This window comes from Streptomyces sp. NPDC093085, from assembly GCF_040683935.1.
GTDB lineage: Bacteria > Actinomycetota > Actinomycetes > Streptomycetales > Streptomycetaceae > Streptomyces.
Genome location: NZ_JBFBFB010000007.1, coordinates 287,926 through 337,186 on the forward strand (window position 1 = coordinate 287,926; position 49,261 = coordinate 337,186).

The window sequence follows — 49,261 nt, forward strand, 5'->3', positions numbered from 1 at the left end:
CTTCGCGAACTGGCAGGTTTCCTCGATCTTCCAACGGCGGCAGATGATCTCCACGAGGGCGCCGAGGGCGACGTCGCCCGATGCTCAGCAGTGGAAGCAGGAGGTCTCGCCGGTGTAGCGGTGGCGGCGGGCGACGAGCGCACTTCTCCCGTCCGGCTGTTGTGCACCGTCCGGGGTGTCGTCGGTGCGGATGTCCAGCCAGGCCCAGTCGTACTCGCGTCGGCCCTTGGCCCCGTCACCGGTGGATCGGCGCATCCACTGCCAGGGGCGGACCTTGTTGAGCATCTGCCGGGCCTGCCAGCGGAGGCCCGCCCCGGCGGTCACCGGGTGGGTTGCGGGGACGCCGACGGTATAGCCGAGGCCCAACTGCCGGATCCATGCTCGTAGTTCGCGGCCGCAGTACACCTCGTCGGCGGCGAACCAGCGAGCAGACACTCCGGCTTCGAGAGCGTCGGCCACCATCCGTGCCGCCTGCTGGGGCTTGGTGGCGAAGGCGATCTCGTCGGGGACGCCGGCCGCCTCACGTCGCTCGTCGTCGGCGGCCCAGTCGGCCGGGAGGTACAGGGCCCGGTCGATGATCACCCGCATCGTCGGCGTGACCGCCGCCAGATGCACCGCGACCCGGCACAGACCCACACCGCCAAGGGCGCCGGAGTACTGCCGCCCCGCCCCCACGCAGCCGGTCGAGGACTTCGCGTCCCCGGTCTCGTCCACCACCAACACCACGTCCTGATCAGCAAGGTGGTCGATCACCATCTCGGCCACCTTCTCGCGAGCCCGGTCGTGATCCACACGCGCGCGGGAGAGCAGGTGCTGCGGCCGGTGCGGGCCTCGACGCCCGAGCGCCTCCGCCAGCGTCCAGCAGCTACGGGTGTCCGGCTCCAGCAGCAGCCCGGCGGTCAACTGCCGTGCTGCCTCGCGGGCTTCACGCCGCGCGAAGCAGTGCGCGATCGCGTCCATCGCCGCCCCGAACGCCTTCGCCCACGCCTGCGGCGGTCCTTGCCGGTAAAATCAAGACCGCGCTGCCGGCCTGCCCGTCATGTGGATTCACGCCGAGCACCACACTTTGCGAACGACTGCGTGGATTTGGCTGACCGGGGGGCGACCGACTTTGACGAGATTCACCGATCTCCGCTCTCGGCGCAGTGTTCCCGTTTGCCTTATTCCTTTCCTGTGGACCGTCGCGCTCGGCCTGTGGGGGCTGTCGCGGGAGGACAGTGTCTGGCGGGACGAGGCCGCGACCTGGCAGGTCGCCCTCCGGTCCACCAGCGACATCACGCACATGCTGGAGCACGTCGACGTCGTCCACGCCCTCTACTACCTGTTCATGCACGCGCTGTTCGAGTGCTTCGGCCCTTCGACCACTGTGTTACGGCTGCCCTCCGTGCTGGCGGTCGCGGCGGGAGCGGCATGTGTGGCGGAACTCGGTCGGCGGCTTTCCGGGAATCCGGTGGGCCTGGGCGGAGGCATGGCGTTCGGGCTGCTTCCCTCCGTGCAGTTCTACCTTCAGGAGGGCCGTCCGTACGCCCTGGTGGCGGCGGGCTCCGGGCTCTCGACGCTGCTGCTCGTGGCGATGCTGCAAGGGCGACGGCACCGGTGGGGGTACTGGACCGCCTACGGCTGCACGGTCTTCGTGTGCGGCCTGCTGAACTGGCTCTCGCTGCTGATACTGCCCGCGCACCTGGCGACCCTGGCGTGGACACGAGCGACGCGCGGGACGTGGCTTTGTTGGACCGCGGCATCCGTGGCGGCAACGGCAGGCGTCACGCCACTGATCCTCTTCAGCCGTACCCAGTCCGGGCAGGTGTCCTGGATCCCGCCGCTGACCTGGCACATGCTGATCGGGCCGGCGATCTTGCTTGCGATCGCCGGCGTCGGGACCCTGCTGGACCGGCCCCGGGCGGGACGGCTCTCGGCAGCGGCCGTCGGGCTGCCCCTGCTCGCGGTCCCGCAGTTCGGTCTCGTCGGGCTCTCGCTGTTCAAGCCACTTTTCGTTGATCGGTATGTGCTGTTCAGCCTGCTGGGCTTGGCCCTGATGATCGGTGTCCTTCTTGGCGCGCTCGTGGGGGCGGTGCAGCGGCGGTCGTGGAGCGCCGCGCGCTGGGTCCTTCCCCTCTCAGTCGCCGTCGCTTCGGTCGTCCTGCTTCCGCAGGCGCTCGCGAAGCGCTCGCCGCAGAGCCGCGTGGACGACGTCCTGGCAGCTGCGGCGCAGGTGGCGCGGTTGAAGAAGTCTGGAGGCGCCGTGCTGTTCGTCCCGGCAGCGCGGCGGGACACCAGGCTGGTCTCCCCGCACGCGTTCACGGGCCTGCAGGACATCGCCCTGGAGGAGACGCCGGAACGTTCCGGAACGCTGAAGGGAGTGGAGTGGGACGCCGCGCGCATCCGGACTGAGATGCTCGCCCGGCAGCGCATCGTTCTCGTCACCGACGCGGAAGACGCGTCGAAGCCGGCGAACTCGGCGCGGGACAGGACCAAGATCTCCACGCTTCGGGAGTACTTCCGACCGGTGGCCGATGAGCAGGTCCGCGGCCGGAGAGTGACCGTGTACGAGAGACGCACGCCCGGCCGACCGTCGTGACCTCGGGCCTCAGGGCCGTGCGCGATGCGGGGGCAGCGGGCGTAGCTCCTCCGGGCCCTGGACGCCATCGCCACCGTGCTGGACCCGGTGCGCCACGACCACCGCTCCCGACTGCCCCTGTGCCACGCCGACTTCCACGTCGCACTGTGGAAAACCCCGAGAGCCGCGCCGCCGCCGACCGCCTTCAGCGCCTGGTCAACCGCCTGATCAACCGTCTGGCCCTGGCCACCGTCCGCATGGCCCAGCAGCACGGGCACCTGCGCGGCTGGAACGGCGACGTCGGCATCGACGCCACCGGCATCCCCGTAACCGCCCGCCACGACAGCCCTGGCGGGGCACCGCATCCATCGAGACCACCGCAGGCCGGCACGCCATGGGCGGCACCGAAAAGAAGACCTTCGGGTACAGCGCGCCCCTGGCCATCGCCGCCCACCACCGCGACACCGACGATGCCCCGCCCAAGGCGTACCCGCAGCTGTGCCTGGACGCCCGCCCCGCCGCCCGCACCCAGACCTCCCGCACAGCCCGGAAACGCCAAGATCCCGCCCGATCGAAGTGATCGGACGGGATCTCGTGAACCGTCTACGAGTCAACTCGTGAACGGCGCTGCTGTGGACCTGAGGGGATTTGAACCCCTGACCCCCTCGATGCGAACGAGGTGCGCTACCAGTCTGCGCCACAGGCCCTTGCAACGAGTGAAACTCTAGCACCCTCCCGGCCGTGCCCGGAAATCCGTTGGCCGCTGGTCACGGGCGGGTGGGCGGCGGCCGGTGAGGGGGTTACTCGTTGGCGGCGCGGGGGCGGACGTCCGCTTCGTCGTACTGGTCGAAGAGCGGGGTCCTGCCGTGGTCGCGGGTGCGGCGCTGGGGTGGGGTGCGGGGGGTGGGGGCCGGGTCCTGGGGTGGGGGCGGGGAGGGTTCGGCGGTGGAGGAGCGGGCGGCGCTCCAGGTCTCCGGGTCGCCGACCTCCACGCCGCTGGAGGCGCGCGGGGCGACCGGGGCGGTGACGTACGTGGGGAGCGGGACCGGGACGGGCTCCCAGCTCTCGCCCCGGGCTGGGCCGTGTTCGCGCTGCTGGTCGACCCACTCCGCGTGGTCGGTCTGCTCGACCAGGGCGCGGCGGCCCGCCTCCTGGGGGGAGACCGTGGGGGCCGGCTCGGGTTCCGGGGCGGGCTCCGGGTCCTCGGGCGCGGCGGGGCGGCCGCCGCGCGGGGTGCGGTTCTCGCGGAGCCGCTGTGCGGCGGCCTCGGCGCGGCGCCGGTCCATGGTGAACGCGAAGCGGCGGCGCTCCTGGCCGCGCAGGTGGACGATGTACGTGCTGAGGAGCACGGCGGGGATCGCGGGCGCCCAGAGGAAGCCCAGGCCGCCGACGGCCGCGACGACCGCGCCGAGGGTGAAGGAGAGGAAGAGGATCATGGTGGTGCGCCGGCGGCGGGCGAGGACCTGCGAACGCCGTGCACGCCGGGCGCGTTCGGCCGGGCTGCCCGCGGGGCGCGTGCGCCGCCGGGGCGCGGGGCGCTCGGGGGCGGGGCGGGGCGCGGGGTGGGAGGCGGGGTGCGCGGGCGCGGGGCGCTCGGCTCTGGCCGCCGCCGGCCGGGCGGGGGCCGGGAGGTCCGCCGGCAGGTGCATCCTGACCTCCGTATGGTCCGGAGGCGCGGCGAAGGCCCGGACGTCGACGGAGCTGATGGACTCCGTACGGCTCTCCGGTTCCGCGTCGGGCCCCGCCTCCTCGGCGGTTCGCCCCTGAAGCTCCTTGGCGTAACGGCGCTCCATGCCCGCCCTTCCGGACAGCAGCCGGATGGCGGTGCTGAAGCGCTCCGTCGGACGTGCTTCGTTCAGCTCGTCCTGCCTGCGGAGCCACATCGGCACCAAGTAGGCGGCCCAGGCCCCGACGATGACTGCGTAGATGAGGCCGCTGCTGCTCACGGTTCACACCGTAGAGGGGTTCGCACGAGGGCATCGGCCAATTGGACCGGTGTGTCGCACGATCTGGCTGATATCACGGACTTTTTTTGTGATTGTTCGTATCGATTTATCGTCGTATCGAACGTGATATCGAATGTTTGTTTTATTTTCTGGTTGTTCCCGGGCGCGCCCGGTGCCACCGGTGCACCAGTCCCTCAGGTACCTCCTCCGCCGTCAGCGCGTAGACGAGATGGTCCCGCCACGCCCCGTCGATATGGAGATAACGGGGGCGCAGCCCCTCCTCCCGGAAACCGAGTTTGTCGACGACGCGACGGCTGGGGCCGTTCTCCGGGCGGATGCAGATCTCCACGCGGTGCAGCCCGACCATGCGGAAGCAGTGGTCCACGGCGAGCGCCACCGCCGTCGGCATCACCCCACGGCCCGCCACGTCCCGGTCCACCCAATAGCCGATATGACCGGAGCACATCGAGCCCCAGGTGATCCCGGCGACCGTGAGCTGCCCGGCCAGCCGCCCCTGGTACTCGATGACGAACGGCAGCATCCGGCCCGCGTTGGCCTCGGCACGGAGATGGCGGACCATCTGGCGGTACGTGGGGCGCTGGGCGAACGGGCCGCCGGGGGGCGGCGGCGGGATCGTCGCCTCCCAGGGGCGCAGCCAGTCGCGGTTGCGCCGGTTGACCTCGCGCCAGGCGCGCTGGTCGCGCAGTCGTATCGGGCGGAGGGTCACCTCACCGTCCACCAGCATCGCGGGCCAGGCCGGGTTCATCCGGAGACGCGGGGGTGGTCGCCGCCGCGGATCTGGTCCACGGCGTGGACGAGCAGCCGGTCGAGGACGGCGAGTCCGTCGCGTACACCGCCGGTCGATCCCGGCAGGTTCACGATCAGGGTGCGCCCCGCGACGCCCGCCAGGCCCCGGGAGAGCGCGGCGGTGGGGACCTTCACGGCGCCGACCGCGCGGATCGCCTCCGGAATGCCGGGGATCTCGTAGTCGATCACCCGGCGGGTGGCGTCCGGGGTCCGGTCGGTGGGCGAGATGCCCGTACCGCCGGTGGTGAGGATCACGTCGTACGCGGCCGCCACGCCCTCCCGCAGGGCCTGCTCGACCGGATCGCCGTCGGGCACCACCCGGGGTCCCTCGACGGCGAAGCCCAGCGCACCGAGGCCGTCGGCGAGGAGCGGGCCTCCCTTGTCGGGGTAGACACCCGCGGCGGCCCGGTTGGACGCCGTGACGACCAGCGCCCGGTACGGGGCGGAGGACACGGGTACGGGCGGGGGCGGGACGGCGGCGGGCGAGTCCGTCGGAGCGGGACCGGCGGGCTCGCCCGCTCCGGTGGGCCCACTGGCCCCAGCGACCCCGGAGGCCCCGGCGGGGACGGCCGGCGGGGTGGTCATGCCGGGCCCCCGCTCGTTCTGTCCCCGGCCGCGTCGGGGCGGCTCCAGGTCCCCGACTTGCCGCCGGTCTTCTCCTCGACCCGTACGTCCGTGATGACCGCGCCCTTGTCGACGGCCTTCACCATGTCGATCACGGTGAGCGCGGCCACCGAGACGGCGGTCAGCGCCTCCATCTCCACGCCCGTACGGTCCGTGGTCTTCACCGTCGCCAGGATCTCGACCGCGTCGTCCGCGACCGTCAGGTCGACCTTGACGCCGGAGACGGCCAAGGGGTGGCAGAGCGGGATCAGGTCGGGGGTCCGCTTGGCGCCCATGATGCCCGCGATACGGGCCGTGGCGAGCGCGTCGCCCTTGGGCACTCCCCCGCCCCTGAGCAGTTCGACGACCTTCGGCGCGACCAGCACCCGGCCACTGGCCCGGGCCGTACGCGCCGTGACCTCCTTGGCGGAGACGTCGACCATCCGGGCGGCGCCCGACGCGTCGATGTGGGTCAGGCCGTCCTGGACGCGGTGCGGATCGTGCGGACCGTCCTGGCCGTGCGGACCGTCCTGGCCGTGCGGCGGTCCGGCCTGCCCGCTCGAACCGCTCTCTTCGGCCTGCTGGGGTTGTCCGGGGGTCGCTCCCCGGGAAAACACAGTCATTGGGTGTGGCGCTCCCGGTCCTGGCCCTGCCGGGCCTGTGTGGGCAGACACGGTACGCCACGGCGGCGGGTCAGCCGATCAGGACCACCTCGACCTCCGTGCCGGGCGCCACGGAGACGGTCTCCTCGGGGAGCACGATGAGCGCGTCGGCGTGGGCGAGGGCCGCCACGAGGTGCGATCCGGCGCCACCGACCGGGGTGACGGCACCGGCCTCGGCGTCGTACGTACCGCGGAGGAACTGGCGGCGGCCCGCCGGGGACGAGAGCGTCCCGTCCGCCTTGAGGGTGGCCCGGACCCGCGGACGATGCAGGTCCGACAGGCCCATGAGGGCGCGGATCGCGGGGCGCGCGAAGAGCTCGAAGGAGACGTAGCAGGAGACCGGGTTGCCGGGAAAGGCCAGCAGGGGGGTGTGCTCCGGGCCGATGGAGCCGAAGCCCTGCGGCTTGCCCGGCTGCATGGCGAGTCTGCGGAAGTCGATCCCGCTGCCATCCTCGTCCTCGTCGCCCACCGAGGAGAGCGCCTCCTTGACGACGTCGTACGCGCCGACGCTGACGCCGCCCGTGGTGACGATCATGTCGGCCCGGATGAGCTGGTCCTCGATGGTGGCGCGCAGGGTGTCCGCGTCGTCGGTGACCGCGCCGACCCGGTAGGCGAGGGCTCCGGCGTCCCTGGCGGCGGCGGTGAGGGCGAAGCTGTTGGAGTCGTGGATCTGGCCCCCTTCGAGCGGCTCGCCCGGCTGGACCAGCTCGCTCCCGGTGGACAGGACGACCACCCGCGGGCGCGGGCGGACCCGGACCCTGCCCCGGCCGATGGCCGCCAGCAGGCCGATCTGCGGCGGGCCCAGGACCGTACCGGCCGCCAGGGCGAGGTCACCGGCGTGTACGTCGCTGCCACGGGCCCGGACATGGGCGCGGGCCTCGGCGGAGCGGTGGACCCGTACCTCTCCGCTCGCTCCCGTACGCCCCTCCCCCGCCGGGGACATGGCGGTGACCGCCCCGCCGCCCGTACCGCCGTCGGTCCACTCGACCGGGACGACTGCCTCGGCCCCGGGCGGCAGCGGGGCGCCGGTCATGATCCTGGCGGCCTCTCCCGGGCCGACCTCGGGGAGCGCGCCGCTGCCCGCGGCCACGTCCCCGACGACGGTCAGTACGGCGGGGAACTCCTCGGTGGCGCCCGCCACATCCGCCGTACGGACCGCGTACCCGTCCATGGAGCTGTTGTCGAACGGCGGCAGCGCGACCGGAACCGTGACGTCCTCCACCAGGACACAGCCCTGGGCGTCGAGCAGTTGCAGCTCGATGGGGTCGAGCGGGTGGACCGCGGCGAGGATGTCCGCCAGGTGGTCCTCCACCGACCAGAGCCGGTCCTGCCCGGGATCCGGTGCGTCTGCCGTGCTGCTCACGTCCTACATCTCCTCGCTGACATACCTGCGGAGCCAGGTCCGGAAGTCCGGGCCCAGGTCTTCACGTTCGCACGCGAGTCTGACAATGGCACGGAGATAGTCGCCCCGGTCACCGGTGTCATAGCGGCGCCCCTTGAAGATCACGCCATGGACAGGGCCGCCGGCCTTCTCTTCCGGGGTCGTCGCGGCCCGGTGGGCGGCGGAGAGGTGCTGGAGGGCGTCGGTGAGCTGGATCTCGCCGCCCCGGCCCGGCTCGGTCCTGCGGAGTATCCCGAAGACGGCGGGGTCCAGCACGTAGCGGCCGATGATGGCGTAGTTGCTCGGGGCGTCGGCGGTGTCGGGCTTCTCGACCAGGTCGTGGACCTTGACGACGTCGGAGTCGCCGGTGGGTTCCACGGCGGCGCACCCGTAGAGGTGGATCTGCTCGGGGTCGACCTCCATGAGGGCGACGACACTGCCGCCCTCGCGCTCCTGCACCTCGACCATGCGGGCGAGAAGGGGGTCGCGCGGGTCTATCAGGTCGTCGCCGAGCAGGACGGCGAAGGGCTGGTCGCCGATGTGCGGGGCGGCGCAGAGGACGGCGTGTCCGAGCCCCTTGGGGTCGCCCTGGCGTACGTAGTGCATGGTGGCGAGGTCGCTGGACTCCTGGACCTTGGCGAGGCGTCCGGCGTCGCCCTTGCGGGTGAGCGCCTGTTCCAGTTCGTAGTTCCGGTCGAAATGGTCCTCAAGAGGCCGCTTGTTGCGACCGGTGACCATGAGGACGTCGGAAAGGCCGGCCGCCACCGCCTCCTCGACCACGTACTGGATCGCCGGTTTGTCGACGACCGGCAGCATCTCCTTGGGCGTGGCCTTGGTGGCGGGAAGGAACCGGGTACCGAGGCCGGCCGCGGGGATGACAGCCTTGGTGATCCTGGAGGGCGAATGAGTCATGGCGGGGAGCCTATCCAGCACATATGGGCGGAAGATGATGGTTCGCTTAACTTTCTTCTCATGTAAACCAATAGTTCCCTTGAGAGAGGTTTGTGACGCCCCGTGAGCGATGGTTCGCCGGAGAAGCCGGTGATGCCGGAGAAGAGCCTTCTGCGAAGTGAACTCCTCGCCGCGCGCGGGCTGCTCTCCGGTGAAAACGTACGGCGGGCCGCGGAAGTTCTCGCCCGCAGGGCACTGGCGCTGCCGGAGCTCGCCGAGGCCCGTACCGTCGCGGCCTATGTGTCGGTCGGGCGCGAGCCGGGGACGCGCGCGCTGCTGGACGCGCTGCGCGAGCGGGGCGTACGGGTCCTGCTGCCGGTGCTGCTGGCCGACAACGATCTGGACTGGGCCCGCTACGAGGGCGCGGAGCGGCTCGTACGGGCCGGACGGGGCCTCCTGGAGCCCGACGGGGCCCGGCTCGGTCCGGAAGCCGTCCTGGAGGCCACGGCGGTCCTGCTGCCCGGTCTCGCGGTGGACGGCCGGGGGATGCGGCTGGGCCGGGGCGGCGGCTCGTACGACCGGGTGCTGAGCCGGCTGGCCGGGGCGGGGGCCGAGCCCGCGCTGGTGGTGCTGCTGTACGCGAACGAGGTGGTCGCGCGGGTCCCGGAGGAACCGCACGACCACCCCGTACGGGCCGTGGTGACGCCGGAGGGCGTCAGGCGCTTCGGCGGCGCCCAGGGCTTTTCGGCGGCGCCTAGGGCTTGAGTGTCAGCACGTCCTTCGTGCTGTTCTGCACCGCTTTGGGTGTGTAGGACCAGTCCAGCAGCTCGCCCTTGGCCCACTTGTCCGTCTGGTCGGTGTAATGCGGGCTGTACGCGTGCCCCGAGGCCCCGGTCAGGTTGATCCAGCGGGACTTGTCCCAGTCACCGACATTGACGACCATCCGCATCGACGGCACCCAGACGACGTCGTAACCGCCCGCCGCGTTCCAGCCGGTGGCGTTGACCGCCGCCTCACCGCCGCTCATGTTCCACGGACCGCGGTTGAGCATCTGGCGCAGGACGCCGGGGCCTTCGGTGCCGAGGGTCTGGTTACGGAGCTGGAGCTGGTGCAGCCGCCCCCAGCTCCACGTGGAGACGTCCTTGCCGAGCTCGGCCGTCAACTCCCAGCGCGCGTCCTTCATGGCGCGCTTCAGGAGGCCGTCACGGGTGGTCGTGGCGGCGTCGCGGCGGCTCTTGGGAGAGCTCCACCACTCGTTCTTGTCGTCCTTGACGATGGAACGCACGACCTCGTACCAGCGGTCTCCGCCGTCCGGCTGCGCCTGGTCGGGGGCGCGCTGGCCGCACTCCCGTACGAGCTTGTCGGGGTCGTCCAGCGGGCCGGTGGAGACGGCGGGACGCACATTGAGGCACTCGCCCTTGACGCGCACCTCCTTGGGGAGCTTGTCCCCGAAGGCGAGTTTGAGGACGTTGCGCCACACGGCGTTGAAGTAGGCGGCGGCGCCCGAGTCGGAGTCCTGGGTGTAGTCCCAGCCTTCGAGGAGCTTCTGCGCCTCGCGGATGGCCGGGTCCGAGATGTCGATCTTGAGCAGGTAGGGCATCAGCACCTTGGCGATCTCGCTGCTGTTGTCCATCTGCATGGTCTGCATGTCGTCGGTCGAGATCTTCCCGCCGTCCTTGATCTTCGACTCGATCAGGTCGTTGATCCGCTGGCTGCGGGCGCCGTAACCCCAGTCCTTCGTCAGCAGGTACGGGTACTTCTCCGCGTCCAGGACGGCCTGGTTGGCGGTGACGATGTAGCCGCGCTCCGGGTTGTACTCGTAGGGCAGCTCGGCGAAGGGGATGTACCCGGTCCACTTGTACTTCGGGTCCCAGCCCGGCGCCGGCATCGTGCCGTCGCCCTCGGCGCGGATCGGGATCCGGCCCGGCGTCTGGTAGCCGATGTTGCCCTTGGTGTCGGCGTAGATGAGGTTCTGCGAGGGGACGTCGAAGTGCTCGGCGGCCTTGCGGAAGCCCGCGAAGTCCTTGGCGCGGTTCAGCTCGAAGACGGCGTCCATGGCGTTGCCGGGCTGGAGCGCGGTCCACTCCAGGGAGACCGCGTAACCGGTGCCGCGGTCCGGGGCGACATCGCCGACCGGGGCCTTCTCACCGACCTTCGCGAGACCGCTGTCGCGGTCGGAGACGATGGGCCCGTGGTCGGTGGAGCGGATGGTGATGTCCTTGCTGCCGCCTCCGGCGATCTTGATGACCTCGTGGCGGAGCTTGAACTTCTTCTCCTCGGTGCCGTACTGGTACGTCTCTCCGTTGACCTTCTCCAGATACAGGTCGGTCACATCGGCGCCGAGGTTGGTGAACCCCCAGGCGATGTCCTGGTTGTGGCCGATGACCACGCCGGGCATCCCGGAGAAGGTGTAGCCGGCGACGTCGTACCGGCAGGTCTCCGAGACGCTGCGGCAGTGCAGCCCCATCTGGTACCAGAGCGAGGGGAGCTGCGGGGCGAGGTGCGGGTCGTTGGCGAGGAGGGGCTTGCCCGTCGTCGTGTACGTGCCCGAGACGACCCAGGAGTTGGAGCCGATGCCGCTGCCGCTCGGGCCGAGGAGGGCGGGGATCTCGTCCAGGGTGCCGGAGAGGGCGCTGAGACCGGACTGGAAGCCCTGGGCGGCCTCGGCGGCACTGTCGGAGCCGCCGGTCGTCAGAGAGACCGTGGAGGCGCCTGTGGAGCCCGTTCCGGTGCCGCCGAGGGCCGTACCGGTGCCCGTCCCCGTTCCCGTACCGCCGGTGCCGTCGCCCACGACCGTACCCGCGGTGCCGGTGCCGGTCTCGCCGCTCCCGGCGTTCCCGCTGTTCCCGCCGTTTCCGGTGGGCTGGGCGGCGGGGTCGTACGCGCCTGTGGCCGGGTCTATCCCGCCCTCACTGACGATGGGTTTGTTCCGGTCGTACGGGTACTCCGGGTACAGGTCCTTGATCTGCTTCTCGCTCAGCCGGCTGGTCAGCAGCGAACGGTCGATCTCGTCCTGCATGTTGCCGCGCAGGTCCCAGGCCATCGCCTTGAGCCAGGCCACCGAGTCGACCGGGGACCACTTCTCGGGCCGGTAGTCGTTGGTCAGGTTGAGGGCCGCGTACTCGACGGAGATGTCCGCGGCGTCCCGGCCCTTGAGGTACTCGTTGACGCCCTCCGCGTACGCCTGGAGGTTCTTCTTGGTCTCCGGCGACAGCTTGGTGTCGTACTCGCGCTGCGCGACGCCGCGCCAGTCCAGGGTGCGCAGCAGGGAGTCGGTCTTCACCTGGCCCTTGCCGAACATCTCGGAGAGCCGCCCGGCGGTCATATGACGCCGTACGTCCATCTCCCAGAAGCGGTCCTGCGCCTGGACGTATCCCTGCGCGCGGAACAGGTCGGCGTCGCTGTTCGCGTAGATCTGGGGGACGCCGTAGCTGTCGCGCCGGACGTCCACGGGTCCTGAGAGGCCCTTGAGCGTCACGGATCCCGCGGTCTGCGGGAAGGAGGCTCGGACCGTGCCGACGCTCCAGTACGCGCCGTAGCCGACACCCGCGACAAGCGCCAGCACCAGGACGATCACGATCAGACGGGCGCGTCGCCCCTTCTTTTTGACGGAAGGGGGGGCTGTGTTGGCGGGCATCGCTGTCCTTCGAGGGGCAGGGTGGTCCTGGAATGCTGGAGCAACCATAGGCGCAGGCGTTCCGCGCCCCCGACGCGGTGTCATGTAGTGCGACTGATCCGATGACCGATCCGGCGATCACAGAATGATCACACAGAGGTTGACGCATGAATTCCGCTCCGGATTCACCCCTCTTCGCCCCCTGTCATACCGGTCTCCACCCCTGTCGTACCGGCTCTCGCCGGTCGCGCGGCGGCCCCTCTCCACGATCGCGACGGAAATCACATCGATGCTCGTACTGACGATCGAAAGCATCAAGAAAGCGTTAAAGATTAGGTAAGGTAACGAAGTACCGGCTCCCGGAGGAACGATCCGGCGTGCGCGAGGGGAAGGATTGGCCGCTGTCTGTTCACCATCTCAACGAACTGCTGCTCATCAGCTCGCTCGTGCTGCTGATCGCGGTCGCCGCCGTCCGGGTCTCGTCCCGGAGCGGTCTGCCCAGCCTGCTGCTGTACCTGGGCATCGGTGTCGTCATAGGGCAGGACGGCCTGTTCCATGTGAAGTTCGACGATGTCGAGTTGACGCAGGTGATCGGCTATGCCGCGCTGGTGGTGATCCTGGCCGAGGGCGGTCTGGGCACCAAGTGGAAGGAAGTGCGGCCGGCGCTGCCGCTCGCCGCCGTTCTGTCGACGGTGGGCGTCGCGGTGAGCATCGGCGTCACGGCGTCCGCCGCGCACTTCCTGATCGGGCTGGAGTGGCGGCAGGCGGTGATCGTCGGGGCCGTCGTCTCCTCGACGGACGCGGCGGCGGTCTTCTCCGTTCTGCGCAGGGTGCCGTTGCCGTCCCGGGTGACCGGGGCGCTGGAGGCCGAGTCCGGCTTCAACGACGCCCCCGTGGTGATCGTCGTGGTCGCGCTCTCGGCGGCGGGCCCGGCAGAGCACTGGTACATCCTGGTCGGCGAGATCGCCCTGGAGCTGGCGATCGGCGCGGTCATCGGGCTCGTGGTCGGCTGGGCGGGGGCGTACGGGCTGAGGCATGTGGCCCTGCCCGCCTCCGGGCTGTACCCGATCGCCGTGATGGCCATCGCGGTGGCGGCGTACGCGTGCGGCGCCACCGCGCACGGCAGCGGCTTCCTCGCCGTCTACATCGCCTCCATGATCCTCGGCAACTCCAGACTCCCGCACGCCCCGGCGAACCGCGGCTTCGCCGAGGGGCTGGGATGGATCGCGCAGATCGGCATGTTCGTCCTGCTCGGCCTGCTGGTGACACCGCACGACCTGGGCGCCGACTTCCTGCCCGCCGTGATCGTCGGCCTGGTCCTGACGGTGGTGGCCCGGCCGCTGTCCGTGCTGGTCAGCCTGGCGCCGTTCCGGATCCCCTGGCAGGAGCAGGCGCTGATGTCCTGGGCCGGGCTGCGCGGCGCGGTGCCCATCATCCTGGCGACCATCCCGATGGTCCACCAGGTCGAGAGCAGCCTGCGGATCTTCAACATCGTCTTCATCCTGGTCGTCGTGTACACGCTGGTGCAGGGGCCGACGCTGCCCTGGCTGGCGAAAGCCCTGCGGCTCGGGGTCCCCTCCGGGGCGGCCGACCTGGGCATCGAGTCGGCGCCGCTGGAGCGGCTGCGGGGGCATCTCCTCTCCGTGGCGATCCCGTCGGGGTCGAAGATGCACGGCGTGGAGGTCGCGGAGCTGCGGCTGCCGCCCGGGTCCGCGGTGACGCTGGTCGTACGGGACGACAAGAGCTTCGTACCGCTCCCCTCGACCGTGCTGCGCCGGGGCGACGAACTGCTCGTGGTGGCGACGGATCCCGTACGGGACGCGGCGGAGCGCCGGCTGCGCGCGGTCGGCCAGGGCGGAAAGCTCGCCGACTGGCTGGGAACGGGCGGACCGGACAACAGACCCGGCGGCAGACCGGGCAGCGGCGGCGCCGGTACGGGGGCCCGCGCGGGTGGCAAGCGGACATGACCGCCCGGAGAGCGGGCTCCGGCCGGGCGGGCCTGGCTTTCCCAGGCCCACGCCGTGGTATGCCTGTACGATAAAGGCGCAGGTGACCCCTTCTCCGGCACCCGCACCCACCTCGCTTCATCTGCTTCACCCGCACCATCCACTGATCGACCAACCCTGCCTGACGCAGTGCTGGCGCGACCGTATGGCGGCCGTGGCTACCCCTTCTGTGGGCCCTGGTATCTACCGCAGTTCCGCGCAAGAGGACAGCTCTCGGCTGCGCCCGGCCCCGTGACCGACGGGGCCCACCCCGGCGCGCTACCAGGCGGCAGAAAGGCATGGGCCGTGTCCCGCAACACGGTCGAAACCGACACCGGCGCCGGCCATACCGGCGCCGCCCTCACCCCCGGCACCGTCGAGGCGCAGACCGCCCCCGCTCCCCGCCCGGGATACGGACCGCTGCTGCGCACCCCCGGCGCCTGGACGTTCCTGCTTCCCGGCTTCGCGGCACGGCAGCCGTTCGCGATGCTGACGATCGGCATCGTCCTCCTTGTCCAGCACACCACCGATTCGTACGGCACCGCAGGCGCCGTCGCCGCCGTCACCGGTGTGTCCATGGCGCTCTTCGCCCCGCAGGGCGGCAAGCTCGCCGACCGCTACGGGCAGCGCGCCGTCCTGGTTCCGGGCGTGCTGATCCACACCGCGTCCGCGGCGGCGCTGATCGCGCTCGCCCTGGCCGGCGCCCCGGTCTGGGCGCTGTTCGCCGCGGCGCTCCCCACCGGCGCCTCGGTCCCGCAGGTCGGGCCCATGGTCCGTGCGCGCTGGGCCTCGCTGCTGGGCTCGCGCGGCTCGTCGTCCCTGCTGCCGACGGCCGCCGCCTTCGAATCCGTGACGGACGAGCTCACCTTTGTCATCGGCCCCGTGGTGGCGACGGCGCTCTGCGCCGGGATCCACCCGGCGGCGGGACTCGCCGCCGAGGCCACCCTCACCCTGGTGGGCGGGGTCCTCTTCGCGGCCCAGCGCGCCACGGAACCCCGGTCCGGGCGCCACGACAGGGCGGACGGCTCCACCGCGCCGCGTACCTCCGCACTCTCCGTGCCCGGCGTACGTGTCCTGGCTGTGGCCCTCCTCGGGATCGGTTCGGTCTTCGGCGGGATGCAGGTCTCCCTCACCGCGTTCGCGGAGGAGATCGGCGCCCCCGGTGTGAACGGCCTCCTTTACGGGGTCTTCGCGGCGGGCAACATGCTCGCCGGGATCGTCTGCGGCACCCTGGCCTGGAAGACCGGCCCGCGCCGCAGACTGCTGATCGGATACGCGGCCCTGACGCTGGCCGCCTCCGTGCTGTGGACAGCGCACTCGGCCCCGCTTCTCGCCGGCCTCGGACTGCTGGTGGGCCTCTGCATCGCCCCCGCCCTGATCACGAGCTACACGCTGGTCGAGTCGCTCGTGCCCGCCTCGGCGCGCACCGAGGCGTTCACCTGGCTGACCGGGGCGGTCGCGCTCGGGCAGGCGGCCGCGGTCACGGCCGCCGGGCAGCTTGCCGACGCCCATGGCGCGCGCGCCGGGTTCATCGTGCCGATCGCGGGCACCGCACTGGCCCTGGCCACCCTGGTGGCGCTGCGCGCACGGCTCTCCCCGACGGCTTCGGGGCGGGTCGCCGCGCGTGGGAAGAGTCACCGCGCATCGGTGACAGTGGACTGATCGCTCGGAATACGTCACTATGGACCGTCGTTAGCACTCATTGAGTGAGAGTGCCAGGAGGAGCAAGTGCCGACCTACCAGTACCAGTGCACCGAATGTGGCGAGGGCCTTGAGGCGGTGCAGAAGTTCACCGATGACGCCCTCACGGTGTGCCCGAGTTGCGAAGGACGCCTGAAGAAGGTCTTCTCCGCGGTCGGCATCGTCTTCAAGGGCTCCGGGTTCTACCGCAACGACAGCCGCGGCTCGTCGTCGAGCAGCGCCCCCGCCTCGTCCGGATCCTCCGGATCCGGCTCGTCGGGCGCGAAGCCGTCCTCGGACACCAAGGCCGCGGCGTCCGCCTCGACTTCTTCTTCGTCCGGCTCCGGATCCTCCTCGGGCGGTTCCAGCTCCGCCGCCTCGGGGTCGTCGAGCGGCTCCAGCAGCTCGTCCGCCGCCTGATTTCTCTCCTTTCACCGCCAGGGCCCCGTCGTTCCGTACGGCCGGGGCCCTTCGGGTACGAGGGCCCGGCCGCGCGGGCACGGCGGCCCGGTGGAGGGCCGTGCCCGAGTGGGTCCGGCTAGTGTGACCGGATGGCAAATGCAGAGATCGGTGTGATCGGTGGCTCCGGGTTCTACTCCTTTCTGGAGGACGTGACCGAAGTCCAGGTGGAAACGCCGTACGGACCCCCCAGCGACTCTCTCTTCCTCGGCGAGATCGCCGGCCGGAAGGTCGCGTTCCTGCCCCGGCACGGGCGCTCGCACGACCTCCCTCCGCACCGCATCAACTACCGCGCCAACCTGTGGGCCCTGCGCTCCGTCGGTGTGCGGCAGGTCCTGGGGCCGTGCGCGGTGGGCGGGCTGCGGCCGGAGTTCGGCCCGGGCACACTGCTCGTACCCGATCAGCTCGTGGACCGTACGAAGGCCCGGGTCCAGACGTACTACGACGGGCTGCCGCTGCCGGATGGCAGCGCCTCCCATGTCGTCCATGTCTCGCTCGCCGATCCGTACTGTCCTGAAGGGCGCAGGACCACTCTGGCGGCGGCGCGCGGACGCGACTGGGAGCCGGTGGACGGCGGAACGCTCGTCGTGATCGAAGGGCCGCGTTTCTCCACCCGGGCGGAGTCGCGCTGGCATGCGGCGATGGGCTGGTCGGTCGTCGGGATGACCGGTCACCCCGAGGCCGTGCTCGCCCGTGAACTGGGGCTCTGCTACACCTCCATGACGCTCGTGACGGATCTGGACGCGGGGGCCGAGACCGGCGAGGGAGTCTCGCACGACGAGGTCCTCAAGGTCTTCGCCTCCAATGTCGACCGGCTGCGCACCGTGCTCTTCGACGCCGTGGCCGGACTGCCGCCGAACGAGACGCGCGACTGCCTGTGCGCGCACGCGCTCGACGGGATGGACACCGGGATTCAACTGCCCTGACCCCGCGGCGCCTCGATCTTGATTTCCCCGGCTCCCGCTCGGGCCATGCGCGGGAGCGGGGAAAAACCGCGCACAGCCCCCTGAACCACCCTTGCGGGTGAGGGAGTTATCCACAATCGGCGATTGATCCACAGGCCCCGGCAGGATTCCGCCCGGCGGTGCATCGTGAGAAGCGATCTCGGAAATTCTCATGTCAGGCGGTGTCCGTCATGTCCTGTTCTTTCGCGCACGATCCTTCCCGCGCCCCCGCTCCTCCCGCGACCGCGTCCCCGTCGCACCCGGCGTTCGCCCCGCCCGCCCCTTTTCTCCCTTCTTTTCTCCCGTCGGGCGCCGCGCCGCCGCCGCGCGACGTCCCGGCGTTCGCCCCGCTGCGGGTGGGCGGTTCGCGGCAGCGGTGGCGCCGGGCCCTGCTGAGGCGGCGGCGGGCGACGGCGGCCGGCCTCGCCGTGACGGCCGCCGCGCTGGCGGCCACCGGCGCGGGTGGCGGGGCCGGCGGAAATGCGGGCGCCGATGCCCGTGCCGAGGCGGCCGTGGGCGCTCCGGCGCCCCTGCCGCCGTCCCGGCGCCAACGGGAGGCCCGGCCGGTGAAGATGGTGTCCGCGCCCGTGCGGATCGCGGACGCTGCGACGGTCCGGCTGCTGCGCCGGGGAGACCGCGTCGACGTGATCGCGTCCGCGGCGGTGATGCCGGGCCCGGCGGGGCTCGAGGAGAGCGGACCCGAGGCGCGGGTGGTCGCCAGGGACGCCCGGGTCGCGGAGATCCCGGAGCCCCGGGCGGTCTCGCCGGACGGCGGGGCGCTCGTCGTCCTGTCCGTGCCGCGCGCCACCGCCACGGCGCTGGCCGGCGCGAGCGCCGTCTCCCGACTGGCGGTGACGCTGTGCTGATCCGGGCGGTCAGGCGGCTGGTACGCGGCGCCGTGGAGCGGGCGCGCCCGGTCCTGGGCCGGTTGTGCCGGGCCGGGATCAAGCGGGGCCGTGCCGTGCTGAGTCGTACTGGCGACCGGTGGCGTCGCCTGATCGTGTGTGGGCGGTGGACAGGGTGGGCGCGCGCTGTCGTAGGTTGCGGAGCGGATTGTCACCCCACCAGCACATGTGAAGAAAGGCTCACTCGTGAGCAAGAAGAAGGAGAGCGTTCTCGAAGGCTTCAAGGCCTTCCTGATGCGCGGCAACGTGATCGATCTCGCCGTGGCGGTGGTGATCGGGGCGGCCTTCACCAACGTGGTGAACTCGGTCGTCAAGGGCATCATCAACCCCGTGGTCGGCGCGTTCGGCACGCAGGACCTCGACCGGTACAGCTCGTGCCTGAAGGCGCCGTGCCGGACGAACGCCGCGGGCGAGGTCACAGAGGGCATTCAGATCCTGTGGGGATCGGTGCTGAGCGCGACGCTCACCTTTCTGATCACCGCGGCCGTCGTGTACTTCCTGATGGTGCTGCCGATGGCCCGCTACCTCGCCCGGCGCGCCCGGCAGCAGGCGGCCAAGGAAGAGGCCCAGGAGGTCATCGAGGTCACCGAGCTGGAGGTGCTCAAGGAGATCAGGGACGAGCTGATCGCACAGCGCGGCTCGGGGCAGAGCGGCCCGGCGCGGGGCGCTCCGTAAGGAGGGGCCGACAGGCTGCCCCGGGCCCGGGGCACTCGGCTCAGATGTGGTGGGGCGGCTTCTCGTCGAGGAAGCGGGCCAGGTCGGCCGCGCTGCCGCCGCTCGCGGCGGGACGCTCCCCCCAGCCGTCGTCGGTGTCGTCCGAGGAGTGCTGGTCCAGTGGATCGTCGAAGATCAGCGCGGCGCTCGGGCGGGGTGTCCCCGTCGGCCGTGACGGCTCCGTGGGGTGCTCCGCGGGGTCCGGCTCGGAGGTGGGGGCGGTGCTCATGCCTCCAGGATACGGGGGCGGGTACGCCGCCCGGAGGCCCGCGGCGGGCCGGCGGGCGGCGGCTCCCGCGCCCGGCATCGGACGCCGCGCGCGCGGCCCACCATGGAGAGGGGCCTTCGCCTCCGCCGCCCCTCGCCCCGCCCTCCTCCATCGGTTCCCGGCGTCGGCGTCCCACTGCCCGGGCACGTGGTACGCATGGGAACCATGGCACTGAATGACGCACTGACCGATGTGGCGGGCCTCCGGGTAGGGCACGCCCAGGTGACCGGTGATCGCGCGCTCACCGGCACCACCGTCGTGCTCGCCCCGGAGGGCGGGGTGGTCTCCGCCGTGGACATACGGGGCGGCGGGCCTGCCACGAAGGAGACCGACGCGCTCGACCCGCGCAACATCGCCCAGCGCACGGAGGCCGTCGTGCTGACGGGCGGCAGCGCGTTCGGGCTCGACGCGGCGTCCGGTGTGATGGCATGGCTGGAGGAGCGGGGGCGGGGCATACGGGTCGGCCCCGGTCCGGGTCAGGTGGTCCCCGTCGTCCCGGCGGCGGGCATCTTCGACCTGGGCCGTGGCGGCGACTGGCGGGTCCGGCCCGACGCGGCGACCGGGCGCGCGGCGGTGGAGGCGGCGGCGGCGTCGGAGGGCGGGGCGCCGGTCGCCGAGGGGTGCGTGGGCGCGGGGGTCGGTGCTCTCGTCGGGCGGCTCAAGGGCGGTGTCGGGACGGCAAGCACGGTGCTGGACTCCGGAATCACGGTCGCCGCGCTGATCGTGGCCAACGCGGCGGGCTCCGTGGTCGATCCGCTGACCGGAGTGCTGTACGGGCGCTACTTCAACGGGCGTACGGAGTATCCGACATCTGAGGCGCACGAGGCGGCCCAACAACGACTGGCCGAGTTGAGCGGGCGGAACAGCCCCGCGCCGCTCAACACCACCCTGGCGGTCGTCGCCACGGACGCCGAACTCTCCCGGGCGCAGGCGCAGAAGCTTGCGGGGACGGCGCACGACGGCATCGCGCGCGCCGTCCGACCGGTGCATCTGCTCAATGACGGGGATACTGTCTTCGCGCTGTCAACTGGTGTTCATGCGTTGGAAGACGGGGATCCACTCGCTCTCAACGCGATTCTGGGAGCGGGGGCGGATGTGGTGACCAGGGCGATCGTGTCGGCCGTGTGTGCGGCTGAGGGAATCGACGGGCCCGGGGGTACGTTTCCTTCGTACCGTGAGTTGTACGGGCTGGACTGAGGGGCGTGCCGGGCGAGTTGACAAGGGGCGCGCGGGAACTTCGCGTACGCCCCCTTCGTTTTCCTAAACTTAGGACGCGATGTCAGCCCTAGGCACTACGTTATGCAATCACCAAGTGACATGTGGCGACGGCCTGGAGACCCATCTTGAACGATCCCTACGAGACAACCGAGACGCACCTCGCGCGACTCCTGGGTCGGGCACTCAACTCCTTCGACCTGCCTGACGTACTGGTCGAACGACTCGACCGTGCGCTGGCGCACGCCAGCTCGCTGTGTTCCGCGCACCACAGTGCGGGGCTGCACCGCGAGACGTACCGGCACACCTTTCTGCTCAACGACGGCAGCGCGCTCAGCCTTTGGGAGCTGGTGCACAACACCGGCCGGGACGGCGCGCGGCTGCACGAGCTCTACGGGGAGGAGTCCGAGGCCCAGCTCGCGGCGGCACGCCTCTGCCGGCCGGGCAGCCCGGAGGCTCCGCGGCTCTCGTCGAGCGAACCGTACGAGCAGGACGGCGAGTCGTACGCGGGAGACCGAGGATGCCTGGACGACCTCCGGGAGGAGGACGCCCAGGACGCCGAGGCCTCCATGGACGAGCTCGCGGCCGATCTTCTGGCGGAGTTGGAGAACGAGCGCACGGCGGAGATCGACGCCCACCTCGCGTTGATCCGCGGACTGCGCGCGCTGCCCGCACCGGCGCCGACGCCGCGGCACCGGCTGTACGCGCCCGACAACTCGCCGGACCACGCCCGCAGGGTGCTGCGCCGGGCGGAGAACGAGGACTGCCCGAGCGAGGCGACCCGGCTGCTGCTGAAGACGGCGTTCGCGCACCACATCACGCAGGTCTTCGGCCGGCAGTGCCAGGTCGCGGGCAAGGACGCGGGGTTCATGCTCTACGAGCACGCGTTCCTGCTGATCGACGGCACCGAGATGAGTCTGTGGGAGGTGGAGCACACGGCGACGCCGGACGGTCGGCACATGTGTGAGGTGTACGAGGCCGAGCAGGCGGCGCGGGACGCCATGGAGCTTCGCGCGCGGGTCCTGTGACCGCCGGCCACGGCTGAGAGAACCGGGCCTGGAGAAGGCCGTACGGCCCGCCAGGGGTGGGACGGACCGTACGGCCTCCTGGGGGACCCCGGAGGCGGCCAGGGGGCTCAGACGCCCGCGGGCACCTTGACCTCGGTTCCCGCACCGCCGGTGCTCTGCGCCCCGGGGGCGGCCGTGCCGGGGGCCTGGTCGGGGGTGCCGTTCCGGCGGGTTCCCTTGAGCACGACGACCAGTCCGGCGGTGACGAGCGTTCCCGCGGCGATCGCGATCAGGTAGAGCAGCGGGTTGCCGATCAGGGGGATCACGAAGACACCGCCGTGCGGGGCGCGCAGCGTGCACTCGAAGAGCATCGAGAGCGCGCCGGTCACCGCTCCGCCCGCCATCGCGGACGGGATGACCCGCAGCGGGTCGGCGGCGGCGAACGGGATGGCGCCTTCGGTGATGAAGGAGGCGCCGAGCACCCAGGCGGCCTTGCCGTTCTCGCGCTCGGTACGGGTGAACAGCTTTCCGCGCACGGTCGTGGCGAGCGCCATGGCCAGCGGCGGGACCATGCCCGCCGCCATCACGGCGGCCATGACCTTCAGGCTGCCCTCGTTGGGGTTGGCGAGGCCGCCGACGGCGAAGGCGTAGGCGACCTTGTTCAGCGGGCCACCGAGGTCGAAGCACATCATGAGGCCGAGGACGACGCCCAGGATGACCGCGTTGGCCCCGGAGAGGCCGGACAGCCAGTCGGACAGGACCTCCTGGAGCGAGGCGATCGGCTTGCCGACCACCAGGAACATCAGGAATCCGACCACCGCGGAGGAGATCAGGGGGATCACGACGACCGGCATGATGCCGCGCAACGCGGCGGGTACGTCGACGCGTTGGATGGCCATCACCACGCCACCGGCGATGAGACCGGCGGCGAGACCACCGAGGAAGCCCGCGTTGATGCTGAGGGCGATGGCCCCGCCCACGAAGCCGGGGACGAGCCCTGGGCGGTCGGCCATCCCGTATGCGATGTAGCCCGCGAGGACCGGCACGAGGAAGCCGAAGGCCAGGCCGCCGACCTGGAAGAGCAGGGCGGCCCAGCTCAGGCTCTCCGTCCAGACGAAGTGCTCGGCGACGGAGGGGGCCTTGTCGACGGTGTAGCCGCCGATGGCGAAGCCGAGGGCGATGAGGAGGCCGCCGGCCGCGACGAACGGGACCATGTAGCTCACGCCGGACATCAGCCACTTGCGCAGCTTGGTGCCGTACCCCTCGCCGGGCTCCCCCGCGTTGTCCACGGGGGAGGCGGCGTTCGCGGCGCCGGTGATCTCGCCGCGTGCGGCCTTGCCGCGCACCTCGGAGATCAGTTCGTCGGGGCGGTTGATGCCGGCCTTGACGCCGACGTCGACCGTCGGCTTGCCGGCGAAGCGCTCCTTCTCCCGTACGGGGACGTCGTGCGCGAAGATCACGCCGTCGGCGGCGGCGATGACGGCCGGGTCGAGCCGGTCGAAGCCGGCGGACCCCTGTGGTTCGACGACGAGTTCGACACCGTCGGCCTGCTGTCCGGCGCGCTCCAGGGACTCGGCTGCCATGTAGGTGTGCGCGATGCCGGTGGGGCAGGAGGTGACGGCGACGATCCGGAAGACCTTGTCCCCGGTGGTGCCGGAGGCGGTGGCGTCGGACGCGGTGGTGTCCGACGGGGTGGCACCTGACGGGGTGGCGGGCGGGGCCGCCGTCTCCGAGGTCCCCGGCTTGGCGGGGGTCGGCTCGGGAGGCGCCGTCTGCGGGGTTGTGGTCTCCGGGGCCGCTGCCTCCGGGGATGTCGCGGGGGTCTCGCCTCGGATGAGGGCGGCGGTCGCCTCGGTGTCGGTGGCCGAGCGGAGCGCCGTGGTGAACTCCTCGTTCATCAGGCGGCGGGCGAGCGCGGAGAGGATGGTGAGGTGCGCGTCGTCGGCGCCGGCCGGGGCCGCGATGAGGAAGATCAGGTCGGCGGGTCCGTCGGGGGCGCCGAAGTCGATGCCCCGCGCCGAGCGGCCGAAGGCCAGGGTCGGCTCGGCGACATGGGCGCTGCGGCAGTGCGGGATGCCGATGCCGCCGTCGAGACCGGTGGGCATCTGCGCCTCGCGCGCGGCCACATCGGCCAGGAAGCCGTCCAGGTCGGTGACCCGGCCCAGGGTCACCATGCGTTCGGCCAGCGAGCGGGCCGCTGCTTCCTTTGTCTCGGCGGCCAGGTCGAGGTCGACCAGGTCCGCGGTGATCATGTCGCTCATCGCGGGCTCCTTTGCTCGCTTGTCGGGCGGGTCAGGTTCTCCGGGGGGAGGAGGGGAAGGGGGACGGAGGAGGTCATGAGGCGGGCTCCCTCAGCGGGCGGTCCTGCGGGATGTCGGCGGTCACCGTGACCGAGGACGGGTCCAGATCGGTGGGCGCGGGCATGACGCTGCCCGGGAGTTGCACCGCCGCCGCGCCGTGCGCGAGGGCGGAGGCGAGGGCTCCGGGGCCGTCGCCGCCGGCCGCCAGGAAGCCGGCGAGCGAGGCGTCGCCCGCGCCGACGTTGCTGCGGACCGCGGCGACCGTGGCGGAGCCGAAGTAGGTGCCGGTCTCCGCGACCAGGAGCTGGCCGTCCGCGCCGAGGCTGGCGAGGACGGCGGTGGCGCCGTACGTACGGAGTTCCTCGGCGGCCTTGACGGCGTCGCCGATGGTGGCGAGGGGGCGGCCGACGGCCTGGGCGAGTTCCTCGGCGTTCGGCTTGACGACATCCGGCCGTTCGCGGAGCGCGGCGAGGAGCGAGGGGCCCGAGGTGTCGAGGGCGACCCTGGCTCCGGCGTGGTGGGCGCTCGCGACGAGTTCCGCGTACCACTCGGGGGCCAGTCCGCGTGGCAGGCTGCCGCAGCAGGCGATCCAGGCCGGGGAGCCGGAGTGGGCGCGGATCCGGGTCCGTACCTCGGCGAGCAGCGACTCCGACTCGGCCGGGGTCAGTTCGGGGCCCGGCGCGTTGATCTTGGTCAGGGTGCCGTCGGGCTCGGCGAGCGCGATATTGGAGCGGGTCGCGCCTGCGACCGGCACCGGGGCGACCTCGATGCCCTGTCCGGCGAGGAGTTCGGCCACCAGCGCCCCCGGGGCACCGCCCAGGGGCAGCACGGCGACGGTACGGTGTCCGGCCGCCGCGACGGCGCGGGAGACGTTGACACCCTTGCCGCCGGGGTCCATGCGTTCGGCAGTGGCCCGCAGTACCTCGCCCCGGTCGAGGGCGGGGATCTCGTACGTACGGTCCAGGCTGGGGTTGGGGGTGACGGTGAGGATCATGCGGCGCTCTCCTGGACACACAGCACCTCGGTGCCCGCGGCCTCGACCGCCGCGACATCCGAGGGGCCGAGCCCGCTGTCGGTGATGAGCAGATCGACGTCGGCGAGGGTGCCGAAGCGGGCGAAGTGCTCCTGGTCGTACTTGGCCGAGTCGGCGAGCAGCACCACGCGCCGGGCCGCGCCGATCAGCGCGCGCTTGACGGCGGCCTCGGCGAGGTCGGGGGTGGTGAGCCCGGCTTCGGGCGAGAAGCCGTTGGTGCCGAGGAAGACGACATCGGCGCGGATCTCCCCGTACGCCCGCAGGGCCCAGGCGTCGACGGCGGCCCGGGTGCGGTTGCGCACCCGGCCGCCGACGAGGTGGAGATCGATGCCCGGGTGGTCGGCGAGACGGGCGGCGACGGGGAGGGAGTGGGTCACGACCGTGAGCCCGCACTCCAGCGGGAGTTCCGCCACCAGCCGGGCGACGGTCGAGCCCGCGTCGAGGATGACGCTGCCCTCGCCGGGGAGTTCCGCGAGCGCCGCGTGGGCGATGCGGTCCTTCTCGTCGGCGGCGGTGGATTCGCGCTCGGCCAGGTCGGGTTCGAAGTCCATGCGCCCGGCCGGGATGGCCCCGCCGTGCACACGGCGGACGAGACCGGCCCGGTCCAGGGCCTTCAGGTCGCGCCGTACGGTCTCCGCGGTGACCTGGAACCGCTCGGCGAGCGACAGCACGTCGACGCGTCCGCCCTCACGGGCCAGGCGCAGGATCTCCTGCTGCCGCTCCGGTGCGTACATGTGGTTTTACGTCCGTCCTGTGCCCGACCCTGTGGTTTCGGCGACACGCTACGCCCACATTTCTAGAAAGTAAACATATTCGGGCGGGCTTCGGACGGGACCGGACAGGATCGGTCAGTTCTTCTGGAGTTTCGCCTGCCGTGGCAGCGCGAACATGATGGCGAAGATGGCCGCGAGCACGACCGCCACCCACCCCAGCGCGTGCTGGAAGCCGTCGGCGAAGGCCGCGTTGGTCTCGTTCACCGGCCGGCCGTCGACCACGCCGAAGAACACCACCGACACCAGCCCGAGCCCCAGCGCGTTGCCCATCTGCTGAGTGGTGTTGATGAGGCCGGACGCCGAGCCCGAGTGTTCGCGCGGGACGTCGGAGAGCACCGCGTCCGTCAGCGGGGCCACGATCAGGCCCATCCCCGCGCCCATCACCACCAAGGGCGGGGCCATCTGCCAGGAGTGGATCCCCAGGCCGTACCGGTCGGCCACGGCCAGGTGCAGCAGCACCCCGGCGATCATCGTCAGCGCGCCCGCCTGGAGGACCTTGCGCCCGAAACGCGGGACGAGCTTCTGTACGGAGAGGGCGGCGGCGACCGATACGGCGACGGAGAACGGGAGCCCGGTGAGCCCGGCGTGCAGCGGGCTCCAGCCGAGGCCTATCTGCATGTACAGCGTCCAGACCAGGAAGAAGATACCGAGCGCGATACCGAAGGTGAGCTGGACCGCGATCCCGGCGGCGAAACTCTTGATCCGGAAGAGCGACAGTTCGATCAGCGGTGAACCGTCCCTGCGCGACTTCCGTCGCTCGTACGCCACCAGCGCGGCCAGGACGACAAGGCTGCCGGCCATGCAGAGGTGGCCCCACAGCGGCCAGCCGAGGTCGCGCCCCCGGGTGAGCGGGTAGACCAGCATCAGCAGCGCGGTCGTCACCAGCGCCACGCCCACCAGGTCGAGCCGGAGCGCCCGGGGCGCCTTGGACTCGACGATGAACCTTCGGGCCAGCACCACGCCCGCCACGCCGACCGGCAGGTTGATCAGGAAGATCGGGCGCCAGGCGAGGCCGAAGAGGTTCCACTGGGTGAGCAGCGCGCCGAGCAGCGGACCCGAGACGGCGCCGAGGCCGACGATGGCGCCGAAGAGCCCGAAGACCTTGCCGCGTTCATGGGCGGGGAAGGTGACATGGATGATCGCCAGCACCTGGGGCACCATCATGGCGGCCATCGCGCCCTGGAGGAGCCGCGAGCCGACCAGCATCTCCGGGGAGGCCGCGAAGCCGCAGAGTGCGGAGGCGATCGTGAAGCCGCTGATTCCGATCAGGAAGAGCCGCTTGCGGCCGTAGATGTCACCCAGTCGACCTCCGGTGATCAGTCCGGCGGCGAAAGCGAGCGCGTATCCGGCGGTGATCCACTGGATGGCGCCGAAGGAGGCGCCGAGGTCGCGTTCCATGCTCGGGATCGCGATATTGACGATGGTGACGTCGACCAGGTCCATGAACGCGGCCGTCATGACCACGGCCAGGGCCAGCCAGCGGCGGCGGTCACCGGCCGGGGGGCGGCTCGGACGGGATCGGCGCGGAAGCGGTTGCCGCGGCCGGCGGGATGGCGGGGGCCGGGGTGGCGGACGCCGACGGCGGGGCCACGGGGCGGGCCGAGGGGGCCGTCGGTGACGTACTGGGTGAACTCGTACTGGGTGAACTCATGGGCGACAACCTAGGAACGCTCTAGGCCATTACGTGTCCTAAATGGCGCGCACCATGGTCGTATGACCGACACCCCGGCACGGCTCCTGAGGCTGCTCTCCCTGCTCCAGACCCCGCGCGAGTGGCCCGGCAGCGAACTGGCCCGGCGGCTGGAGGTGAGCGCACGCACCATCCGCCGCGACATCGACCGGCTGCGCGCCCTGGGCTACCCCGTGGAGGCCACGATGGGGGCGGACGGCGGCTACCGGCTGGTCGCCGGTACGGCCATGCCGCCGCTGCTCCTGGAGGACGACGAGGCCGTGGCGATCGCGGTCGGTCTGCGGGCCGGCGCCGGCCATGCCATCGAGGGGCTCGACGAGGCGTCCGTACGGGCCCTGGCCAAGCTGGAGCAGGTGCTGCCGTCCCGGCTCCGGTACCGGGTCTCCGTCCTCCAGACGGCCACGGTGCCGCTCACCCGCGGGGACGGCACGACCATCGACCCCCGCACGCTCACGGTCATGGCCGGCGCCGTCGCCGCCACGGAGCGGCTGCGGTTCGGCTACCGCTCCGGGGACGGTACGGAGACGAAGCGGCAGGTCGAGCCGTACCGGCTGGTCTCGACGGGCAGGCGCTGGTACCTCGTCGCCTACGACCTGGGGCGGGAGGACTGGCGTACGTTCCGGGTCGACCGGGTCAGCGAGCCGTTCGCGACCGGTGCCCGGTACGCCCCGCGCGAGCTGCCGACCGGGGACGGGGACGCGGCGCGGTTCCTGAGCAGGTCGATGGCGCGGATGCTGCCCCGGATGGAGGTGGACGTCACGTTCCGGGCGCCCGCGGAGTTCGTGGCGGCGCGGCTGCCGAAGCATCTCGGGGCGCCCGTGGCAGACGGTCCGGAGTGCTGCCGGCTGCGGACGACCGTGCACGACTCGCTGGAGTGGCTGGCGCTGCGGCTGGCGCTGGTGGAGTGCGAGTTCACGGTGCACGCCCCCGTCCAGCTCTCGGAGTTCCTGGGCGAGCTGGGGGCGCGGCTGACGCGCGCCTCGGGCCGCGCGGGGCAAGAGGAGGATGCGCGGTAGCGGGGCGGGGTGCGGGTGGGCAGAGGGGAGCCCCGGCACCTGGGGGGGGTCGGTGCCGGGGCTCGTCATGGGGGCCGATGGGTCAGCCGGCCCGTACCGCCCGGGAAGTCGCCGCTCGGAGAGCCGACGCCCAGCGGGCCGACGCCCGGGGAGCCGGTACGGGCACGGGGGACATGACGGCCATGCGACGGCGTCACGCCGCCGCGTCGAAGCCGGTGTCCCTCGCCATCTTCTTCAGCTCCAGCAGGGCGTGCTTCTCGATCTGCCGGATCCGCTCCCGGGTCAGGCCGTGCTCCTTGCCGACCTCGGTCAGCGTGCGCTCACGGCCGTCATCGATGCCGTACCGCATCTTGATGATCGACGCGGTGCGCTGGTCGAGCCTGCCGATCAGGTCCTCCAGCTCCTCGCTGCGCAGCAGCGTGAGCACGGACTGCTCGGGCGAGATCGCGGAGGTGTCCTCCAGCAGGTCGCCGAACTGGGTGTCCCCGTCGTCGTCCACCGACATGTTCAGGCTGACCGGGTCACGGGCCCAGTCCAGGACGTCGATGACCCGCTCCGGGTTCGAGTCCAGCTCGGCGGCGACCTCCTCGGGCTCCGGGTCGCGGCCGTGCTCGCGGTTGAACTCGCGCTGGACGCGCCGGATCCTGCCCAGCTCCTCCACCAGGTGGACGGGGAGCCGGATGGTGCGCGACTGGTCGGCTATGGAGCGGGTGATGGCCTGGCGGATCCACCAGGTCGCGTACGTGGAGAACTTGAAGCCCTTGGCGTAGTCGAACTTCTCCACCGCGCGTACCAGCCCCGCGTTGCCCTCCTGGATGAGGTCGAGCAGGGGCAGGCCGCTGCGCGGGTAACGGCGCGCCACGGCGACCACAAGACGGAGGTTCGAGCGTATGAAGATGTCCTTCGCGCGCTCGCTGTCGGCGATCAGCGCCTCAAGCTCCTCGCGCGAGGCACCGCCCGCCTCGCTCTCCACCTCGCCGTCGAGGATCTGCCGGGCGTAGACTCCGGCCTCGATGGTCTGGGACAGCTCGACTTCCTTTGCAGCGTCGAGCAGCGGTGTACGCGCGATTTCGTCGAGGTACATGCCGACCAGGTCGCGGTCGGCGATCTCCCCGCCTACGGCGCGAACACTGCTTGCCGCTTTCGTCCCGCCGGAGGCGGAACGACGGGCGACGGCACGGGTTGCCATGCGAGCTCCCTTACTGAACTGAGTAGGTCGCGACACCCTCCCGGGTGCCCTGCATCCGATGGAAACAACGACTGGAATCCGGACAGAATTCCCATGGCGCGCATGGATTTTGTGATCATGCAGTACCCTGTGCCGTCGACCACGCGACCCGCACTCGCCGCTGGATGCGGAAGCGCAGGTCAGGACAGGCGCCGAGGCTGATGCCGAGCGTGCTCGCGAAGAGCGCGACCAGCGAGTTCAGCAGCTCCGCTCACTACTTGAAGACGATTCGGTTGCGACTTTGGTTGCTCAGAGCAGCCTGTACTGCCGTACGCCTTGACACCCGAACGGACGACCGCGCCGCTCAGTTCCGCGCCCGCCCCCACCAGGACCGCGACTCTCCCCGCGCCCAGCCCCGCCCCGCCCGCACTCCGCCCGCGCCGGCCCCTCAGCCGAACTGGAGCGACCTCTTCGCCAGGCCCATCCAGAAGCCCTCGATGACGCTCCTGGCGCCCTCCCCCTCCAGACCGTCCCCGGCGGCGCCCAGCGTCACGAACAGCGGGGCGAAGTGCTCGGTGCGGGGGTGGGCGAGGCGGCCGGCCGGGGCCTTGTTCTCGAAGTCGAGCAGGGCGTCGATGTCCCGGGCCCGGAGCGCCCGCGTACCCCAGTCGTCGAACTCCGCCGACCAGCCGGGCACGCCGCCGCCCTGGTGGCGCAGGGCCGCGAGGTTGTGGGTGAAGAAGCCGCTGCCGACGATCAGGACCCCCTCGTCCCGCAGCGGGGCCAGCTTGCGCCCGGTCTCCAGCAGCTTGACCGGGTCGAGCGTCGGGAGGGAGATCTGGAGCACGGGGATGTCCGCCTCGGGGTACATCTCGACCAGGGGTACGTACGCCCCGTGGTCCAGCCCTCGGTCCGGCACGTCCTGTACGGGGGTGCCGGCGCCGCGCAGCAGCTTCCGTACCGCGTCGGCCAGCTCAGGGGCGCCGGGGGCGTCGTACCGCACCCGGTAGTAGTGCTCGGGGAAGCCCCAGAAGTCGTACACAAGGGGGCGGGGCTCGACCGCGCCCAGGGCGAGCGGGGCCTCCTCCCAGTGGGCCGAGACCATCAGGACGGCCTTGGGGCGGGGCAGCGCCGCCGACCAGGCCGCCAGCTCGCCGGGCCAGACCGGGTCGTCGGCCAGGGGCGGAGCCCCGTGGGAGAGGTAGAGGGCGGGCATGCGCTCCGTGACGGCGCTGTCGGCGTTCATGGCGGCTCCCAGGGGCACTCGTCGGCGGCGTCCGCGTGCGGCTCGCCACCCGGGCGCCTGCTTGAAAGCTCAAGCATTCATTACTCAGAAGCGTACGCGCATCTAGTTTAACTTTCAAGAATGAGTACAGTGGAATGCATGACCATGGCATCGACCGGCATCGGCGCCGGCCCCGTAGACGGCACCAACGCGGAGAGCGACGGAGAACCCGACGGCGCCGGGACGCGCTGGCTCAGCGATGACCAGCAGCGCGTCTGGTTGACGTACCTCCAGGCGACCACACTGCTTGAGGACCACCTCGACCGTCAGCTCCAGCGTGACGCCGGGATGCCGCATATCTACTACGCCCTGCTCGTCAAGCTCTCGGAGGCGCCGCGCCGTCGTATGCGGATGACGCAGCTCGCCATGGAAGCCAAGATCACCCGCTCGCGGCTCTCGCACGCCATCGCCCGCCTGGAGCAGCACGGCTGGGTCCAGCGCGAGGACTGCCCCTCCGACAAGCGGGGGCAGAACGCGTTCCTGACGGACCTGGGTTTCGACGTACTGAAGCGTTCGGCGCCGGGCCATGTGGCCGCCGTACGTCAGGCGATCTTCGACCGGCTCACCCCGGAGCAGGTCGGCCAGCTCGGCGAGATCATGCATGTGATGGCGGAGGGGCTACAGCCCGAGGGGACCGGAGCGGATCTGCCCTGGCGCCGCTGACTCCGTGCGGAGCCACGGCACCAGGGGAGATCCGTCCGTCGTCATCCGGCCCTGAGGTGGCCGCCGCCCTGGGGTGCGCGACCTGCCCGGCGGCCTCGGAGGAACGCCCCGGGGCGGCTCAGTGGAGCGCCGCCGGGAGGTGCACCTCGTCCGCGTCCGCGGCCTTCTCGCCGCCCGCTCCTGAGCCCGCGGCGGCACCGGCGCGGCCGGTGTTGATGAAGGTGAACGCGATCGTCGCCGAGGCGAGGAGGATGCCGACCGCCCACCAGATGGCGCTGGAGAACCCGTCCACCAGCGCCCGCATCTGGAGGAGCTGGGCGTCGCCGCCCGCGGTGGCGGCGTGCGAGGCGAGGTACGCCGTGGTGGCCGAGGCCGCGATCGTGTTCAGCAGGGCCGTGCCGATCGCGCCGCCCACCTGCTGCGAGGTGTTGACCATCGCCGAGGCGACACCCGCGTCACGCGGCTCGATGCCGAAGGTCGCGAGCGACATGGCCGGCATGAACGCCGTGCCCATGCCCAGACCCAGCAGGATCTGCCCCGGCAGGATGACGCCCACGTACGAGGAGCCCAGGTCGAGCCGGGTCAGCAGCAGCATGCCGACGGCCGCGACCAGGAAGCCGGGGCCCATCAGGAAGCGCGGCGGGACCCGGGTCATCAGCCGGGCGCCGATCTGGGTGGATCCGGTGATCATGCCCGCGATCATCGGAAGGAAGGCGAAGCCGGTCCTGACCGGGGAGTACCCCTGGACGACCTGGAGGAAGTACGTCAGGAAGAGGAACAGCCCGAACATGCCGATGACCGCCAGCCCCAGGGAGAGGTAGACCCCGGCGCGGTTGCGGTTGGTCACCACGCGGAGCGGCAGCAGCGGGGCCTTGACGCGCGATTCGACGACCACGAAGAGGGCGAGCAGCACCACGGCGGCGACGAAGAGCCCGAGGGTGGAGGGGTCGGTCCAGCCGTTGGACTCGGCGCGCGTGAAGCCGTACACCAGGGAGACCAGTCCGAGCGTCGAGAGAACGACTCCGGGGATGTCGAGCGCGGAGTGGTTACGGCTGCCCGCGGGCTCCCTGATCACGAAGTACGCGCCGAGGGCGGCGACGACCGCGAACGGGATGTTGACGAAGAACGTCCACCTCCAGTCGAGGTACTCGGTGAGGAACCCGCCGAGGATCAGCCCGACGGCGCCACCGCCACCGGCGATCGCACCGAAGATGCCGAAGGCCTTCGCACGCTCCTTGGCGTCGCTGAAGGTGACCGCGAGGAGGGAGAGCGCGGCGGGCGCGAGCAGCGCGCCGAAGACGCCCTGGAGCGCGCGGGCGCCGAGCAGCATCGCCTCGCCGTTGGCGGCGCCGCCGATGGCGGAGGCGGCGGCGAAGCCGATCAGGCCGGTGACGAAGGTGCGCTTACGGCCCCAGAGGTCGGCGACGCGCCCGCCGAAGAGCAGCAGGCCACCGAAGGCGAGGGCGTACGCGGTGATGACCCACTGCTTGTTGCCGTCGGATATCCCCAGGTCCTCCTGGGCGGAGGGCAGCGCGATGTTCACGATGGTCGCGTCGAGCACCACCATGAGCTGCGCGAGGGCGATGAAGACGAGGGCCTTCCAGCGCCCCGGATCGGGGGCGGAGGCGCCTGGGGTTTCCGGGTCGGGAAGCCGCTGGTCGACTGTTTGGGACATGGATGTATCCACCTAAGGGCGCAGAAATGACGAAAACAACGGAAAATACGAAGCCGTGAGTACAGGCGACGCTGCGAGACTTACGGGGTCGTAGCGGGACGATGGCGACGGGATGAAGCCGTCAGGGGCGGCGCATGGCCTTACGGCAGGCGGCGCGCCGGGCCCCGGGGGGGGCCGAGGTTCGATTCGGTTCGGGTCAGTTCGATCCGGTTCAGTTCGATTCGGTGAACACGTACTGATGAACGCGTACCGGTGAACACATACCGATGAACATGTATGTAAGGGACTTGCCGGAGTTACCGGGGTACTGGGGTCACGGGGCTGGGCACTGGTTCAGGGGCGCGTCACGGAGCGGCGCGGCGCAGATCCTCCAGGGTCACGGCCGAGCCGGGCAGCTCGGACCGGGCGGGGGCCTCCAGGCCGTCCAGGAAGAGCTGGAGGTGGCGGTGTGCGAACCGGCCCATGTCGAGGGAGCCGCTGTCCGGCAGGGGACGGCTGAGCTGGGACAGCACGAGCATGAGATCGCCGGCCTCGACATCGGGGCGCAGCCGCCCCGCCCGCCGCGCCCGTTCCGTCAGCCCTTCGACGGCGCCTTCGAGGCGGCGGCGTTCGGCGTCCAGGTCGGGGCGGTTCCGGTCGAAGCCGCAGGAGAGCATCGCACAGAGGGCTCCGATCCGTTCGTCGGCCGCGAGGTGCGCGAAGCGGCACAGCGCGGCGAACGGGTCGGGTTCCTCGTCCGCGATCCGCTCCGCCTGCTCGGCGGCCCGGACCATGACGGACCGTACGACCGCGTCGACGAGGGCGTGCCGGTCGGGGAAGTGCCGGTAGAGCGTGGCGTTGCCGATACCGGCGCGGCGGGCGATCTCGTCCAGCGGCGCCTCGGCACCGTACTCCACGTACACCTCGCGGGCCGCCGTGACGATCCGCTCCCGGTTCCGCAGGGCGTCCGCGCGCGGGCGCGGGACGCGGCGGCCCGCGGATCCCGCGGCGCACCCCACGGCCTCCACGGCCCCGGTGGACCCGGCGGTCTCGGCAGTGGCGGTCACGGTGGCCCCCCTCCTCGTCGTTCTCAGCTCATGGCTCTCGCTGTCAGCACACGTCTCACTGTCAGCACTCGATAGATGCAAACGGGGAACCAGTCCCCGGTTATTTCCTTCGCCAAAGTGACCTGAGTCACAAGTCAGATTATTTGGATGTGGGGGTTTCATCCCCGATCGGCGCACCCAGCGCGCGCCGACACGCCGACCGTCGGAGGGTGAGCGAACGGAGGGCAGTCAGGACGGTCGGCTGCCGTGGACGAAGGCGACTGAATGCGGCAGCGGCGTCTCATACCCATACCCACCACCGGCCCCCGCCGTCTCGGTGCCCTCGCCAGTCTCGCGGCGCTCACCCTCGCCGCCCTCACCACCGCGAGCGGCACCCTCCCGGCCCCGAGCCGCGCTTCGTCCGGCCCCGGTGCGCTCAAGGACGCGAGCCTCGCACCGTGCCGTATATCCGCCGCCACGCCCGTACAGATGTCGGAGGGGCTGCCCACGCCGCCCGGCTACTCCCCCTCGACGGGCCGGATCCGCGCCCTCAACCTCATGATCGACTTCCCGGACGCGCCGGGCCCCGGGAAGGCGCTCGACCGGCTCGCCGAGTTCTTCCCGAAGACATCCGAGTGGTTCAGGACCAGCTCGTACGGGCGTCTCGACTACCACCCCGAAGCGCCGGTCAAGGACTGGCTGCGGATGCCGCTGTCGTTCGCGGAGTACGGGATAGAGCGCGGCGCGCCGTACGAACCCGGCTACCGGCGGCTCGTCGAAGACATCGTCACCACCGTCAACCGGCGAGTGGACTTCTCGGTGTACGACCTCGTCAACATCCTGGTGACGCCGAACGCCGGCCCCTCCGCACTTGACACCGTCCTGTCGGTGACCTTCTCCGGCAACGCGGACGCCCCGCGCGCGAACGGCGTCCCGCTGGCCAACACATCTTTCGTCTACAGCCGCCAGGACGACGGTTCCGGCTCGTACGGCGACACCGGCTACCGCGTCCTCCCGCACGAGAACGGCCATGTCTTCGGCCTCCCCGACCTCTACACGGTGGACGGGGGCGGCTCCGTCGGGCACTGGGACATCATGTCCGAGGACTGGGGCGCCAACAACGACCTGCTCGGCTGGCACAAGTGGAAGCTCGGCTGGCTCGACGACGAGCAGATCGGCTGCGCGACAGGATCGGGCAGCAGCGAGTACGTCCTCGGTCCGCTGGCGACCAAGGGCGGCCCCAAGTTGGCCTTCGTACCGGTCTCCAAGGAGTCGGGGTACGCGGTGGAGGTACGGACCCGCGCCGGGAACGACGAGGCGGTCTGCGAGCCGGGGGTGCTGGTCTACCGGGTGGACGCGGCGGTCGACACCGGCCGGGGCCCGGTCACGGTCTCGGACAGCAGGGAGAACAGCGGCGGCTGCACCCGGCGGCCCAACGTCCACGCGGAGCTGTCGGACGCGCCGTACCGGCCGGGAGATTCGTTCGTGGACCACGACAACCACATCCGGATATCGGTCCTGTCGGAGGAGCCCGACCAGCACTTCAGGGTGCGGGTGACGCGGTCCTGACCGGCGGCGGGGAACAGCGGCGCGTCACTGCCTCGGGCGGGCGTCGGACGGGGCATCGGGCGGAGCGCCGGGCGAGGCATCGGACAGGACGTCGGGCGGGGCGTCGAGGAGGGCGTTGAGGCGGGCCGCCTGGCGGGTGAGGTGGGTGCGTTCGGGGAGGTTGGGGGCCTGGTGGGCCGCTTCGGTGTAGAGGCGCGCAGCCTGGGGCAGGTCGCCCGCGCGCTCGTGGAGGTACGCGGCCACCGCGGCGTACCGGGGCAGGGCGGCGTCCAGCGTCGCGAGGGCCGCCAGGCCGGCGTTCGGGCCCTCGGCCTCACCGAGGGCCACCGCGCGGTTGAGCCGGACGACCGGGCTGTCGGTCAGGCGCGCGAGTTCGTCGTACCACTCGACGATCTGCGCCCAGTCGGTCTCCTCGGCGGTGGGCGCGTCGGCGTGGAGCGCCGCGATGGCGGCCTGCGCCTGGTACTGGCCCAGCCGGTCGCGGGCGAGGGCGGCCCGCAGGATCGCGATGCCCTCGGCGATCGCCCGGGTGTCCCACCGGCCCCGGTCCTGCTCGGCGAGGGGTACGAGGCTGCCGTCGGGGGCGGTTCTGGCGGCGCGCCGGGCATGGTGGAGCAGCATGAGGGCGAGCAGCCCGGCCACCTCGGGGTGGTCGACGGCGGCCGCGAGCCGACGGGTGAGGCGGATGGCCTCGGCGGCGAGATCGACGTCGCCGGAGTAGCCCTCGTTGAAGACCAGGTAGAGGACGCGCAGCACGGTGGAGACCTCGCCGGGCCGGTCGAACCGCACCCCGGACACGGTGCGCTTGGCCCGGCTGATGCGCTGCCCCATGGTCGTCTCGGGCACCAGGTACGCCTGGGCGATCTGGCGGGTGGTCAGCCCGCCGACGGCGCGCAGGGTGAGCGCGACCGCCGACGACGGGGTGAGGGCCGGGTGGGCGCAGAGGAAGTAGAGCTGGAGGGTGTCGTCGACGGCGGGGGCGGGGTCCGGCGCCGGTTCCTCCGCGGCGACCCGCGCGGACGCCTCGCGGCGCCGGCGGGCGGCGTCCGCGCGGGTCGCGTCGAGGAACCGGCGCCAGGCGACGGTGATCAGCCAGCCCTCGGGGTCGCGCGGCGGGTCGGCGGGCCAGACGCGTACCGCCTCGACCAGGGCGTCCTGGACGGCGTCCTCGGCCGCCGCGAAGTCGGCTCCACGGCGGACGAGGATCCCGAGCACGGTCGGGGTGAGGGTGCGGAGGAGGGGTTCGTCCACGGGGGAGGTCACTCGGTGATGGTGGGCGGTGCGGTCAGGAAGGGGCGTACCTCAAGCCACTCGTGGATCGGCTTCCCGCCGGCCCCGGGGGCGGCGGACAGCTCCCCGGCCAGTTCGACGGCGCGGTCGTAGCCGTCGACGTCGATCACCATCCCGCCGGCGATGAGGTCCTTGGTCTCGGGGAACGGACCGTCGGTGACCGGAGGGCGCCCTTCACCGTCGTACCGTACGAACATCCCGTCGGGCGCGAGCGCCAGTCCGTCGACGTATTCGCCGGTCCCGCGCAGCCGTTCCGCGAACTCCTCCATGTAGGTCACATGGGCCGTGATCTCCTCCGGCGTCCAGCGGTCCATGGGCACGTCGTTCACCGAGGCGGGGGCGCCTCGGTAGTGCTTGAGCAGCAGGTACTTCGCCATGGTGTTTCTCCTTGGTGCTGGTGCGACCCATTGTGGTCGGGTTCGTTACGGGGACGGAGCGGGGGCCGGGATCTCGACATCGGCGCCGGATTTTCTCGGCATTCTTCCGAACGGGACGGATCGGGGGCCGGCCATGGCGACCTGGATTGAGCCAGATGGCTCTTGAGTTGAAGTTTGACTGTAACCAAGTTTCAGGCAGACTGTAACCCGCCGAGAGGTGGACACCGGCGAGGATCACCGGTGTGGCACGCGCCGTCACCAGGCGCCGTCTCGCGGGGAGAGGGAGGAACGATGAGAGGGCGCGCACTCGTCACAGCGGGAACCGGCGGAATCGGTCTGGAGACCGCGGTGGGCCTCGCCTCGGCCGGATACGCGGTGACCGTGGTCGGGGCCGCGCCCTCCCCGATCGTGGCGGGCGGCGAAGGCCGCTCCGCCGCCCGCGCTCGATGACTGGCGTACCCGGGGGAAGGTGTTCGGCACGGCCATAGCCGCTCAGGCCGCGGCGCTCACGGCCCCTCCCGGCGTCACGGTGACACCCTCTGCTCGGCCACGGCCGACGACGGGGCCACGATCCCCATGCGCCTGTATCGGCGTCAGGATGCCCCGGGGGCGGCGTCAGTCACCGTCTACCTGCACGGCGGCGGGATGTTCCTCGGCAGCCTCGACACCCACGACACCCGGTGCCGTATCTACGCCCGTCTCTCCGGCGCCGCGTCGCTTTCGGTGGGCTATCGCCTCGCCCCCGAGCATCCGCACCCGGTCCCCATGGAGGACTGCTACGCCGTCCCGCGCTGGGCCACGGCGCACGCCGCCGACCTCGGCATCGACCCCGCCCGCATCGCGGTCAGGGACGACAGCGCCGGCGGTGGCCTCGCGGCCGCCGTGGCCCTGCTCTCCCGGGACCGTCGGGGCCCGGTCGAACTCATCCAGTACCCCGCCGTACACCACGCCTTCGACACCTTCGGTCCCGGGGCAGCCGTCAGCCGCCGCGCGGTCGGCAATCGGGTACGGGCTCTGAGCGCCTTCTGAGCGGATTAAGGCGAGGGGAGCGAGGGGCGAGGGGAGCGAGGTCATGAGAAAGCCTCCTCTCGGTGAGGAGGCTTCGGGGTTCGGGCGGCACGGCACCAGGTCAGCGCTGCCCCAGCCGCCCCCGGGTTCCCAGCAGTATCACCGCTGCCGCCACCGCCGACGCGATGAGGAAGGCGTGGATCGTGGTCTCGATCCCCGCCGACGGGAACATGTCCGACCACGCCACGGAGAAGAAGTTGTTCACACTGGTGTGCAAGAGCATGACCAGCGGCATGCTCTCGCGGGAGCGGTTGAACACCCAGGTCATCACGAAGCTGAACGCGAGCGTCGTCCCCATGAAGGCGAGCGGGCGGGAGGGGTCGACGTCCGGGCCGCCGCCCCACTCGGTGAGGAACAGCGGCAGGTGCCAGGCGCCCCACAGCACACCCACGACCAGGGTGGCGACCAGCGGGCCGAAGCGTCGCTGCATGTGCGGCATCGCGAACTCGCGCCACCCCGGCTCCTCGGCCAGGCCCGTAGTGATCATCTGCATGACCAGGCCGGGGATGTACGCGGCGAGCACGACGGCCGACGGCATCACCGGGTTCTGGCCGGTCAGCGCGACGGAGGCGATCGTCAGCGCGGCCGGTACCGAGAGCGCCACGACAAGGAACCAGCGCCAGCTCACCCGCAGTTTCGTCATCCGGCCCCGCCACGCACGCAGTCCGGCACGCCCCTCCGTCACGCCGGTGACCAGCAGCGCCGAACCGATCGGACCGAGGTAGGCACCGGGCAGAACGCCGAGCAGTTGGCTGCCGAGCGCGCCACCGGGGAAGGTCCAGTGCCACAGCCCGACGCCGTTCCCGGAGAGGATGTACGGCGTCCAGGCCAGCCAGCTCAGCCCCAGGGCCAGCGAGAAGAACCAGGTGAGCGGTCGGCGGCGGATGGCGGAGAGGCGTGGTGCCGACTCCTGCCGGGGAAGGTTGGTGATCGTCACCGGAGTGCCCTTTCGGGGGAGGCCGAGCGACGGCTCGGCGGCGGCTGTGCGGCCTTCGAGCGCCGCCCTTGCGATGGCTCAAGCACACCAGCGCAGAGCCCCCGGATCACTGCCGCCCACACCCCAACCTCGGGTACAGCAGGCTGCACCGACCGCGATCGGCAGAGCCGGCTACGAATCCGGCTCCGGCCTCCGCTCCTGCCTCTACTCCGGCTCCTGCTCCGGCACTTGCCCCGGCTCCTGCTCCGCCGGGTCCGAAACGGATGCGGTCGCGCGGTCGGCGGCTTCCCAGAGGGCGCTGCCGAGTTCGCGGCTGTGGAGCTGGGTGGAGCCCTTGGCGCGGCGGGTGTGGACGAAGTAGGACCCGGCGAGGGCCTCTGGGCGGGCGGCCAGTTCGACCAGCCGTTCGGCGCCCTGGCGGGGGCTGTCGACGAACAGGCGGGCGGCCCGCTTCAGGAAGCTGCCGGTGCGGCCCATGTACCGGCCGAAGTCCGAGGTCATGAGCCCGGGATGGAAGTCGCCGACGTCCACACCCGGGTTGCGGCGGTGGAACTCGCGCAGCAGCACTCCGGCGGCGAGTTTGGCGCGGGCGTAGGTGCGGTGGCCCGACACCCTCGGCTCTCCCACGAGGGCGGCGGCGAGGTTGTGCGGGGAGAGGACGGCGTTGCCGTGGGACCGGGAGTTGGTCAGCAGGACGCGGCCGACGACAAGCCTCCGGGCCAGTTCTGTCATCAGCAGCCACGGCGCCAGGGCGTTGGCCTGGAAGGCGGCGTCGATCCCGTCGTCGGTGAGGCGCGGGGGCATGACGCCTCCGGCGTTGAGGGCCAGTACGTCGATGTGCGGCGCGGCGTGGGCCAGCCGTACGGCCAGGCCGCGGGTCTGGGAGAGGCTGGTGAAGTCGGCCGTGCAGGCGGGCGCGCGCAGTTCCTCGCCGATGGCCCTGGTACGTGCCTCGTCGCGGCCCACGAGGTGCAGTGCGGCACCCCGGGCGCTCAGCAGGCGGGCGGCCTCGGCGCCCAGGCCCGAGCTCGCCCCTGTCAGCACTACGGTCCTGCCCTTGAGGTTCATGGGAGCGTCATCCTTTCGGCGCGCCGCTGACCGAGAGGCGGCCGGCGGTCGGGCGAGGGGATTCGACGGCGTCCAGCAGGCACTGGGCCAGGTCGGCGCGGCTGATCGCCAGGGGCGAGGGGGGTGTGACGCCGGGGCGGGCGGACCAGGCAGGTGAGGCGGGCCGGTCGGTCAGAGCGCCGAAGTAGGCGATGGTGAAGTCGAGCCCCGAGGCGGCGAGGATCGCCTCCGCGGTGTCGAAGTCCTGGTAGTCACGGCGGATGAGCAGCCGGGTCAGCGCCTTGAGCGGCCACGCGGTCCGCTCTCGCGAGGCGCCGCTTCCCCAGGCCAGCGGCATGGCGATACGCCGTACCTGATGCAGATGCATGGCGGCCACCAGATTCGCGGTGGCCCGGGCCATCACCGCGGAGCCGGTACGCGCCTTGAGCCAGAGCGGATTGCCCAGCGCGCCGACGATCGCGTCCTGCCCGTCGACCGCGCGTCGTACGGCTGCCAGGTCATCGCCCACGGCGCCCTCCACGATCCGCAGCCCCGGTGTCCCGGCCTGCCCCGTGCTCCGCCGTACGAGAGCGGTCACCTGGTGTCCGCGCGCCAGGGAGTAGGTGACCACCTGTCTGCCCAGGCCGCCGTTGGCGCCGACCACGACGAGTTTCATCTCTCCGTCATCTCCCTTCATCCGGATCGGGATCCAACCCGCCCCCATCTCAGTTTCAGTCTGACTGAAACTGAGGACAGACCGATCCTTGCCCACCGGAACTGGAGCCTGCCCCGAACTCCGGTTAAAGTCAAACTGAAACTTTCCGAGGAGGAAGAAAGAGCCGTGACCGCCCAGCCCCCGCCCATCAGCACCGCCTTCCTGCTCGCCACCCTGGGACGGCGAGCACGGCAGAACGTCGAACGGGCACTCCAGCCGACCGGCTACAAGCTGCGCCATCTCTCGGCCCTGGGCCACCTGTCGAACGAACCGGGCATGTCCTACAGCGAACTGGGCCGCAGAGCGGGGATCACCGCACAGAGCGCCCAGGCCACCGTCCGGCAACTGGAAGAGCGCGGCGCCGTCGAGCGCCGCACCGACCCCGGGCGAGGCCGCACCGCGGAACTCCACGTCACGGCAAGCGGCCAGGAACTCCTGCGGGCGGGCCGCGACGCCTACGCCGAAGTGGACGCCGCCCTGGAACGCGCGCTCGGAAACCAACGCCACCAGGACCTCACCGGGCTTCTCCTGTCAGCGCTGTCCGGAGCCCTTCCGGGAAAGAACTGAGCACTGAGCAGGGGGAGTGCCGAGGGGCGCCGGGACATGCGCCGAACAACGAGGCCGAACAACGGGGAGGGGCGCGTCATGAGCAACGCGGATCGGATTCCGGAGCCGTCGCCGGCCGGAGGGGCGAGCAGAGGGGGGCGTCCACGGCGAGGACGTCCGCGCGTCGGCCAGAGCGGCGAGGTCGAGCGCCGCGTCCTGGACGCCGCCACGCTCCTCTTTTCCCAGTTCACCGACATGACCGAGATGATCGGGCCGGCGTCATCGACTCCTCCTTCCTGCGACACCGCTGCTACGCCCTCGACGAGGTCAACGACGCCTTCGACGTTGTCGGGCGCCGTCCCGGCGGCAACGTCAATGTGGTCGTCCGGCCCACACAGCCACAGCCACAGCCACAGCCACAGCCACAGCCACAGCCACAGCCACAGCCACAGCCACAGCGCGAACGCGGCGTGACGACGGAGGGAAACGGGGACGCCTGACCCTCCCCGACCCGACCCGACCCGCGTCGCCCCGCCCCATCCCGCCCCATCCCGCCCTATCCCGTCCCATCCCGGGGAGGGAGTCAGAGACTTCTGGCCCCTCCCCGGGGTCGCCCGGAGACCAGAGGCCCGAAGGGAGATGGGGGCGGCGCCTTCGAGGGGGCGGCGTTCCTCACGCCGCGCGGGGAACGGTGGCCAGGTTCCGCCTGACCTGCCGGGTGATCTCGTCGGCGAGGATTTCGGGCAGGCCCGCCTCGACCCCGTCCAGTGCCTGCGCGGCGACCTCGGCGGGGTCGGCCTTCTGGTCCGCGGGGACGCCTGCGGCCATGTCGGTGTCCATGTATCCGACGTGCAGCGCCGAGACGGAGATGCCGCGCGGCGCCAGTTCTTCCCGGGCCGCGTCGGTGAGAGCCCACGCGGCCGCCTTGGTGGCGGCGTACGAGCCGAGGCCGGCGGGGTGCAGCCACGACAGGACGGAGAGGATGTTGAGTACGGCACCGCCGCCGTTCGCCTCGATGACGGGGGCGAAGGCCCGGGTCACGGTGAGCGGGCCGTAGAAGTTCGTCTCCATCTCCCGGCGCACCGCGTCCGGGGCGCCGGCGAGCAGCGGTGTGGAGGTGGAGATGCCCGCGTTGTTCACCAGCAGCGTCGCGTCCGAAGCGGTGCGAGCGGCGGCCCGGACCGATTCCTCGTCCGTGACGTCCAGGCGCAGCGGGGAGACGCCCGGCAGGTCGACGGTCCCGGGGTGGCGGGCCGCCGCGTACACCTTCGCCCCACGCGCCACGAGCTGCGCGGCCAGATGCCGCCCGAGCCCCCGGTTGGCGCCGGTGACCACCGCGACAGCGTCGTTCAGTTCCATGTCCGCTCCCTGTGCCGGGTGTCCGGGGTGCCGAGCGCGGCACCCCGGGCATTCAAATAGATGACGAGTGCAATCTAAACATCACCTAGGATAGATGGCAATCGACATCCAATCGGGAGGTGGCTCATGGGCCGCGTATCGCAGGCACAGGCGGAGGAGAACCGCCGGCGGGTCGTGGAGACCGCCTCCCGGCTGTTCCGGGAGCGGGGCACCCACGTCAGCGTCGCCGACCTCATGAAGGCTGCCGGTCTGACCCATGGCGGCTTCTACAAGCAGTTCGCCTCCAAGGAGGCGCTCGTCGACGAAGCCACCGCTCACGCGTTCGCCCCGCTCACCCGGCTCCGCGCCGACGGGGCGGAGCGGTACGACGGGGAGCGCGACGAGGCCCAGCGGGCGCTGATCGACACCTATCTCTCGGCCGAGCACCGCGACAGCGCGGCGGACGGCTGCCCCATCGCCGGGCTCGCCGCCGACATGGCGCGCGACCCCAGGGAGGGCGAGGCCCACCGCGTCTACGCCGAAGGGGTGGGCGACTTCGCCGCATGGCTGGAGACCGAGGACCAGGACGGCATGGCCCGGCTCTGCACGATGCTCGGCGCACTCGTCCTGTCCCGGGCCACCAAAGGCTCCCCGCTCTCCGACGAGATCCTCACCGCCGCGCGCACGGCACTGGCGGCCACCGACTGACCGGCGGCACGGCGCCGGTTGGCACGCCGCGGGGATCCAGGACCTTCACCGGAGCCCGCCGGCGCTCGACGCGGCGACGAGGCTCGATCCACCGATTCACGCAGGGCGCTCCATTCCTGTCGTCGCACCCTGTCGCGCCCCGCCGCTGCCTGCCGCTGCCCGCCGCGAACATCGCGCCGCGTCTTCGTTTCCTGCACACGCGCCGGACGGGAAGTCAAGCACGGTTCGCGAATCATTCCACCCTTCCAAGGTGACCTCTTTTCCGTGCTCACACGGCCGGCTCCGCAGTCAAGAGCGATATTCCCCACATTGATAACCGGCGGAACGGAGGCCCTGACCGGCAACTTTACGGTGTTACGGTTGGGATCGGCCAGCTCTCAACACCCGAGGTTCAAGAAGTGAGAAATCGGCTCGTCGTCAAGGGTGCCCGTCAGCATAATCTCCGTGATGTGTCCGTCGAACTTCCGCGGAATTCCCTGATCGTATTCACCGGCGTATCCGGATCAGGAAAGTCAAGCCTGGCGTTCGACACCATATTCGCCGAGGGGCAGCGGCGTTATGTCGAGTCCCTTTCCGCGTATGCGCGGCAGTTCCTCGGGCAGCTCGACAAGCCTGATGTCGACGCCGTCGAGGGACTGTCACCGGCGATTGCCATCGACCAGAAGACGTCGAGCCGCAACCCGCGATCCACCGTCGGCACCATCACCGAGGTCTACGACCATCTGCGATTGCTGTACGCCCGTGTCGGCCGCCCCCACTGCCCGGAGTGCGGTGAACCTGTCAACCGTCAGACGCCGCAGCGCATCGTCGATCTGCTGCTCGACGAGGAGGAGGGGACGAGGTTCCAGGTGCTGGCCCCGGTCGTCCGCGATCGTAAGGGCGAACACGCCGAGATCTTCCGGCAGTTGTCCGCCGACGGGTTCAGCCGGGTGCGGGTGGACGGGAAAGTCCTCGCACTGGCCACGCTGGCCGCACCCTCCGCACCGCATGCACCCTCCGCACCACCCGCACCCCCCACATCACCCGCACCCCTCGCACCACCCGCACCACCCGCACCCCCCGCACCACCCGCGCTCGACAAGAACAAGAAGCACTCCATCGACGTGGTCGTGGACCGTCTGGCCGTCAAGCGGAGTGTCCGGCAGCGGCTGACGGAGTCCGTGGAGACCGCGCTGGGGCTCGGCGGCGGCGTCCTGCGCATCGAGTTCGTGGACCGGGAATCCGGCTCGGCCGGACGCGAAATGGTCTTCTCCGAGGAAATAGCCTGCCCGCGTTCCCACGACATCGGCCTGGAATCCCTGGAGCCGAGGCTTTTCTCCTTCAACGCGCCCTGGGGCGCCTGTCCCGCCTGCACCGGTCTCGGTTCGAGCAGGGAGATCGACCCCGCTCTCGTCGTCCCGGACGAGACCAAGTCCCTGGCGGAGGGTGCCATCGCGCCCTGGACCAACACCAGCGGCGCCGAGTATTTCACCCGCCTGCTCGCGGCCCTGGCATCCGATGCCGGCTTCAGTGTCGACACCCCGTGGCATCAGCTTTCCCCGGAAGTCTAGGAAATGGTGTTGTACGGGGCGAATCGGAGGCTGCATCTCTCCTATCGGAACCGGCTGGGCCGGGAGCGTTCCTATCTGTCCCGCTTCGAAGGGGTGATTCCACACATCACACGCCGCTTTGCCGAGGGCGTCGAATCCGGGAACGCTTCGCACCGCTTCGCCGGATACCTGCGCGAGGTGCCCTGCGGAGCATGCGGGGGCGCTCGCCTCTCCCCGGCCGTCCTGGCAGTCACCGTCGGCGGCCGCAGCATCGCGCAGGCAGCCGCACTGCCTCTCGGTGACCTCGCCGGGTTCGTACGGTCACTGGAACGGGAACTGGCCAACAGCGAAAGGCGGATCGCCGAGGCCGTACTCGCGGAGATCGGCGAACGGCTGCGGTTTCTGCTCGGCGTAGGGCTCGATTACCTCTCGCTCGACCGGCCCGCGGCGTCCCTTTCGGGCGGGGAGGCACAGCGGATCCGGCTGGCGACGCAGATCGGCGCCGGGCTGACCGGTGTGCTGTACGTGCTGGACGAGCCCTCCATCGGGCTGCACCAGCGCGACAACCAGCGGCTCATCGAGACGCTCAAGCGGCTGCGCGACCGGGGCAACACCGTGATCGTCGTCGAACACGACGAGGAGACCCTGCGGGTCGCCGACTGGGTGGTCGACATCGGCCCCGGCGCCGGCACACGCGGCGGCCGCGTCGTCTGCTCCGGCACGGTGCGGGACGTCGCCGAGCACCCGGAGTCCGTCACCGGCGCCTATCTCTCCGGACGCCGTACGATCCCCCTGCCCGGGCGGCGCCGGGAGCCGGCAGCGGACCGGCTCCTCACCGTGCACGGGGCCCGCGAGCACAACCTGCGTGACCTCACCGTGTCCTTCCCCCTCGGTCTCTTCACCGCCGTCACCGGAGTCTCCGGCTCCGGCAAGTCGACCCTGGTCAACGACATCCTGTACGCCGCCATCGCCCAGCGGATCCACCGCGCGCACACGGTGCCCGGCCGGCACCGCGCGATCACCGGTGCCGAGCATCTCGACAAGGTGGTCCAGGTCGACCAGAGCCCGATCGGACGCAGCCCCCGGTCCAATCCGGCCACGTACACGGGCGTCTTCGACCACCTGCGCAGACTGTTCGCCCAGACCCCGGAGGCGAAGGTCCGCGGCTATCAGCCCGGCCGGTTCTCCTTCAACGTCAAAGGCGGTCGCTGCGAACACTGCTACGGCGACGGCACCATCAAGGTCGAGATGAACTTCCTCCCGGACGTCTATGTCCCGTGCGAGGTGTGCCACGGCGCCCAGTACAACCGCGAAACCCTCGATGTGCTCTACAAGGGCCGGTCCATTGCCGACGTACTGGCCATGACCGTGGCGGAGAGCCTGGACTTCTTCGACGGCCACCAGCTCATCTCGCGCCACCTGCGGGCCCTGGACGATGTCGGGCTCGGCTACGTCAGGCTCGGCCAGGCGGCCACCACCCTGTCCGGCGGTGAGGCGCAGCGTGTCAAACTCGCCGCCGAGCTCCAGCGCCGTACCCGCGGCCGGACGCTCTACGTCCTCGACGAACCCACCACCGGCCTGCACGCCGCCGATGTCGACCGGCTGCTGACGGTGCTGCGACGCCTGGTCGACGGCGGCAACACGGTCGTCGTCATCGAGCACAACCTCGACGTGATCAAGACGGCCGACTGGATCGTCGACATGGGCCCGGAGGGCGGACACCGAGGAGGAGCGGTCGTCGCCGAGGGGACCCCGGAGGACATCGCGGCCCACCCCCGGTCACACACCGGGCAGTTCCTCACGTACGTGGTGAGGCGCTGATGTACGCCATGGACCTGCGGGACTCCGAGGGTCCCCGGCCGGCCGAGAACGACGAGACCGACGAGCCACCTCCCACACTCCCGACCGACAGGGGCACCGTCGACCAGGTCAAGGACTACCTCCGGCTCATCGGCAAGGTCAGACTGCTCACCGCCGAACAGGAGGTGGAGCTGGCCAAACGCATAGAGGCCGGACTCTACGCCGAGCGCCTCCTGGCCGAAGACCCCGGTCTGAAGCCGCACTACCGCCGTGAACTCGGCCTCCTCGCCGACGACGGACACCGCGCCAAGCGCCATCTCACCGAGGCCAACCTCCGCCTGGTGGTCTCCGTCGCCAAGCGCTACACCGGCCGAGGTCTCCACCTTCTGGACCTCATCCAGGAGGGCAACGCCGGACTCATCAGGGCCGTGGAGAAGTTCGACTACACCAAGGGCTTCAAGTTCTCCACCTACGCCACCTGGTGGATCAAGCAGGGAGTCACCCGGGGGCTGGCCGATCAGGGCCGCACCATCCGCGTCCCGGTCCACGCCGTGGAGGTCATCAACCGCCTGGCACGGGTCCGCCGCGAGTTCCTCCGGGACACCGGCGCACCGCCCACCCCGGAGGAACTGGCCGAGAAGGCCGAGGTCCCGCTGGAACAGCTCACCCAACTGGAGGCCTGCGCCAGGGAGCCCGTGTCGTTGGACGCCCAGCTCTTCGACGACGACGGCACCGAGTTCGGCGACCTCATCATGGACGGCGACTCGCCCTCCCCCTGGGAAGTGGTCACCTTCGGGCTGCTCCAGGAAGCCATCCAGACCGTCCTGGCCGACCTCACCCCTCGTGAAGCCGGCATCGTCACCCTGCGCTTCGGCCTCCGCGGCGGCCGTCCGCGGACCCTGGAGGAGATAGGCAACGTCTACGGTGTGACCCGCGAGCGTATACGCCAGGTCGAGAGCAAAGCGATGAGCAAGCTACGGCACCCTTCACGCTCCCACGTACTGCGGGACTACCTCGGCGACGGCTGAAGCGTGTCACTGACGCCCGCGTTGGTCAATCAATGACGCATGAGTGCTTCCCTGAGGGTGCGGCGCAGTGTCCTGATCGTTTTGCTGTCCCCCGACAGCGGAGCTGTCCTTCTGGATCAGACGGCAGGTAGGGCAGTGTGGCGGCCACTGCGTGTGGACGTGCCAGCGGACAGTTCGTTTACGACGGCTGTGCAGCAGTGGCAGAAGCAGTGCACGGTCCTCCCTGGTGTGCATAGGGGCCGGGTCACAGGACGTTTTACGAGGGCTGTACCGACGACGGCAGGCGTAGCGCAGCTGGAGTACTGCGTGGTGATCCTCAAGCTGTCGAGCCCGGTCGACGCCGACTTGTTGTCGTCCTCTGCACGCTGGTGGCCCGTCGAGCAGATGGGGTCTGTGGCCACCTTCCCTCAGGAGCTGGGTCTGCTCATTCAGGGATATGTCGACGGCTGGATTCCGGACGGCCCTATCACTCTGGACAGCTGACATGGCTGCTCTGCTGTGGCCTTGAGTTCGGTGCTGCCCAGAGCCTCGAGCGTCTGGGTAAGTGCGCGGAGGAGGACTTCGCGTTGCTGCGGCGTGCGGATGTCGCCGAGCAGTTGGTCGACGAAGCGCACGATCTCGTCGCGTAGGGCGTCGTGGGACGGGTCGCGGGGAACCTTGAGGTCTCTGAGCCCCCCTTCCAGCTCCGTCAGTTCGCCGATGCGGTCGGGATAGTGGTCGATCCACCACACGAGGCGCAGATCGGGGTCGGACAGGATGATCGTCGGCGTGAAGTTCGCCATCATGGGCGGCGACGAGAAGTGCACCGGCGACTCGGCCCGCCGCCTCGGCAACGAGCCGCTCTTCCAGCAGCTCGGCCAGGAGAACGTGGCGATGCTGAACATGGCGTACGGCGAAGACGACGAAGACCCGGCCACGAAGAAGCCGAAGTCCTCGAAGAAGATCGTCGCGACCTGCCCGCACTGCTTCAACACCATCGCCAACGAGTACCCGCAGCTCGGCGGCGAGTACGAGGTCATCCACCACACCCAGTTGCTGCAA

The 49,261-nt window shown here is 71.0% G+C and carries 42 protein-coding genes, 1 tRNA gene and 4 pseudogenes; 22 read left to right on the forward strand and 25 right to left on the reverse strand.

The window, feature by feature from the left end; genetic code table 11:
• Window positions 1-84: 84 nt before the first annotated feature.
• On the reverse strand, window positions 85-960 hold the full coding sequence (locus tag AB0O07_RS21895; RefSeq protein ID WP_365635706.1) for an IS701 family transposase: 876 nt from the start codon (window positions 958-960) through the stop codon (window positions 85-87).
• Window positions 961-1,282: 322 nt separating this feature from the next.
• Here AB0O07_RS21895 and AB0O07_RS21900 point away from each other — a divergent pair, with 322 nt between their 5' ends.
• Together AB0O07_RS21900 and AB0O07_RS21905 are read left to right on the forward strand one after the other, a co-directional pair.
• Window positions 1,283-2,578, forward strand: coding sequence for a glycosyltransferase family 39 protein (locus tag AB0O07_RS21900; protein WP_365635708.1), 1,296 nt, complete (start codon window positions 1,283-1,285; stop codon window positions 2,576-2,578).
• 373 nt (window positions 2,579-2,951) lie between these two features.
• Complete coding sequence (locus tag AB0O07_RS21905) at window positions 2,952-3,137, forward strand: hypothetical protein (protein ID WP_365635710.1); 186 nt, start codon at window positions 2,952-2,954, stop codon at window positions 3,135-3,137.
• A 53-nt stretch (window positions 3,138-3,190) separates the two neighbouring features.
• Here AB0O07_RS21905 and AB0O07_RS21910 read toward each other — a convergent pair.
• From AB0O07_RS21910 to galU, 7 genes are all read right to left on the reverse strand, one after another.
• Window positions 3,191-3,264 (reverse strand) — tRNA-Ala (locus AB0O07_RS21910).
• Between the two features lie 93 nt (window positions 3,265-3,357).
• Window positions 3,358-4,503 carry a gephyrin-like molybdotransferase receptor GlpR gene (glpR, locus tag AB0O07_RS21915; protein WP_365635712.1) on the reverse strand — a complete coding sequence of 382 codons (1,146 nt, stop codon included), beginning with the start codon at window positions 4,501-4,503 and terminating at the stop codon, window positions 3,358-3,360.
• 142 nt (window positions 4,504-4,645) lie between these two features.
• Entirely contained in the window at window positions 4,646-5,269 is a 624-nt protein-coding gene (locus AB0O07_RS21920; protein ID WP_365635714.1) for a GNAT family protein, read from the reverse strand.
• The gene (locus AB0O07_RS21925) at window positions 5,266-5,763 is read right to left on the reverse strand and encodes a MogA/MoaB family molybdenum cofactor biosynthesis protein (RefSeq protein ID WP_365635831.1); all 498 of its coding nucleotides are present in this window, start codon (window positions 5,761-5,763) and stop codon (window positions 5,266-5,268) included. The genes AB0O07_RS21920 and AB0O07_RS21925 overlap by 4 nt, the downstream gene beginning before the upstream one ends.
• A 128-nt stretch (window positions 5,764-5,891) precedes the next feature.
• Window positions 5,892-6,356 carry a cyclic pyranopterin monophosphate synthase MoaC gene (moaC, locus tag AB0O07_RS21930; protein ID WP_365635833.1) on the reverse strand — a complete coding sequence of 155 codons (465 nt, stop codon included), beginning with the start codon at window positions 6,354-6,356 and terminating at the stop codon, window positions 5,892-5,894.
• Between the two features lie 250 nt (window positions 6,357-6,606).
• Complete coding sequence (gene glp / locus AB0O07_RS21935; RefSeq protein ID WP_365635716.1) at window positions 6,607-7,938, reverse strand: gephyrin-like molybdotransferase Glp; 1,332 nt, start codon at window positions 7,936-7,938, stop codon at window positions 6,607-6,609.
• Window positions 7,939-7,941: 3 nt separating this feature from the next.
• The gene (galU, locus tag AB0O07_RS21940; RefSeq protein WP_365635717.1) at window positions 7,942-8,868 is read right to left on the reverse strand and encodes a UTP--glucose-1-phosphate uridylyltransferase GalU; all 927 of its coding nucleotides are present in this window, start codon (window positions 8,866-8,868) and stop codon (window positions 7,942-7,944) included.
• 132 nt (window positions 8,869-9,000) lie between these two features.
• Between galU and AB0O07_RS21945 the strand changes: the two genes are divergently transcribed.
• Window positions 9,001-9,612 (forward strand): 5-formyltetrahydrofolate cyclo-ligase, encoded by a 612-nt coding sequence (locus tag AB0O07_RS21945; RefSeq protein ID WP_365635835.1) that lies wholly within the window; start codon window positions 9,001-9,003, stop codon window positions 9,610-9,612.
• Here the strand turns inward: AB0O07_RS21945 and AB0O07_RS21950 are convergent.
• Window positions 9,602-12,484: a penicillin acylase family protein gene (locus AB0O07_RS21950; protein WP_365635719.1), complete on the reverse strand. Its 2,883-nt coding sequence runs from the start codon at window positions 12,482-12,484 to the stop codon at window positions 9,602-9,604. The two genes, AB0O07_RS21945 and AB0O07_RS21950, sit on opposite strands and share 11 nt — an antisense overlap.
• Window positions 12,485-12,840: 356 nt before the next feature.
• Here AB0O07_RS21950 and AB0O07_RS21955 point away from each other — a divergent pair, with 356 nt between their 5' ends.
• From AB0O07_RS21955 to mscL, 6 genes are all read left to right on the forward strand, one after another.
• Entirely contained in the window at window positions 12,841-14,430 is a 1,590-nt protein-coding gene (locus AB0O07_RS21955; RefSeq protein WP_365635721.1) for a potassium/proton antiporter, read from the forward strand.
• Between the two features lie 438 nt (window positions 14,431-14,868).
• Window positions 14,869-16,110 carry an MFS transporter gene (locus AB0O07_RS21960; protein WP_365635837.1) on the forward strand — a complete coding sequence of 414 codons (1,242 nt, stop codon included), beginning with the start codon at window positions 14,869-14,871 and terminating at the stop codon, window positions 16,108-16,110.
• 66 nt (window positions 16,111-16,176) lie between these two features.
• Window positions 16,177-16,548 (forward strand): FmdB family zinc ribbon protein, encoded by a 372-nt coding sequence (locus AB0O07_RS21965; RefSeq protein WP_365635723.1) that lies wholly within the window; start codon window positions 16,177-16,179, stop codon window positions 16,546-16,548.
• A gap of 131 nt (window positions 16,549-16,679) precedes the next feature.
• Window positions 16,680-17,513 (forward strand): S-methyl-5'-thioadenosine phosphorylase, encoded by an 834-nt coding sequence (locus tag AB0O07_RS21970; RefSeq protein WP_365635725.1) that lies wholly within the window; start codon window positions 16,680-16,682, stop codon window positions 17,511-17,513.
• A 209-nt stretch (window positions 17,514-17,722) separates the two neighbouring features.
• Window positions 17,723-18,397 (forward strand): hypothetical protein, encoded by a 675-nt coding sequence (locus tag AB0O07_RS21975; RefSeq protein WP_365635727.1) that lies wholly within the window; start codon window positions 17,723-17,725, stop codon window positions 18,395-18,397.
• Between the two features lie 225 nt (window positions 18,398-18,622).
• Window positions 18,623-19,111, forward strand: coding sequence for a large conductance mechanosensitive channel protein MscL (gene mscL, locus AB0O07_RS21980; protein WP_365635729.1), 489 nt, complete (start codon window positions 18,623-18,625; stop codon window positions 19,109-19,111).
• 40 nt (window positions 19,112-19,151) lie between these two features.
• On the opposite strand, the gene AB0O07_RS21985 is transcribed toward mscL, so the two are convergent.
• Window positions 19,152-19,379 (reverse strand): hypothetical protein, encoded by a 228-nt coding sequence (locus AB0O07_RS21985; protein WP_365635731.1) that lies wholly within the window; start codon window positions 19,377-19,379, stop codon window positions 19,152-19,154.
• 204 nt (window positions 19,380-19,583) lie between these two features.
• Here AB0O07_RS21985 and AB0O07_RS21990 point away from each other — a divergent pair, with 204 nt between their 5' ends.
• Both AB0O07_RS21990 and AB0O07_RS21995 read left to right on the forward strand, forming a co-directional pair.
• Complete coding sequence (locus AB0O07_RS21990; protein WP_365635733.1) at window positions 19,584-20,615, forward strand: P1 family peptidase; 1,032 nt, start codon at window positions 19,584-19,586, stop codon at window positions 20,613-20,615.
• A 146-nt stretch (window positions 20,616-20,761) separates the two neighbouring features.
• A complete protein-coding gene (locus tag AB0O07_RS21995; RefSeq protein ID WP_365635735.1) occupies window positions 20,762-21,661 on the forward strand; it encodes a DUF6227 family protein in 900 nt (299 codons plus the stop codon).
• 107 nt (window positions 21,662-21,768) lie between these two features.
• Here the strand turns inward: AB0O07_RS21995 and AB0O07_RS22000 are convergent, their stop codons facing one another.
• The 4 genes from AB0O07_RS22000 to AB0O07_RS22015 all read right to left on the reverse strand — a co-directional run bounded on the left by AB0O07_RS22000 (window position 21,769) and on the right by AB0O07_RS22015 (window position 27,204).
• Complete coding sequence (locus AB0O07_RS22000) at window positions 21,769-23,901, reverse strand: fructose-specific PTS transporter subunit EIIC (protein ID WP_365635737.1); 2,133 nt, start codon at window positions 23,899-23,901, stop codon at window positions 21,769-21,771.
• A 73-nt stretch (window positions 23,902-23,974) separates the two neighbouring features.
• Complete coding sequence (gene pfkB / locus AB0O07_RS22005; protein ID WP_365635739.1) at window positions 23,975-24,934, reverse strand: 1-phosphofructokinase; 960 nt, start codon at window positions 24,932-24,934, stop codon at window positions 23,975-23,977.
• Window positions 24,931-25,707, reverse strand: a complete 777-nt coding sequence (locus AB0O07_RS22010) for a DeoR/GlpR family DNA-binding transcription regulator (RefSeq protein WP_365635741.1) — start codon at window positions 25,705-25,707, stop codon at window positions 24,931-24,933. Before AB0O07_RS22010 ends, pfkB begins: the two co-directional genes overlap by 4 nt.
• A 114-nt stretch (window positions 25,708-25,821) precedes the next feature.
• A complete protein-coding gene (locus tag AB0O07_RS22015) occupies window positions 25,822-27,204 on the reverse strand; it encodes an MFS transporter (RefSeq protein ID WP_365635743.1) in 1,383 nt (460 codons plus the stop codon).
• Between the two features lie 255 nt (window positions 27,205-27,459).
• Between AB0O07_RS22015 and AB0O07_RS22020 the strand changes: the two genes are divergently transcribed.
• Window positions 27,460-28,452 (forward strand): YafY family protein, encoded by a 993-nt coding sequence (locus tag AB0O07_RS22020; RefSeq protein WP_365635745.1) that lies wholly within the window; start codon window positions 27,460-27,462, stop codon window positions 28,450-28,452.
• A 193-nt stretch (window positions 28,453-28,645) separates the two neighbouring features.
• On the opposite strand, the gene AB0O07_RS22025 is transcribed toward AB0O07_RS22020, so the two are convergent.
• Both AB0O07_RS22025 and AB0O07_RS22030 read right to left on the reverse strand, forming a co-directional pair.
• Window positions 28,646-29,641, reverse strand: a complete 996-nt coding sequence (locus AB0O07_RS22025; RefSeq protein WP_365635747.1) for a sigma-70 family RNA polymerase sigma factor — start codon at window positions 29,639-29,641, stop codon at window positions 28,646-28,648.
• Window positions 29,642-30,068: 427 nt separating this feature from the next.
• The gene (locus AB0O07_RS22030) at window positions 30,069-30,866 is read right to left on the reverse strand and encodes a class III extradiol ring-cleavage dioxygenase (protein ID WP_365635749.1); all 798 of its coding nucleotides are present in this window, start codon (window positions 30,864-30,866) and stop codon (window positions 30,069-30,071) included.
• A 138-nt stretch (window positions 30,867-31,004) separates the two neighbouring features.
• Here AB0O07_RS22030 and AB0O07_RS22035 point away from each other — a divergent pair, with 138 nt between their 5' ends.
• Window positions 31,005-31,568, forward strand: coding sequence for a MarR family transcriptional regulator (locus AB0O07_RS22035; RefSeq protein WP_365635751.1), 564 nt, complete (start codon window positions 31,005-31,007; stop codon window positions 31,566-31,568).
• Window positions 31,569-31,686: 118 nt separating this feature from the next.
• On the opposite strand, the gene AB0O07_RS22040 is transcribed toward AB0O07_RS22035, so the two are convergent.
• Both AB0O07_RS22040 and AB0O07_RS22045 read right to left on the reverse strand, forming a co-directional pair.
• On the reverse strand, window positions 31,687-33,243 hold the full coding sequence (locus tag AB0O07_RS22040) for an MFS transporter (RefSeq protein WP_365635753.1): 1,557 nt from the start codon (window positions 33,241-33,243) through the stop codon (window positions 31,687-31,689).
• A 344-nt stretch (window positions 33,244-33,587) separates the two neighbouring features.
• Complete coding sequence (locus AB0O07_RS22045) at window positions 33,588-34,241, reverse strand: TetR/AcrR family transcriptional regulator (RefSeq protein WP_365635839.1); 654 nt, start codon at window positions 34,239-34,241, stop codon at window positions 33,588-33,590.
• Window positions 34,242-34,553: 312 nt separating this feature from the next.
• Between AB0O07_RS22045 and AB0O07_RS22050 the strand changes: the two genes are divergently transcribed.
• The gene (locus tag AB0O07_RS22050) at window positions 34,554-35,837 is read left to right on the forward strand and encodes a M6 family metalloprotease domain-containing protein (RefSeq protein WP_365635755.1); all 1,284 of its coding nucleotides are present in this window, start codon (window positions 34,554-34,556) and stop codon (window positions 35,835-35,837) included.
• A 24-nt stretch (window positions 35,838-35,861) separates the two neighbouring features.
• Here the strand turns inward: AB0O07_RS22050 and AB0O07_RS22055 are convergent, their stop codons facing one another.
• Complete coding sequence (locus tag AB0O07_RS22055; RefSeq protein ID WP_365635840.1) at window positions 35,862-37,088, reverse strand: DUF6596 domain-containing protein; 1,227 nt, start codon at window positions 37,086-37,088, stop codon at window positions 35,862-35,864.
• An 8-nt stretch (window positions 37,089-37,096) separates the two neighbouring features.
• Window positions 37,097-37,504: a YciI family protein gene (locus AB0O07_RS22060; RefSeq protein ID WP_365635757.1), complete on the reverse strand. Its 408-nt coding sequence runs from the start codon at window positions 37,502-37,504 to the stop codon at window positions 37,097-37,099.
• A 291-nt stretch (window positions 37,505-37,795) separates the two neighbouring features.
• On the opposite strand from AB0O07_RS22060, the pseudogene AB0O07_RS22065 reads away from it, so the two are divergent.
• Window positions 37,796-37,894 (forward strand): annotated as a pseudogene (locus AB0O07_RS22065) (short-chain dehydrogenase); the annotation flags it as partial.
• Window positions 37,895-38,080: 186 nt separating this feature from the next.
• Complete coding sequence (locus AB0O07_RS22070) at window positions 38,081-38,533, forward strand: alpha/beta hydrolase fold domain-containing protein (RefSeq protein ID WP_365635759.1); 453 nt, start codon at window positions 38,081-38,083, stop codon at window positions 38,531-38,533.
• Between the two features lie 100 nt (window positions 38,534-38,633).
• Here AB0O07_RS22070 and AB0O07_RS22075 read toward each other — a convergent pair whose 3' ends face one another.
• The 3 genes from AB0O07_RS22075 to AB0O07_RS22085 form a co-directional block, all read right to left on the reverse strand.
• Window positions 38,634-39,509: a type II CAAX endopeptidase family protein gene (locus AB0O07_RS22075; protein WP_365635760.1), complete on the reverse strand. Its 876-nt coding sequence runs from the start codon at window positions 39,507-39,509 to the stop codon at window positions 38,634-38,636.
• Window positions 39,510-39,713: 204 nt separating this feature from the next.
• The gene (locus AB0O07_RS22080; protein WP_365635762.1) at window positions 39,714-40,577 is read right to left on the reverse strand and encodes an SDR family NAD(P)-dependent oxidoreductase; all 864 of its coding nucleotides are present in this window, start codon (window positions 40,575-40,577) and stop codon (window positions 39,714-39,716) included.
• Window positions 40,578-40,584: 7 nt separating this feature from the next.
• Entirely contained in the window at window positions 40,585-41,232 is a 648-nt protein-coding gene (locus tag AB0O07_RS22085; RefSeq protein ID WP_365635764.1) for an NAD(P)-binding oxidoreductase, read from the reverse strand.
• Window positions 41,233-41,397: 165 nt separating this feature from the next.
• On the opposite strand from AB0O07_RS22085, the gene AB0O07_RS22090 reads away from it, so the two are divergent.
• The gene (locus AB0O07_RS22090) at window positions 41,398-41,838 is read left to right on the forward strand and encodes a MarR family transcriptional regulator (RefSeq protein ID WP_365635766.1); all 441 of its coding nucleotides are present in this window, start codon (window positions 41,398-41,400) and stop codon (window positions 41,836-41,838) included.
• Between the two features lie 651 nt (window positions 41,839-42,489).
• Here the strand turns inward: AB0O07_RS22090 and AB0O07_RS22095 are convergent.
• Window positions 42,490-43,176 carry an SDR family oxidoreductase gene (locus AB0O07_RS22095; protein WP_365635768.1) on the reverse strand — a complete coding sequence of 229 codons (687 nt, stop codon included), beginning with the start codon at window positions 43,174-43,176 and terminating at the stop codon, window positions 42,490-42,492.
• 126 nt (window positions 43,177-43,302) lie between these two features.
• On the opposite strand from AB0O07_RS22095, the gene AB0O07_RS22100 reads away from it, so the two are divergent.
• The 4 genes and pseudogenes from AB0O07_RS22100 (at window position 43,303) to AB0O07_RS22115 (ending at window position 48,220) form a co-directional block, all read left to right on the forward strand.
• Complete coding sequence (locus tag AB0O07_RS22100; protein WP_365635769.1) at window positions 43,303-43,863, forward strand: TetR/AcrR family transcriptional regulator; 561 nt, start codon at window positions 43,303-43,305, stop codon at window positions 43,861-43,863.
• 398 nt (window positions 43,864-44,261) lie between these two features.
• Window positions 44,262-45,062 (forward strand): annotated as a pseudogene (locus AB0O07_RS22105) (hypothetical protein); the annotation flags it as partial.
• Between the two features lie 42 nt (window positions 45,063-45,104).
• A pseudogene (gene uvrA / locus AB0O07_RS22110) lies at window positions 45,105-47,213 on the forward strand (excinuclease ABC subunit UvrA).
• Window positions 47,213-48,220 (forward strand): RNA polymerase sigma factor, encoded by a 1,008-nt coding sequence (locus tag AB0O07_RS22115; RefSeq protein ID WP_365635771.1) that lies wholly within the window; start codon window positions 47,213-47,215, stop codon window positions 48,218-48,220. The pseudogene uvrA and the gene AB0O07_RS22115 overlap by 1 nt, the downstream one beginning before the upstream one ends.
• A gap of 428 nt (window positions 48,221-48,648) precedes the next feature.
• Here the strand turns inward: AB0O07_RS22115 and AB0O07_RS22120 are convergent, their stop codons facing one another.
• Window positions 48,649-49,005 carry a hypothetical protein gene (locus tag AB0O07_RS22120; protein ID WP_365635773.1) on the reverse strand — a complete coding sequence of 119 codons (357 nt, stop codon included), beginning with the start codon at window positions 49,003-49,005 and terminating at the stop codon, window positions 48,649-48,651.
• On the opposite strand from AB0O07_RS22120, the pseudogene AB0O07_RS22125 reads away from it, so the two are divergent.
• Window positions 48,986-49,261 (forward strand): annotated as a pseudogene (locus AB0O07_RS22125) ((Fe-S)-binding protein); the annotation flags it as partial. The gene AB0O07_RS22120 and the pseudogene AB0O07_RS22125 sit on opposite strands and share 20 nt — an antisense overlap.

What these genes read in the sequence shown, in the direction of transcription:
- AB0O07_RS22025 (WP_365635747.1), bottom strand. Translation starts at nt 29,641, where the DNA reads ATGGCAACCCGTGCCGTCGCCCGTCGTTCCGCCTCCGGCGGGACGAAA.
- pfkB (WP_365635739.1), bottom strand. Translation starts at nt 24,934, where the DNA reads ATGATCCTCACCGTCACCCCCAACCCCAGCCTGGACCGTACGTACGAG.
- AB0O07_RS21920 (WP_365635714.1), bottom strand. Translation starts at nt 5,269, where the DNA reads ATGAACCCGGCCTGGCCCGCGATGCTGGTGGACGGTGAGGTGACCCTC.
- AB0O07_RS21895 (WP_365635706.1), bottom strand. Translation starts at nt 960, where the DNA reads ATGGACGCGATCGCGCACTGCTTCGCGCGGCGTGAAGCCCGCGAGGCA.
- AB0O07_RS22040 (WP_365635753.1), bottom strand. Translation starts at nt 33,243, where the DNA reads ATGTCCCAAACAGTCGACCAGCGGCTTCCCGACCCGGAAACCCCAGGC.
- AB0O07_RS21905 (WP_365635710.1), top strand. Translation starts at nt 2,952, where the DNA reads ATGGGCGGCACCGAAAAGAAGACCTTCGGGTACAGCGCGCCCCTGGCC.
- AB0O07_RS22070 (WP_365635759.1), top strand. Translation starts at nt 38,081, where the DNA reads ATGCGCCTGTATCGGCGTCAGGATGCCCCGGGGGCGGCGTCAGTCACC.
- AB0O07_RS22120 (WP_365635773.1), bottom strand. Translation starts at nt 49,005, where the DNA reads ATGATGGCGAACTTCACGCCGACGATCATCCTGTCCGACCCCGATCTG.
- AB0O07_RS21950 (WP_365635719.1), bottom strand. Translation starts at nt 12,484, where the DNA reads ATGCCCGCCAACACAGCCCCCCCTTCCGTCAAAAAGAAGGGGCGACGC.
- AB0O07_RS22030 (WP_365635749.1), bottom strand. Translation starts at nt 30,866, where the DNA reads ATGAACGCCGACAGCGCCGTCACGGAGCGCATGCCCGCCCTCTACCTC.
- AB0O07_RS21970 (WP_365635725.1), top strand. Translation starts at nt 16,680, where the DNA reads ATGGCAAATGCAGAGATCGGTGTGATCGGTGGCTCCGGGTTCTACTCC.
- AB0O07_RS22010 (WP_365635741.1), bottom strand. Translation starts at nt 25,707, where the DNA reads ATGTACGCACCGGAGCGGCAGCAGGAGATCCTGCGCCTGGCCCGTGAG.
- moaC (WP_365635833.1), bottom strand. Translation starts at nt 6,356, where the DNA reads ATGGTCGACGTCTCCGCCAAGGAGGTCACGGCGCGTACGGCCCGGGCC.
- AB0O07_RS21975 (WP_365635727.1), top strand. Translation starts at nt 17,723, where the DNA reads ATGTCCTGTTCTTTCGCGCACGATCCTTCCCGCGCCCCCGCTCCTCCC.
- AB0O07_RS22100 (WP_365635769.1), top strand. Translation starts at nt 43,303, where the DNA reads ATGGGCCGCGTATCGCAGGCACAGGCGGAGGAGAACCGCCGGCGGGTC.
- AB0O07_RS22000 (WP_365635737.1), bottom strand. Translation starts at nt 23,901, where the DNA reads ATGAGCGACATGATCACCGCGGACCTGGTCGACCTCGACCTGGCCGCC.
- AB0O07_RS21985 (WP_365635731.1), bottom strand. Translation starts at nt 19,379, where the DNA reads ATGAGCACCGCCCCCACCTCCGAGCCGGACCCCGCGGAGCACCCCACG.
- AB0O07_RS22050 (WP_365635755.1), top strand. Translation starts at nt 34,554, where the DNA reads ATGCGGCAGCGGCGTCTCATACCCATACCCACCACCGGCCCCCGCCGT.
- AB0O07_RS22095 (WP_365635768.1), bottom strand. Translation starts at nt 43,176, where the DNA reads ATGGAACTGAACGACGCTGTCGCGGTGGTCACCGGCGCCAACCGGGGG.
- AB0O07_RS22015 (WP_365635743.1), bottom strand. Translation starts at nt 27,204, where the DNA reads ATGACGGCCGCGTTCATGGACCTGGTCGACGTCACCATCGTCAATATC.
- AB0O07_RS22035 (WP_365635751.1), top strand. Translation starts at nt 31,005, where the DNA reads ATGACCATGGCATCGACCGGCATCGGCGCCGGCCCCGTAGACGGCACC.
- AB0O07_RS22085 (WP_365635764.1), bottom strand. Translation starts at nt 41,232, where the DNA reads ATGAAACTCGTCGTGGTCGGCGCCAACGGCGGCCTGGGCAGACAGGTG.
- AB0O07_RS21945 (WP_365635835.1), top strand. Translation starts at nt 9,001, where the DNA reads ATGCCGGAGAAGAGCCTTCTGCGAAGTGAACTCCTCGCCGCGCGCGGG.
- AB0O07_RS22115 (WP_365635771.1), top strand. Translation starts at nt 47,213, where the DNA reads ATGTACGCCATGGACCTGCGGGACTCCGAGGGTCCCCGGCCGGCCGAG.
- AB0O07_RS22020 (WP_365635745.1), top strand. Translation starts at nt 27,460, where the DNA reads ATGACCGACACCCCGGCACGGCTCCTGAGGCTGCTCTCCCTGCTCCAG.
- AB0O07_RS21900 (WP_365635708.1), top strand. Translation starts at nt 1,283, where the DNA reads ATGCTGGAGCACGTCGACGTCGTCCACGCCCTCTACTACCTGTTCATG.
- AB0O07_RS22060 (WP_365635757.1), bottom strand. Translation starts at nt 37,504, where the DNA reads ATGGCGAAGTACCTGCTGCTCAAGCACTACCGAGGCGCCCCCGCCTCG.
- galU (WP_365635717.1), bottom strand. Translation starts at nt 8,868, where the DNA reads ATGACTCATTCGCCCTCCAGGATCACCAAGGCTGTCATCCCCGCGGCC.
- AB0O07_RS22080 (WP_365635762.1), bottom strand. Translation starts at nt 40,577, where the DNA reads ATGAACCTCAAGGGCAGGACCGTAGTGCTGACAGGGGCGAGCTCGGGC.
- AB0O07_RS21990 (WP_365635733.1), top strand. Translation starts at nt 19,584, where the DNA reads ATGGCACTGAATGACGCACTGACCGATGTGGCGGGCCTCCGGGTAGGG.